General features: G+C 46.6%; 35 protein-coding genes (1 of these 35 running past the window's edge). 24 read left to right on the top strand and 11 right to left on the bottom strand.

The window, feature by feature from the left end; genetic code table 11:
- The first annotated feature begins 76 nt into the window (after positions 1 to 76).
- From IAQ59_RS14940 to IAQ59_RS15010, 15 genes are all read left to right on the top strand, one after another.
- Complete coding sequence (locus tag IAQ59_RS14940) at positions 77 to 994, top strand: hypothetical protein (protein ID WP_209331640.1); 918 nt, start codon at positions 77 to 79, stop codon at positions 992 to 994.
- A gap of 597 nt (positions 995 to 1,591) precedes the next feature.
- Positions 1,592 to 2,560 (top strand): virulence RhuM family protein/type II toxin-antitoxin system death-on-curing family toxin, encoded by a 969-nt coding sequence (locus tag IAQ59_RS14945; protein ID WP_209331641.1) that lies wholly within the window; start codon positions 1,592 to 1,594, stop codon positions 2,558 to 2,560.
- A gap of 296 nt (positions 2,561 to 2,856) precedes the next feature.
- Complete coding sequence (locus IAQ59_RS14950; protein WP_209331642.1) at positions 2,857 to 3,780, top strand: dihydrodipicolinate synthase family protein; 924 nt, start codon at positions 2,857 to 2,859, stop codon at positions 3,778 to 3,780.
- Between the two features lie 155 nt (positions 3,781 to 3,935).
- Positions 3,936 to 6,863 (top strand): glycosyl hydrolase, encoded by a 2,928-nt coding sequence (locus IAQ59_RS14955; protein WP_209331643.1) that lies wholly within the window; start codon positions 3,936 to 3,938, stop codon positions 6,861 to 6,863.
- A 5-nt stretch (positions 6,864 to 6,868) separates the two neighbouring features.
- Entirely contained in the window at positions 6,869 to 8,338 is a 1,470-nt protein-coding gene (locus IAQ59_RS14960; protein ID WP_209331644.1) for a sulfatase family protein, read from the top strand.
- A gap of 82 nt (positions 8,339 to 8,420) precedes the next feature.
- Positions 8,421 to 9,983, top strand: coding sequence for a sulfatase family protein (locus tag IAQ59_RS14965; protein ID WP_209331645.1), 1,563 nt, complete (start codon positions 8,421 to 8,423; stop codon positions 9,981 to 9,983).
- A 32-nt stretch (positions 9,984 to 10,015) separates the two neighbouring features.
- Positions 10,016 to 11,446 carry a sulfatase family protein gene (locus IAQ59_RS14970; RefSeq protein ID WP_209331646.1) on the top strand — a complete coding sequence of 477 codons (1,431 nt, stop codon included), beginning with the start codon at positions 10,016 to 10,018 and terminating at the stop codon, positions 11,444 to 11,446.
- Positions 11,443 to 12,999 carry a sulfatase family protein gene (locus tag IAQ59_RS14975; protein ID WP_245189623.1) on the top strand — a complete coding sequence of 519 codons (1,557 nt, stop codon included), beginning with the start codon at positions 11,443 to 11,445 and terminating at the stop codon, positions 12,997 to 12,999. Before IAQ59_RS14970 ends, IAQ59_RS14975 begins: the two co-directional genes overlap by 4 nt.
- Before the next feature lie 167 nt (positions 13,000 to 13,166).
- The gene (locus IAQ59_RS14980; protein WP_209331647.1) at positions 13,167 to 15,011 is read left to right on the top strand and encodes a 3-keto-alpha-glucoside-1,2-lyase-like domain-containing protein; all 1,845 of its coding nucleotides are present in this window, start codon (positions 13,167 to 13,169) and stop codon (positions 15,009 to 15,011) included.
- Between the two features lie 24 nt (positions 15,012 to 15,035).
- A complete protein-coding gene (locus tag IAQ59_RS14985; RefSeq protein ID WP_209331648.1) occupies positions 15,036 to 17,126 on the top strand; it encodes a plastocyanin/azurin family copper-binding protein in 2,091 nt (696 codons plus the stop codon).
- Positions 17,127 to 17,929: 803 nt separating this feature from the next.
- The gene (locus IAQ59_RS14990; RefSeq protein ID WP_209331649.1) at positions 17,930 to 21,094 is read left to right on the top strand and encodes a SusC/RagA family TonB-linked outer membrane protein; all 3,165 of its coding nucleotides are present in this window, start codon (positions 17,930 to 17,932) and stop codon (positions 21,092 to 21,094) included.
- A gap of 62 nt (positions 21,095 to 21,156) precedes the next feature.
- A complete protein-coding gene (locus IAQ59_RS14995) occupies positions 21,157 to 22,641 on the top strand; it encodes a SusD/RagB family nutrient-binding outer membrane lipoprotein (RefSeq protein ID WP_209331650.1) in 1,485 nt (494 codons plus the stop codon).
- An 82-nt stretch (positions 22,642 to 22,723) separates the two neighbouring features.
- Complete coding sequence (locus IAQ59_RS15000; protein ID WP_209331651.1) at positions 22,724 to 24,466, top strand: hypothetical protein; 1,743 nt, start codon at positions 22,724 to 22,726, stop codon at positions 24,464 to 24,466.
- Positions 24,456 to 24,917 (top strand): sulfatase-like hydrolase/transferase, encoded by a 462-nt coding sequence (locus IAQ59_RS15005; RefSeq protein ID WP_342450712.1) that lies wholly within the window; start codon positions 24,456 to 24,458, stop codon positions 24,915 to 24,917. The genes IAQ59_RS15000 and IAQ59_RS15005 overlap by 11 nt, the downstream gene beginning before the upstream one ends.
- Positions 24,918 to 24,948: 31 nt before the next feature.
- Positions 24,949 to 27,699, top strand: coding sequence for a DUF6797 domain-containing protein (locus IAQ59_RS15010; protein ID WP_245189624.1), 2,751 nt, complete (start codon positions 24,949 to 24,951; stop codon positions 27,697 to 27,699).
- A gap of 112 nt (positions 27,700 to 27,811) precedes the next feature.
- On the opposite strand, the gene IAQ59_RS15015 is transcribed toward IAQ59_RS15010, so the two are convergent.
- Positions 27,812 to 29,380: an L-serine ammonia-lyase, iron-sulfur-dependent, subunit alpha gene (locus IAQ59_RS15015; protein WP_209331653.1), complete on the bottom strand. Its 1,569-nt coding sequence runs from the start codon at positions 29,378 to 29,380 to the stop codon at positions 27,812 to 27,814.
- Positions 29,381 to 29,571: 191 nt separating this feature from the next.
- Here IAQ59_RS15015 and IAQ59_RS15020 point away from each other — a divergent pair, with 191 nt between their 5' ends.
- The 7 genes from IAQ59_RS15020 to IAQ59_RS15050 all read left to right on the top strand — a co-directional run bounded on the left by IAQ59_RS15020 (position 29,572) and on the right by IAQ59_RS15050 (position 39,785).
- The gene (locus tag IAQ59_RS15020) at positions 29,572 to 30,447 is read left to right on the top strand and encodes an AraC family transcriptional regulator (protein WP_209331654.1); all 876 of its coding nucleotides are present in this window, start codon (positions 29,572 to 29,574) and stop codon (positions 30,445 to 30,447) included.
- 507 nt (positions 30,448 to 30,954) lie between these two features.
- Positions 30,955 to 33,192 carry a S9 family peptidase gene (locus IAQ59_RS15025; protein WP_209331655.1) on the top strand — a complete coding sequence of 746 codons (2,238 nt, stop codon included), beginning with the start codon at positions 30,955 to 30,957 and terminating at the stop codon, positions 33,190 to 33,192.
- A gap of 71 nt (positions 33,193 to 33,263) precedes the next feature.
- Positions 33,264 to 34,202 carry a dihydrodipicolinate synthase family protein gene (locus IAQ59_RS15030; protein WP_209331656.1) on the top strand — a complete coding sequence of 313 codons (939 nt, stop codon included), beginning with the start codon at positions 33,264 to 33,266 and terminating at the stop codon, positions 34,200 to 34,202.
- 24 nt (positions 34,203 to 34,226) lie between these two features.
- Positions 34,227 to 35,612, top strand: coding sequence for an aminopeptidase P family protein (locus IAQ59_RS15035; RefSeq protein WP_209331657.1), 1,386 nt, complete (start codon positions 34,227 to 34,229; stop codon positions 35,610 to 35,612).
- A gap of 119 nt (positions 35,613 to 35,731) precedes the next feature.
- The gene (locus IAQ59_RS15040) at positions 35,732 to 36,619 is read left to right on the top strand and encodes a hypothetical protein (RefSeq protein WP_245189625.1); all 888 of its coding nucleotides are present in this window, start codon (positions 35,732 to 35,734) and stop codon (positions 36,617 to 36,619) included.
- Between the two features lie 159 nt (positions 36,620 to 36,778).
- The gene (locus IAQ59_RS15045; protein ID WP_209331658.1) at positions 36,779 to 39,430 is read left to right on the top strand and encodes a PQQ-dependent sugar dehydrogenase; all 2,652 of its coding nucleotides are present in this window, start codon (positions 36,779 to 36,781) and stop codon (positions 39,428 to 39,430) included.
- Between the two features lie 160 nt (positions 39,431 to 39,590).
- Entirely contained in the window at positions 39,591 to 39,785 is a 195-nt protein-coding gene (locus IAQ59_RS15050; protein WP_209331659.1) for a hypothetical protein, read from the top strand.
- Positions 39,786 to 39,791: 6 nt separating this feature from the next.
- Here the strand turns inward: IAQ59_RS15050 and IAQ59_RS15055 are convergent, their stop codons facing one another.
- Positions 39,792 to 41,228 (bottom strand): sodium:solute symporter, encoded by a 1,437-nt coding sequence (locus IAQ59_RS15055; RefSeq protein WP_209331660.1) that lies wholly within the window; start codon positions 41,226 to 41,228, stop codon positions 39,792 to 39,794.
- A 168-nt stretch (positions 41,229 to 41,396) separates the two neighbouring features.
- Between IAQ59_RS15055 and IAQ59_RS15060 the strand changes: the two genes are divergently transcribed.
- Entirely contained in the window at positions 41,397 to 44,426 is a 3,030-nt protein-coding gene (locus IAQ59_RS15060; RefSeq protein ID WP_245189626.1) for a serine hydrolase domain-containing protein, read from the top strand.
- Here the strand turns inward: IAQ59_RS15060 and IAQ59_RS15065 are convergent.
- Positions 44,423 to 44,821, bottom strand: a complete 399-nt coding sequence (locus IAQ59_RS15065; protein ID WP_209331661.1) for a response regulator — start codon at positions 44,819 to 44,821, stop codon at positions 44,423 to 44,425. The genes IAQ59_RS15060 and IAQ59_RS15065 overlap by 4 nt on opposite strands.
- A 411-nt stretch (positions 44,822 to 45,232) precedes the next feature.
- Here IAQ59_RS15065 and IAQ59_RS15070 point away from each other — a divergent pair, with 411 nt between their 5' ends.
- The gene (locus IAQ59_RS15070) at positions 45,233 to 45,544 is read left to right on the top strand and encodes a Dabb family protein (protein ID WP_245189636.1); all 312 of its coding nucleotides are present in this window, start codon (positions 45,233 to 45,235) and stop codon (positions 45,542 to 45,544) included.
- An 89-nt stretch (positions 45,545 to 45,633) separates the two neighbouring features.
- On the opposite strand, the gene IAQ59_RS15075 is transcribed toward IAQ59_RS15070, so the two are convergent.
- The 8 genes from IAQ59_RS15075 to IAQ59_RS15110 form a co-directional block, all read right to left on the bottom strand.
- Positions 45,634 to 46,995, bottom strand: a complete 1,362-nt coding sequence (locus tag IAQ59_RS15075) for an efflux transporter outer membrane subunit (RefSeq protein WP_245189627.1) — start codon at positions 46,993 to 46,995, stop codon at positions 45,634 to 45,636.
- A 133-nt stretch (positions 46,996 to 47,128) separates the two neighbouring features.
- Positions 47,129 to 50,290 (bottom strand): efflux RND transporter permease subunit, encoded by a 3,162-nt coding sequence (locus IAQ59_RS15080; RefSeq protein ID WP_209331663.1) that lies wholly within the window; start codon positions 50,288 to 50,290, stop codon positions 47,129 to 47,131.
- Between the two features lie 24 nt (positions 50,291 to 50,314).
- Entirely contained in the window at positions 50,315 to 51,562 is a 1,248-nt protein-coding gene (locus IAQ59_RS15085; RefSeq protein WP_209331664.1) for an efflux RND transporter periplasmic adaptor subunit, read from the bottom strand.
- A 152-nt stretch (positions 51,563 to 51,714) separates the two neighbouring features.
- A complete protein-coding gene (locus IAQ59_RS15090) occupies positions 51,715 to 52,074 on the bottom strand; it encodes a hypothetical protein (RefSeq protein WP_209331665.1) in 360 nt (119 codons plus the stop codon).
- A 104-nt stretch (positions 52,075 to 52,178) separates the two neighbouring features.
- Entirely contained in the window at positions 52,179 to 53,753 is a 1,575-nt protein-coding gene (locus IAQ59_RS15095) for a solute:sodium symporter family transporter (protein ID WP_209331666.1), read from the bottom strand.
- A 122-nt stretch (positions 53,754 to 53,875) separates the two neighbouring features.
- On the bottom strand, positions 53,876 to 54,757 hold the full coding sequence (locus tag IAQ59_RS15100) for an inositol oxygenase family protein (protein ID WP_209331667.1): 882 nt from the start codon (positions 54,755 to 54,757) through the stop codon (positions 53,876 to 53,878).
- 257 nt (positions 54,758 to 55,014) lie between these two features.
- Positions 55,015 to 56,691 carry a 2-succinyl-5-enolpyruvyl-6-hydroxy-3-cyclohexene-1-carboxylic-acid synthase gene (menD, locus tag IAQ59_RS15105; protein WP_209331668.1) on the bottom strand — a complete coding sequence of 559 codons (1,677 nt, stop codon included), beginning with the start codon at positions 56,689 to 56,691 and terminating at the stop codon, positions 55,015 to 55,017.
- Positions 56,688 to 57,671: the 3' portion of a chorismate-binding protein gene (locus tag IAQ59_RS15110; RefSeq protein WP_209331669.1), read on the bottom strand. Its footprint extends 234 nt past the window's final position; the window shows 984 of its 1,218 coding nt (coding positions 235–1,218); the start codon falls outside the window, past its right edge; its stop codon occupies positions 56,688 to 56,690. Before IAQ59_RS15110 ends, menD begins: the two co-directional genes overlap by 4 nt.

Consider the following 57,671-nt stretch of genomic DNA (forward strand, 5'->3'; position numbering starts at 1 on the left):
GTTCACGTACGGTTCTGTGAGAGGCTTGGGCTGAAATGCGCTTGCCTACTCGACCCCGAAAACGTTATGCAGCATTATGAAAGCAACTAGTACAGTAATTATCGTATTGTTTTTTGTTTTGATTCTTTCATGTAATCAAGAAAGTGGGTTCTATGGAAAAGCTATAGTCTCTCCATATCACTATGTTTATGAGGAAGACAATATTTATTTTCCTCATGATTATTTTATCGAAAAAAATTTGGAGGGATTGCTGAAGAATGCCCTTACCATAGATAAAATCAACAATTTCATAATAATCACGAATAAATATAATGATGGATTTTCAGGTCATAAGATTGTTTTTCACATAAATGAAAATCTTGATATTGAAAAAGTAGAATATGTCGATTGGAATGATATTGAAGACGGCTCAGAAATCAAATACTCCGTCGAAAAAATTATTCTTTCTATAAGTGAAAATCCTTTTACAAATAACAATTTAGTAGGGCACTATACCTTGCAAATTAAAGAAGAATATACCGTAGGAGAGCTTTTAGAAAATGAAGGATTTAAGGATACTACGACCTTCAGAATATTTAACGGCAAATTTAAGTTTTATTCAGAAAGAGAAAAACTAAATGGAAAGGAATGGGTCATTAGCCAAAATGAAATTAGTTTAGGAATTAAAGAAAGTCCAGACGTTTATCTTTCACCTGATGAGTTTGCCGAATATAAATGGGGAAATGATTCTATAGAGCAAATCCTTACACGTTATGAAATTGACCGTTCAAAAACCGAAGTTGAAAACCAAGATTTTATCACTTTAATAATGATAGTTGATGAAAATGGTGAAGTCAATTCAGAAAGGATGTTAATAAGAGAAAAAATGAAGTCAAACGAATTGTTGGAGGACCTCAAAAGGGACTCAAAAATTACCTCAAATTGGCAATCTGCAATTCATAATGGCAGAAATGTAAAATCAAAAGTCTACTTAACGATAAGGATTAAAGAATAACGCAGCATAACATCACCTTGGAAGACAGCGGGCGGTTCCGAGTAAATATAAAGTTTAGTATCTCTAAGAAGTTCGGAGTAGGCTGGAAGTGAACGTTTCCAAATGCCCGCCGTCTCCAAGCTGAATCCCGTTATGGGCAATTATGCAATTCGAGAACATAACTAATTTAGGATTAAGTCGTAAATTAAATTTTGGAACAACTAGGAAAATATGATAATTAAAACAGAACAGTTACCGGACATCAATCAATTGGTTTTGACTTTTGAAGGTCAATTCCCCAATTACAGAGTTTATACATTTGGCTCTAAGCCTCTTAAAAGTATAATTGTTCAAAAATCTGGCATAATTGGCGCCCAAATAACCCTCCGTAATAATGAATTAATGGTTGATGCATGTTGCCCGAACATATTTGTATCTGGCCTATTAGGTGCATTGAGTGCAATTTTTCCACCCTATATTAACTTCGAAATGAAGATTACAGATTTCTTGAAAAGTAAGTATAATTGACAATATTTTCCAGCTGCCGAGAAAACAAGAAGTTTATTTAATCAAACATCTCAAAAACCCAAAGCAATGTAATTAGGTCAGGTTTAGCTCATGAAGCAAACAGGTGAAATAGTAATTTATCAGTCTGGTCAGGACGCTCCTTCTATTCAAGTGCTTCTTGAAAATGACACCCTTTGGTTGGATCAATATCAGATTTCTGAATTGTTTGACACTGATAGGACATCAATAGTCAGACATATCCGAAATATTTACAAGACCTCTGAATTGGATGAAGAGGCAACTTGTGCAAAAATTACACAAGTTCAACAAGAGGGAGAAAGAGCGGTAAAGAGACAGATAAAGATCTATAGTTTGGATCTGATTATTTCTGTGGGGTATCGAGTTAATTCCAAAAAAGGTACAACTTTTAGAATTTGGGCCAACAAGATCATTAAAGATCATTTGGTAAAAGGCTATACATTTAACGAAAAGAGGTTACTGGAGCTCCAAAAAACAATTAAACTTGTAAATAGAACAATCCAAAGTCTTGTTTCAGACGATCAGACTAAGGGCATATTTGAAGTTTTATCTGAATTTTCCACTGCCCTAGATATTCTGGATGATTATGACCATCAAAGACTAAGTTTACCAGTTACCCCAATCCAAGTTACTTTTAGAATATCCTACGAAGAAGCAAAACATGCTGTGGATGAATTAAAGAAAAGATTCGGTGGGTCAAGTCTTTTTGGAAATGAAAAAGACCAATCCTTTAAAGGTTCAATTTCAGCCATAGACCAAACATTCGATGGCATAGATTTATACCGAAGTTTAGAAGAAAAAGCTGCACATCTTTTATATTTCGTGGTTAAAAATCATTCATTTTCAGATGGAAACAAAAGAATTGCAGCGTGGCTGTTCATTTGGTATTTGGAAAAGAACAAAAGTTTGTATTATCCAGATGGTACTAAAAGAATCAGTGAAAACGCATTGGTCGCTTTGACTTTGTTAATTGCTGAAAGCAAACCTGAAGAAAAGGAAATGATGATCAATGTAGGCGTAAATCTTATAAACAGATCATAGAAGGAAGAAAAGCCCATAGTCGAGTAGACGGCCTCGCCAACCGTTAGGTTAGCGAGGTGCGCCTCTCACACCACTCCCTATAGCTATCTGGACGTAGCGGGTTACTTAGCGGAGGTACCTATGGGGATTAAAAAGCCGGGGTGATTTCTGTGGTGTGCAAACAAAAAGGTGCTGCCGGGCAGTTCGGCGAGATAGTAAACAGGAGTCGAATCCTCGAACTGTTAGATCGTGGTACGGCCCGGATTGAAGCGTATTGAATGGAGAGCTCGATAAAAGTAGCCGGTATGAAACCAAAAATGAATAAATCCTTATACCCCCTGCACGGCATAGTGACGGTATTGAACACGCCGTTTTCTTCGGCAGGCACCATTGACTATAACTCGCTCAAGAAAAACGTGCGGGAAGCGTTGCGTGCCGGTGTAGCGGGATTTCTTGTGCCCGCCATGGCAGCGGAAGTACACACCCTTACCCATCAGGAGCGCCTTAACCTGGTGCAGACCGTATTGGAGGAGGTAAATCAGCAAGTTCCGGTGATTGCCGGTGCCGCCGAATCGGATATGGCCAAATGCAAATCGCTGCTAAAGGGCTACCTGGACATTGGATGTCGGGAGGTGCTTTTCCAGATTCCCTATCAAAATGAGCAACAATTTAAGACGGATTTTTATGCGTTGGCGGAGATCGACGTGGATATGATCATGTTGCAGGATTGGGATCCGGTAGGTGCTGGATTGCCCGAGGCCCTTATCTGTGACTTGTTTGATACAGTACCGGCATTTAGGTGCCTTAAGGTCGAGACAGTTATGGCAGGCTACAAGTACTCACGCCTGTTATTGCTCACGGAAGGGCTTCTGCATGTGAGTGGGGGATGGGCGGTAACCCAACTGATAGACGGCCTGGAGCGGGGAGTACATGCCTTTATGCCGACCGGCATGCACTGGATCTATACCGAAATCTACCAACGCTGGGTCGGCGGAAGAAAGGCTGATGCTGAAGCCCTCTTTCACGAAATTCTGCCGGTATTGGCCTTTTCCAATCAGCATTTGGATGCTTCCATTCATTTCTTTAAGCGACTGCTGTTTCTTCAAGGAACCTATCCATCAGACCATGTTCGAAAATCGTCTATCCCCATCGATGCCCAGCATGAAAAAATGGCGGACCGGTTGATACGACGTGTAATAGATTGTGAAAATTTACTAAAGACGGCCCGACAAAACAGGTAAACTTCTGCTTGGATTTAGGTTATAAGCCACATCCGTTGCCCGGCGCTCAAAAGCTAAAATACCACACTTTTTCGTTAACATGATGGAAGCATCCCAAGCGTTGCAGCGTTACCTTTACCCACCTAAATTAGGTTTTATCTGTTCAAATGGTTTCTATGGGGAAAAAACTACCGATACATCTGCCTAATCTTTCGATGGTTCAGCTACTTGCAGTTGCGATATCGATTACTTTTTTTGGTACGATAGCATGTAGCTCGCACGAAAGGGAGAAGGCACCCACTTCTGTGCTTTCGGAGGAGGATTTTTTGGATCCGCCCGTCGAGAATCGTCCCATGGCTCTTTGGACTTGGATGAACGGATACGTAGACACAGTAAAGCTGGTGCACGAGCTGAGGCAGATGAAAGAGAAGGGCATGCGTGGGGCCATTGTGTGGGACCTAGGTGCGTTGATCAATCCGGACGGCATGATCCCAGCCGGGCCGCCCTTTTTAGGCTCCGAATCGCTGCAATACCTGTCCTTGGCGTTGGATACCAGTCACGAGTTGGGATTGGATTTGGGAATTAGTGCGGCAAGCAGTTGGAATTCAGGAGGTGATTGGACGCCATTGGAAGACGGAAGCAAGGAATTGCTGCACAGTGAAGTTTTGACGGACGGTCCGGGGGCCATCCAACTGCCTTTGAAAAACCCTGCATCACCTAGGGGCATGGCCGAGCATTGTGAATTGATCAGCGTCTTGGCTATTCCCGACAGCCAAGACAAATCCTTTGCGCACAGCGAAGTCATCAACCTGAGTGATCTTGTTGCCGATGGAAATGTACTGGAGTGGTCGGTGCCGCCCGGACAATGGAAGATATTATCCTTTTTCAGCTGCAATACCATGCAGCCGTTGGTCGTTCCGAGCCCTAATTCGTCGGGTCTGATTATTGACCATTTGAGCCGACAGGCCACCGACCGGCATTTGAATGAGCTGATTTCCCGATTGGATCAAATCAGTACGGATGAAAAGCAACTTAAATTTATCTTTTTAGACAGCTACGAGGTGTGGCAAATGGTGGACTGGACACCTGCTTTTATCGAGGAGTTTGACAAGCGGTATGGTTACGATCCTCTTCCGTTTTTGCCGATATTACAGGGGTTTTCTGTGAGAGACTCCACCGTACAGAAGCGATTTGAGGGGGATTACAAGCGCCTGGTGAGTGATCTGCTAATCGAACATCACTATGCGCAAGCGGTGGAGATAGGCGATAAGCACGGTATCCAAATGATTACCGAAGCAGGGCATGGCGGTCACCCCCGTGTTGAGCCTCTAAAAGCCTTGGGAAGTTCCCACATGCCCATGGGGGAATTTTGGAACCGGCAGCGGCATTGGGTCACTAAGGAAGCTGCCAGTGCGGCACACATCTATGGGAAGCAGATCGTAGCATCCGAATCCCTCACCGGATGGAATCACTGGCAGCACGGCCCTACCGACTTTAAGCAGTTGGTGGACGTGGCGTTTTGTGAGGGGTTAAATCAAGTCGTCTTCCACACGTTTTCCCATAATCCGGAAATTGCCGGGAAGCCGGGGTTTGTGTACCATGCCGGTGAGCATATCAATGTAAACGCTACTTGGTGGGAGTATTCCCGTCCTTTTATGGATTATATTGCACGGGCGTCCTACCTGCTTAGGCAGGGTACTTTTGTGGCGGATGTGCTGCTCTACTACGGAGACGATGCGCCCAACCTGGTACCGCCCAAGCGGATGGATCCAAACTATACTCCGGATATGCCGGGACTTTTTCCTTCGTACTTTTATGACGAAACCAAATGCCCGCATTGCGGTATGCCAAGGCCCATTGTTACCGGTGCATTGCCGGGATTCGAGTACGATTATATCAACGAAGATGTCATCACAAACCGGTTGGAAACTCAAGATGGAAGGTTTATGCTCCCACACGGCGCCGCGTACAGGCTGTTGGTGCTTCCTGATCGGGAAGACATTTCGGTAGAAGTACTTAAAAAGCTTGAGAAATTGATTGCCAATGGGGCTGTGGTACTCGGACCCAAGCCGCTGCGTGCTACATCATTAAAAGGTTATCCCGCGGTTGATCAGGAGGTCAGGGAGCTGGCAGATAAAATTTGGGGTGCCGCCGATGGAAAGACAGTTTTCACTCATCCCTACGGAAAGGGGAGGGTTTATTGGGGAAGATCCATACAGGAAGTCCTGGATGAGCTCGGTGTGCGGCCTGATGTACACGTGGAAGGCGTAAACAATCAGGATAGACACATCGATTTTGTGCACCGGCGCACCGAGGAGGAAGAAATCTATTTTATTTCCAATAGCAGTGAACAACACGAACGGGTAAGCCTGACCTTTCGCGTTTCGCCTAATTTGATACCGGAAATTTGGGATGCGGAGTCGGGTATGATACAACGCGAGGTGGCTTTTACCAAGTTACCTAACGGCATTCAACTTGACTTCAATTTGGATCCCATCGCATCCCGTTTTGTGGTATTCCGGGCGGCCACCATGCCCGATAGCGATCGAGACTTGGTTAGGGACCTACAGTTTGGGATTTCCGGAGATCACTTGAATGATAAGGGGACGGCACTGCTCGATATTTCAGAGGACTGGTCGATCACGTTTGATGATTATGCGGTAGCCTCTGCGCCCCTAAAGCTTGGGAAGTTGGTCAGTTGGTCGGACATGTCGGAGGAAGAAGCGAAGTATTATTCCGGAACGGCTACCTACTCACGGGAATTTTCGCTGGGTAGTAAATCCTTGGAACCTGGTATGGAGGTTTTTCTGCAGTTTGAAGCCATCGAGGAAATGGCGCAGGTATTTATCAACGGGAAAGAGGCTGGCGTTGTGTGGCTTCCTCCGTACCAAGTCCGAATCACCCCTTTCCTACAGGAGGGTCAGAATCACCTAACCGTCAAAGTGGCGAATACCTGGAATAACCGCATTGTGGGTGATCTCCGAAATCCGAATCTGCCTGCGATTACAAATACCAATGCGAAGAGCCGGTTTTCTGCACGTACCCCCTTGTTGAAATCTGGCCTAATGGGCGGATGCCAGCTGCTATTTATCACCCAAAAATAAGAACCATGCGATTCATGCCCTTTTACGTTTGTTTTTTGACCCTTGTGGCTTTAATGGGTTGTGCCCCTAAACCAAAGGAGAAGCTGCCAAATATTATTTACATTCTGGCGGACCAATGGAGGGCATCGGCCTTGGGCTATTCCGGTGATCCAAACGTCAGAACCCCTCACTTGGATCAACTTGCCCGGGAGAGCTTTAACTTCAGAAACGCCGTATCGGTCATTCCTGTGTGCACACCTTACCGGGCATCCCTGATAACAGGGAGGTATCCAACCTCTACGGGCATGTTTTTGAACGATGCCCACCTTCCGCAGTCGGAATATGGGCTGGGTCAAGCCTTGTCAGACAGGGGGTACAGCACAGCGTATATCGGAAAGTGGCACTTGGACGGTCATGGCAGGCATGCCTTTATCCCGCAGGCCCGGCGTCAGGGGTTTTCAGAATATTGGAAAGTGGGTAATTGCGACCACAACTACAATCATTCCCATTATTATGCGGGAGATTCCAACGAAAAGCTTTATTGGGAAGGTTATGATGTGTTTGCACAGACCAAGGACGCCCAGCAATACATCAAGGACCGGGTCGGTAAAGAAGCACCATTTGCGTTGATTATGTCTTATGGCACACCTCATTTTCCCCATCATACGGCACCGGAGGAATTCAAACAACGGTATCCCTTAGACCAGCTTATCCTTCCGGCCAATGTGCCGGAATCCATGGTGGAAGAAGTCAAATTGGAAGCCCAAGGTTATTATGCGCATTGTGAAGCCTTGGATCAAAGCATCGGAGAGTTGCTGGCGACGCTGGAAGAGTTGGGTATCCATGAAAACACCCTCATCGTGTTTACTTCGGATCATGGAGAGATGCTCGGATCCCATGGTGTACGGCCCAAGGCCAAGCAGGTTCCTTTGGCAGAGTCTGCGAGGATACCCATGCTGATCCGTTATCCCGCACGTTTTGGTACCGTGGGGAGGGTCATTGAAACCCCGATTACCACACCGGATATTTTTCCCACGATCTTTGGCATGCTGGATATTCCTATACCGGCCACCTACGAAGGAGACGACCTCTCTCGAGTACTTACCGAAAACCGGGAAATAGACGATCATGCGGTACTTTATATGCATCCTGCTCCTTGGGGAGTTGGTAGTGAATATGGTAGGGAATACAGAGCCGTCAAAACCGCGCAATACACCTATGTCCGTTCATTGGAGGGGCCTTGGCTGCTGTTTGATGACATCAAGGACCCTTTGCAAATGAATAACCTGGTATCTGAACCAACGTATGCGGCTGTTCTGGAGAGGTTGGATAGCAGGTTGTGGCAATTGCTTGATAAAATAAACGATCCGTTTAATCCGGCGCAGTGGTACATCGATCGTTGGAATTTAAAAATCGGTAATCACGGGAGTATTCCCTATGATAACGAGGGCAATGTGCCCGTCCAAACACCCCGATTGACCGAGGGTGCCTCCTAGTTTTTCCTATTTTGACACCAAATCAGTAGGGGATAGATAAAACCTTTAGTAACTTGTTTGCTTAAAAAAGACCAAAAAATCCATGCGAAATATTGTTTTTAGTGCCTTGATGTTTTGTTGGGTGCTCGTTTCCTGTCAAACGTCTGAACCCGAGCAGCAGCGACCAAATATTCTGTTTATTATGACGGATGACCATACCCAGCAGGCTTTGCATGCGTATGGTCACGGACTATTGGACAGCACCTACTTTCCCAACATGGACCGATTGGCCAAGGAAGGGGCGTTATTTAGAAACAGTTTTGTCACCAATTCAATCTGTGCGCCCAGTCGGGCGGTACTACTAACCGGAAAATACAGTCATATCAACGGAAAGATTGACAACGTGGGAGGCTTTGACTGGGACCAGCAAAGTTATCCTAAGCTTTTGCAGGCAAATGGCTACGAAACTGCGCTAATCGGTAAGATCCACTTGGGCGGCAAGCCTCAGGGCTATAACTATTCGCTTACACTACCCGGACAGGGCAATTATTACAATCCGGAGTTTATCAAAAACGGCGTAGAGGAAGTGAAATTTGAGGGGCATTGTGAAGCATTGATTCCTCAGTTTGTTATTGATTGGTTGGATACAGATTGGGATCGCACCAAACCTTTTGCCATAAACTATCATACCAAAGCACCACACCGTAACTGGATGCCGGAAGAGAAGTACCTGTCACTGTATGAAGACGTAGAATTTGCCTTTCCCTCTAATTTCTTCGATGATTACGAGGGACGGGGCACTGCTGCGCGCGAGCAGGAAATGGAAATCGTCCATGATATGTATTGGGGTTGGGATATGAAGTTTGAGAAGAACCCATTTACCGGAGAAAAAAGCCGTTTGCCGGCACCTTTTGGCCGTATGAGCGAGGAGGAAATGGCCGCTTGGAATGCTGTTTATGGCCCTCCAAACGAGGCATTTCTTACAGAAAGGCCGGATGGTGAAGCATTGGCCAAGTTCATGTACCATCGTTACCTGAGAGATTACCTCAAGGTGGTCAAATCGGTGGACGATGGCATAGGGAAGGTACTGGCTTACTTGGAGGAACAGGGACTACTGGACAATACCGTGGTGGTTTACACCTCTGATCAGGGGTTTTACCTGGGAGAGCATGGATGGTATGATAAGCGGTTTATGTATGAACAGTCCTTGAGTACACCGCTTTTGGTTAGGTATCCAAAGGAGATTAAGGCAGGAACGGAGGTGAAGCAGATGGTTTTGAACCTAGACCATGCGCCGACTATTTTGGACTTCGCAGGGGTAGCCATTCCTCAAGACATGCAAGGCACCTCATGGAGAGCGGTAGCGGCCGGTAAGGATGTGCCCTGGAGAGATGCCATTTACTATCACTATTACGAGTATCCTGGCCCACACAATGTAAAGCGGCATTACGGGGTGCGCACCGATCGGTATAAGTTAATCCATTTCTACCACGATGTGGACGAATGGGAGATGTATGATTTGCAGACGGACCCAGATGAAATGAAGAGTATATACGGTGATCCGGCCTATTCGGAGGTGCAAGCCATGCTGCACCAGAAGCTGGTGGATTTGCGGCAACAATACGGAGATTCCGACGAATTGACCCAACAATACATTCCGCAGTAAATACTTTTGCTTTTAATCTAACGAAAGATTTAATGAAGACTCCTAACACGGTTTTTGGGTACCCACTTGCCCAGATAGCGGTTGTATTATCCATGATATTGGCGGTGTTTTACGGCGGCAAAGATGCGGCGGCGGGTGTTGCTGTACCGGACCCCAAGCGTCCTAACATCATCTTTATCCTTACGGACGATCAACGATGGGATGCCTTGGGGTATGCCGGGAATGAAATAATCCATACACCGCATATGGATCGCCTTGCAGGAGAGGGGCTTTATTTCGAAAATGCCTTTGTGACGACCGCTATTTGTGCCGCTAGTAGGGCTTCCCTCTTCACCGGGTTGTACGAACGAACGCATGATTTTACGTTTGGCAAGCCACCCCTACAAGATGGGTACCTGCAAGTAAGCTATCCCAAACTGTTGAAAGATGCGGGGTATCGCACCGGCTTTGTGGGCAAATTTGGGGTGAAGGTGAATGCCGGAATGGAAGAAGCCATGTTTCACGAGTCCAAAAAGACATTTTGGCCTTACCTACGTGAAATTGACGGAAAGCAAGTTCATTTGGCAGATATCAATGGCGATCTGGCGATTGATTTTATCGAATCCAACAAGGATGAGCCTTTTTGCCTATCCCTTTCTTTCTGGTCGCCCCATGCGGATGATGGTGCCAAGGAGCAATATTTTTGGCCCGATTACGTCGATCACCTATACCGGGACGTGGCTATTCCGGTTCATCGTACGGCAGATCCGGCTTTCTTCGACACGCTGCCGGAGTTTTTACAGACTTCGATGAATAGGGAGCGTTGGCATTGGCGCTTTGATACACCCGAAAAGCACCAAGATATGGTAAAAGGACACTATCGAATGATCAGCGCGGTGGATAGTGTTTTGGGAAGAATAAGAAACTCGCTGGATGAAGCCGGTATTGCAGAGAATACCGTGATCATTCTGATGGGAGATAATGGGTATTTTCTAGGCGAAAGAGGGTATGCCGGTAAATGGCTACTGCACGAAAAATCGATACGCGTTCCACTGATTGTGTTTGATCCCCGGATTCCGAAGGATGGAAGAGGTAAAACCCTCTCGGAAATGGTGTTGAATGTCGATGTTCCCCCTACTATCTTATCCCTTGCAGGAGTGGCCATTCCCAGCCAATACCAGGGAAAGAGTCTTACCGAATTTTATAAAAATACGCCATCTCATTGGCGACAGGGGTTTTATGCAGAGCATCGTCTCGAAAATAATCCCAAGCTGCTCAAGACATCGGGGTACCGTGATGAAGAGTACAAGTTTATACGCTACGACGACTATGACTACCTGGAATTGTACCACCATAAAACCGACCCGGATGAAATCCATAATTTAGCGGCTGACCCAATGTATGCCGATCTTATTTCACATTACAATAGCAAATGTGATTCGACCGTTCGTGAGCTTCTGGACCGAAGGATCCCCCAACCATGATGATGAAAGCAGCAAACAAGGGCTATCTGAAGCCCTATTTCACGTATTTCGCACTATTTGCAGGCTTATTCGCTTTTTCATGCGAACAGAATCCCCAACCTAGGAGGCCAAATGTCGTGGTAATTTATGCCGACGACATGGGCTATGGTGATCTCCATATTCAAAATCCGGAGTCGAAAATCCCTACCCCTTATCTGGACCAATTGGCAGCGGAGGGAGTGCGTTTTACCGATGCGCATAGTTCCTCGGGGATTTGTTCCCCAAGCAGGTATGCATTGCTTACTGGTACGTATCACTGGAGGAGGCAGCACGGAATAGTAAATTCATTTGGAAAACCGTTCTTTCACGATACCGATGTGACACTGGCCCATATTCTTTCGGAAAATGGGTATTCGACAGCCTGCATCGGAAAATGGCATTTGGGGTGGGACTGGGCGTTTAAAAACCCTCCTTCCGGTCAAACCGTGCAATTTGGAAGAGAAGTAGCCGTATATGGCCCCGATGATTTGGACTGGACTATACCGGTATCAGGGGGACCCCTAGACCGTGGCTTTGGCTATTATTTTGGGGATGGGACCATCAACTTTCCTCCCTATGCTTGGATGGAAAATGACCGATTTTTAGAAGCGCCTACGGAGGTTATGGATATCCATGATATAGGATTTGACACAAAGGAGGGACAATGGGAGTTCCGGCCTGGGCCCAAGGTCAAGGGTTGGAACCCCTACGAGGTATTGCCCACACTTACGGAGAGGACTGTCCAATGGATCAGGGATCAACATGACGAAAAACCCTTCTTCCTTTATTTTGCCCTGCCTTCCCCGCATGCGCCTATAATTCCGAATGACGAATTTGACGGTAAGTCTGGCGCCGGGGCCTACGGCGATTTTGTGTACCAAACCGATTGGGTGGTGGGTCAGGTGTTACAGGCGCTGAAAGATAAGGGGTTTGAGGAAAATACCATCGTGGTATTTACCTCAGACAACGGGCCGGAACGGTATGCCTTTGCAAGGGGGGAGAACTATGGCCATTACAGTATGGGGCCTTTTCGAGGGTTGAAGCGAGATGTTTGGGAGGGAGGGCACCGTGTACCGCTATTGGTAAAATGGCCGGGCCATGTCAAAGCGGGATTGGTATCGGACAGGTTGGTATCTCAGATAGACCTCATGTCTACACTGTGTCATTTACTGGGTGTTTCCCTGCCTGAAGGTGTCGCACCCGACAGCCAACCAATCTTCTCACCCTTGGGTAGCGAGGAAGGCGTCCCTGAAAGAGCCCATTTGATCCATAATACCATGGAAAGCAGGTGGGCGGTCCGGAAGGGCGATTGGCTGTATATCAATGATAGTACGGGTCAGCATTCGGCCATGCCGGAGAGCTTTGCCCAACTGAGAGGATATGAAAACTTTCAAACCCCAGGGCTGCTGTTCAACCTTGCGCAGGATCCCGGGCAACGCAAGAATTTATTCAGTGAGCATCCGCAATTGGTAGCTTCACTGGATTCGTTGATCTCGGCAGAGAAAGCAAAGGGGTATCTTGTCCAAAGGGAGTAACGTCAGCTGTTCTGTCACTTGTTGGGAGTGGTTGCTTCGATGGTCCTCGAAAATGAGGCGTGCGCTCCGTTACCCAGCGAATGTGGTTTGGGTATTTGGGATCGGATGCTCATCTAATGGTTACTAATTTAAAATGGTTGAACTGAATAAAATTAAAATGTTATCCTATGTATTCACGGAATTGCAGTAGTTTTCTTTTAGTGCTTATGCTGATTTTTTCGGGCAGCATGCATGCGCAGCAAGTCACAGTTGTCGAAGACTGGAAGGATTTTGGGCCTATTCCCAAAACCTGGAAGCAGGTAGGGAACGTACAGGGTCATTGGGATCAGGCGGACTTTATTTCCACAGAGAAGGGCTTGGGTATTTTGGTAAATCCTCCTAAGCCGAAAAATGGTCCCCATCTCGTCTCTGATTTTGAGCATGGCGATATTGAGTTGGAATTTGAGTTTATGGTGCCAAAGGGTTCGAATTCCGGTGTTTACCTTCAAGGTAGGTACGAGATACAGATTTTGGATAGTTGGGCCAAGGAGGTGGTCAATTCCGGCGATGCGGGAGGTATTTACCAGCGGTTTAATACCGAAACCCGACGTACCTACGAGGGAAAAGCCCCCCGGACGAATGTGAGCAAGGCTCCCGGTCTATGGCAGCATTTTAGGATTGTCTTTGAAGCACCACGCTTTAACGCCCATGGCGAAAAGGTGAAAAATGCGAAATTTGTTCAAGTGTTCCAAAATGGGGTGCTGATCCACGAAAATGTGGAAGTAACCGGACCAACTACTTCGGCCATGTTTGAGGACGAAAAGCCCCTGGGTCCCATCATGATTCAGGGAGATCATGGGCCGGTCGCGGTCAGAAATCTGAAGTATAAGTTATACGGTAATCCTGCCCCCGAAATTACCGGCCTGACCTACCGTTATTTCAAAGGGAAATTTCAGTCTCTGGGAGAGTTTCAGGATAGTGGCCCGACCGAAACCGGCGAGTTGGCTAAAATAAACTGGGATTTAGGCCACGGGATCTGGGACTTCGCCTATGAATATAACGGAAGCCTACAGATTTTGGAGGCCGGTAATTACACCTTCTCGCTCAGTGCATTCGGAAATACCAGTCTTTATTTGGATGGAAAGGTACTGATTGAAGATGCCGTTCAGTTTCCGACCGAAGCTCCCCGGAGTGCGACTGTGCACTTGGAAAAAGGGGCTGTTCCGATCAAGTTGATTTTTTACAAAAACAATTATCCCGGTAGAAGGCCACAGTTGGGCCTTTTTGTGGAAGGTCCAGGCATAAAGAGCAGTCCATTACACAGTCCAAATTCCTACGCTCAGCATGTAATTCAGAAGCCTTTTTATGTAGATGCCAAAGAAGAACCGGTGGTATTGCGAGGGTTTCTAAACCATCATGACCGCAAGCGTACCCATACCGTGGGTGTAGGGGATCCCAGTGGTGCCCACTTTGCCTATGACCTCCAGCTCGGTGCCCCATTGAGCGTCTGGCGCGGGGAGTTTTTAGACACCTCACCTATGTGGAGGCAGCGAGGGGAATCTCAGTTGATGGTGCCGACCGGTGCGTTGGTAGAGTTAGCGGGAGGCCCTACCATTGCCAAGCTTGAGAGCCCGCAGAGCGTCTGGCCTGACTCACTCAGCTCGGATCTCCTTCGTATACAGGGATATGTACTTAACCGTGACCGACGTCCTAATTTTAAATATGTGTTTGACGAGGTCGCCGTGGAGGATCGTTTTGAGCCAGAGATGGGGGGTAAACTCCTAACCCGTATCCTGACCTATAAAAACTTGGGGCAGAGCCCTGATTTTTGGGCAAGAATTCTTGCAGGAGGCAGCATCGAAGCGGTTGGAGAAGGACTTTATCGGGTAGATAACGGACGTTATTACTTAAAGCTTTCCAATCCTGAAATGCCGGGTATGACTATCCGGGAGACAGCGGCCGGACAGGAACTAATGGTCCCGTTGTCTACTTCCACGGAGAGCCAAACCATTCAGTATAGCTTAATTTATTGATTAAAATATTCAAATACCATGACGATGCGATTTACAGGTTTGCGATTGTGGCTTTTTAGAGCTGGTTTTGACCGAAATATATTTTTGCCGTTGGTACTGCTAGCGGTATATCTCCTGAATGTCAGTAACGCATTGGCACAGGGAGCAGCCGGAGACCCTGCGAGTTCAGCCAAAGAGCAGGATTATTACACGATTGTGGATGTACCCATTCCAGATGGGATTGAGCTGGAAGTCGGAGGGATGGCGTTTACTTCCGATGGCCGGTTGGGTGTTTCAACCCGCAGAGGGGAGATCTGGGTAATTGAAAACCCGTACATGGAGGGTACGCGCATTCCCAAATTTACACGCTTTGCCTATGGACTGCACGAGCCACTGGGACTTGCTTACCGCCAAGGTAGTTTTTATGCCACCCAGCGATCCGAGATTACCAAGCTGACCGATTTAAATGTAGATGGAAAGGCAGATGCCTATGAAACGATCGTTTCTTGGCCACTTGCAGGCAATTACCACGAGTATTCCTATGGGCCGCTTTTTACGCCGGAGGGAGATATGCTGGTCACCTTAAATCTTGGCTGGATTGGGCACGGGGCGAGCCAGTCTAAGTGGAGGGGATGGATGATGAAGGTCTCTCCAGATGGAAAGATGGTCCCCATAGCAACCGGCATGCGATCGCCGGCGGGATTTGGGTACAATGCAGAGGGCGATGTGTTTTATGGTGAAAACCAGGGAGATTGGGTAGGATCCGGACGGATCACCCACGTGGAAGTAGGCGATTTTGTGGGCAATCCCGAGGGGTTGCGATGGAGTCATTTGGAGGGGTCCCCCGTTAAATTGACCATGAATGATATTCCAGACACAGGTGATCCCATGCATAAGGTCGCAGCCGATATCCCCGGATTTAAAACCCCTTCAGTATGGCTGCCCCATGGGCTGATGGGCATTTCGACCTCAGATATCTTGGTGGATAAATCCGGTGGCAACTTTGGTCCCTTTACCGGCCAACTCTTTGTAGGTGATCAGGGGCACAGCAAAATATTTCGGGTAGCCTTGGAAAAGGTAAATGGCGTGTATCAGGGGGTTGCTTTTCCATTTAGGGAGGGTTTTTCTTCCGGTATTCTGCGTATGGTATGGGGGAACGATGGTTCCATGTTTGTCGGTATGACCAGTAGGGGCTGGGGTTCAACCGGTAAGGCGCCTTTTGGGTTGCAACGACTCATGTGGACCGGAAGGACACCTTTTGAGATCAAGACAGTAAAGGCACAGCCCGATGGCTTTGAATTGGAGTTTACCATGCCCATAGACAAATCGAAAGCAGAAGACTTGGCATCTTATAAAGCTTCTTCTTTTACTTACAAGTACCATCATAATTACGGTAGTCCGGTGATTGAGTTGGAAGAGTTGGCCATAAAAGGTGCGATTGTGTCCGAAGACCGCTTAAGGGTCCGACTGGTGGTAGATGGTCTGAAGCAGGGCTATATCCATGAAATCAGCGCCGAGGGGATCCAATCGGATAAGGGAACGGGGTTGCTCCATGCAGTGGGATACTATACGCTTAATCAGATTCCAGCGGGAGAAAAAATCAACCTCTCGAGCTTGGTGAAGGCTGCACCACCGCTGGATCATTCATCGCACCAGCAACATCAAGCCGCAGCGACGAGCAAGATGCCGCCAAATGCAGCGCCACCATCCGGTGGCAATTCTGCCAAACGTGTTACATCGATGCCCTCTACTTGGTCGGATGGCCCCGATCAAACGTTGATCATAGGTACGAAACCGGGATTAAAATACGACGTGGAGAATCTCGAGATTAAGGCTGGCAGCAAGGTCAAGCTCACCTTTAACAACGATGACGACATGTTACATAATCTGGTGATTGTAAAGCCGGGGATGGCAGTGCCGGTGGGAGAGGCTGCATTGAAAATGGGTTTGGAAGGTTCGCAGAAAAACTATATCCCCAACTCTGATGAGGTGTTGTTTCACACGAATATTTTGTCACCCGAAAGTACCGAGACCATTTACTTTGAGGCTCCGACGGTTCCCGGGGACTATATGTACGTATGTACCTTTCCAGGACATGCTTATGTGATGCAGGGAATTATGAAAGTCGTCCGATAGCGTTTTTTTTCAACTTTCCTAAAAATAAAGACCTCGATCAGGCTTGCCCGGTGATCCCCAATTTTTGGGCAGCCTGATCGAAGTCTTCATAGATAGATCAAGGCTTACTCAATTTAGATGAAAGGTCTCAAACTCAACGAGGCCAGGACCGAAAAATGCATTGCCATTGTAACTTGGACTGCTTGGGTAAAAGGGTATTGTCTATTGGAAGGGGATTATTCGGGTTCAAAGCAGTCAACTAGAATACCCGCGCTCAGATGGGAAAGGTTAAGCTTTCGGTGTCGAATCCAACTGAGTATCCCAAAGGTAGGGCAATGCAAAAATGCGGTCGGAAATCCTGTATAGATTAGGCTATAGTGGCTGGATGCAAAGGGAACTATCATCGGCTTTGCCCAAAAATAGTGTTGTTGGTTAAATTATTCAACCGACATTCTTGGACAGTTCGAATCGAATGATTCAATCCAGATCAAAAATAAGAAGGAGATTTTGCAGTATAAAAGACTGAAATTTATTCTTTTTGTACTCAATAATTTTGAGACCATCTTGTATTTTTTGAAAAATATGCAGAAAGTTAAGATAACATATTTTTTCGCTAAGATGATGGAGTGTTTCCCAATTTAGTCCATGTAATTTTAGTATCTAATACAAACCTAACCAAATTATTTACCGGACCGCCTAAGGGGAGCTTAGTAAATCAGACCTCTCAATCGGCAGCGTTACTGCGCTATGTTCCCCAAAACGGGTCGCCACCAAAACATCACAAACACATGAACGCAACATTTACCCATTTAAAACGATGCGGTATGATTACCAATTTGGTTTTTATGCTGCTACTGTCCGGACTCGCGCCGGAGGCATTCGCACAGCGGCGGGTTAGCGGATCCGTACAAGATCCTGCTGGCACCCAGCTTCCAGGAGTTACGGTATTGGCCGTAGGGTCTACCGTAGGAACCGTGACCAACATAGATGGTCAATTTGACCTGAACGTTCCGGCAGGTGCAGACCGGCTCTCTTTTTCCTTTATTGGGTTTGAGACGCAAACCGTTGAGATCGGATCCCAATCGGTTTTCACGATCACCCTCCAAGAGGATTCTAAGAGCCTGGATGAGGTAGTGGTCACCGCCCTGGGAGTGCAGCGGGAGCGAAAGGAACTTGGATACACCGTGCAGGCTTTGGACGCCGACGACCTTTTGGCCACGCAGGACAACAATTTCCTGAATGCGCTTAGCGGAAAGCTTGCCGGTGTGCAGGTCAGCCAAAGTGGTTCTCAAATTGGTGCTTCTACCCGGATAGTAATCAGGGGAAATGCCTCCTTTGCTGGTAATCAGCCTTTATTCGTCGTGGATGGCGTGCCAATGGATAACACCAGCAGTAACCTGGACGGTGCAGGCGGACGGGATTTTGGCAATGCAATCGCCGATATCGATCCGGAAAACATCGCTTCCCTTACCGTACTTAAGGGCGCCAATGCGGCGGCATTGTATGGAAACAGGGCAGCAAATGGGGTGATCTTGATTGAAACCAAAAAGGGAACCAAAGGCCGACAGGGGTTGGGTGTAGAGCTGAGTACTTCCACGGTGTTTGATCAGCCGGCGTTTTTCATGAACTTTCAAAATGAATACGGTATCGGACAACGCGGTGGAGAATACGATTACGAAAGATACCTACAGAATAACCCCGGATCCAATCTATCCTACAACGAATATGCCAAGCAATTCAGTTATAACTATGTCAATGGGATAGGTGGAGGAGTAAATGAAAACGCTACTTCATGGGGTCCAAGATATGATACAGGGCTTCTTTTGGATCAGTGGATCAAAGGTCCAAATACCCCTTGGGTCTCCAATCCCAATAATATCCAAAACAACTACTTCCAGACCGGAACCAATCAGGTTACGCAGGTGGCCGTTACCGCAAGTGGCAAGGAAGCCAATGGTCGAGTGGCGTATTCAAACAGAAGTATGCAGGGTATATTTTTGAATACCGATCAGACTGTCAATACCTTCAATGCAAATTTCAACTTGAATCCGCATGAAAGGCTGACAGTAGGATCTACCTTTAACTATGTCAATCGAAAGAGTGATAATATTCCGGAGGTTTCTTATGGTTCCATGACCCGTCTGGCTTGGGGAGCGTTTCGTCATATCCCTTTGGATGAGGTTAGGAAGGTTTATGAAGAGCACGTGAACGAAGAGGGTAGCGGCTATAATCGGAATGTGAACAACTTCTTCTATGATTTGGATCAAACCAATTCACTAAATAGGGAGCGATTTTTCGGAAATATTACAGCAGCCTATGAAATAAACGACTGGTTGATCGCCAATACCATCGTGGGTCTGGACTATTATAACGAAGAAAGAAAATTGATCACCCTTTCCCGAACCCGAGCAAACATCAATAACCGAAGGGGAGGACAGTTTTCCCAGTGGGATGAAAACAGGCAGGAGTTCAACACGGATATTCGTCTGGATGTTAACAAGGACTTAACCAGCAAACTCAATTTGATCGGTCTGGTCGGTGGTAACTTCAGGTTAAATAAGTTTAACAGCATGTTTCTGAGCGCACCGGATTTGATTGTTCCAGACTTATTTAACATTGCAAACGTGAGGGGTACTCCCGGAGTGGGAATGACCGATTACCGCAAAGAAAACTACAGTATCTATTCCTCGGCTACCTTGGGATACGATGGGTATCTGTTCGTAGGTGTGACGGCGCGAAATGATTGGAGTTCTACGTTACCCGCGGCAAATCGCTCGTATTTTTACCCCTCTGCCAACCTCTCTATCAGTTTGACAGATGCTTTTGACATTGGTTCCAAGAATTTCAATTACATGCAATTCCGAACCAGTTTGGCGCAGGTAGGTGCCGATACGGAACCTTACCAGCTAATGGGTACCTACAGCACCTCACTGTTCAACAATGTGGCGTTGTTCAACTCTCCGGCCGTGCGTCCTCCGGCAAACCTCCGACCAGAGATGACCACTTCCTTTGAAATCGGAACAGACTTTAGGTTTTTCAGCGATAGACTTTCGGTAGATGCGACATACTACCGGCAGGTGACAGAGGATATGATCTTAAATGTTCCCACAGCACGTTCTACTGGATTTGCATCCCAACTGATCAATGCCGCAAAGATCGAGAATACCGGAATAGAGTTGATCCTGAGAGGCCTTGTGATGCAAAAAGGTGATTTCAGTTGGAATGCTACGGTAAACTGGGCCCGAAATCGTAGTTTGGTGGCTGAGTTATACGAAGGGTTAGAGAACATAACCATCGGCCCAGGTTTTGGTGGGGCCCGATTGGTGGGAACACCCGGTCAGCCTTGGGGAGATATCAGCGGTCTACCCTATGTAAGGGACAATGCGGGTAACATCGTCATTGCGCCGAATGGAACTCCTGCCACTACCAATCAACAAAAGATCTTAGGGAACGTGACACCAAATTGGATCGGTGGATTGAATAATTCCTTCACCTACAAAAACTTCGTCTTTGGCGCATTGCTGGACGCTCGTGTGGGGGGAGACTTTTTTAGCGGTACCTACTGGCACTCGTATCCGACCGGCGCATTCGTAAACACGGTTCAAAATAACGTGCGTGCTGAAGGTATCGTGGTAGAAGGCGTTAAAGGAGACGGTACGCCAAACGACGTACGAATTTCGGCGCAAGACTATTACAATGGTGCTTGGGTATGGAATAACCACGAGTACTCCATCATTGATGGTTCCTTTTTGAAATTACGCGAGTTGACTTTTGGCTACACGCTAAAAGCTTGGAAATTCCAAAATATTAATTTCTCCGTGTTTGGTAGAAACCTAGCCATCCTACACCGCAGTGCAAAGGCAAAGGAATTGGGACTGGATCCAGAAGCTGCTGCCCAGATGGGTGGAGGTGAACGTGGTACCGGATTTGAGAACTTCATGGCGCCTACCACGAGATCATACGGGTTTAACATCAGGCTAAATTTCTGATCTTCGAATCCTTCGGGATATCAATAAATTAGAAAACGAGCCTTTTAAAAAATGCAAAAATTATGAAAAGTCATACAAACAATATCATTCGAGCGATCCTCTTTTGCTCCTTATGGATATCAACATCCTGTATGGATAGTTGGACAGAAATGAATATCAATCCTAATCAGCCCTCCGCCGTACCGGCTACCACCATTTTCGGTTCGGGGATGACCGTCATGGCGGGTCAATTGTTTGGGGAGCGGATCGGTATCTACTATACGGGCACTTGGTCAGGACAGTTGGCCGCTATTGGCGCAGGCGACTATGAGTTTCGGGTAGACATCAACAACGGGCAGTGGGATAACCTGTACAGGGCCATGGCATATTTTGCCGATGCCCGTCGCACGGCTTTTCGGGAAGGAAATACCAACTTAGCCGCCGTCGCCCTTATCATGCAGGCATTCACTGCCCATCAGGTATCGGATATGTGGGGAGATATCCCCTACACAGAGGCGTTTAGGTTACAGGACGAAGACATTCTCAACCCACGCTTCGATACCCATAAGGAATTGTACACGCAAATTCTTGCCGAACTGGAGGAAGCCCAGGCGCAATTGAGTGAATCCGGTCCTGCAATCGGTGTAGGCGACTTCCTGTATGCGGGCGACATTATGAAATGGAGAAAATTTGCCAATTCCATTCGGTTGCGCGTTGCCATGCGTATGTCTTTGGTAGAACCCGCAGAGGCGGCCCAAGTCTTAGGTCAAATATTTGGCAATCCCTCATCCTTTCCCATATTTGAAACAAATGCCGACAATGCCTATTTGAGATGGCCAGGCATTGCAACCAACAACTTGGAGCCTTGGAGGGCGCGATTGGGCGTGCCTACCAATAAGCAGGATCAATACCGAACCAATCACGACTTGATCCAGCCTATGTCTGATCTGAGCGACCCTCGGCTTCCTGTCTATGCTGATCCCAATCAAAACGGGTTTTTCAATGGTTACCGAATGGGAATAGGACAGACCGGTTTTCCATTAAATAACAACCAAAACGTTTCCCATATTGGCGATCGATTTGGCTACGATGACAGGGGCTTTTCGCCTTTCATGCATGCTGCACAGGTCTGGTTTATCCGTGCAGAAGCACTCGAAAGGGGGTTGATTACCGGTGGCTCCGCAAGAGAAGCCTATGAGCAAGGAATTCGGGTTTCCATGCAGGACAATGGTATTTCCACCGAAGCAACCAACGCCTATCTACAGGAACCTGAAGTGGCTTGGGGCAGCGGAGCCAGCTCAAACTTGGAAAAAATTCGATTGCAGAACTGGATTGGGCTGTTCAAGCAGAGTGTAGAAGCCTGGGCAGAAGTTAGGAGAACGGACGTGCCTCGATTGGAGAATGTCACCAATGACTATGCCATGAGCCACAACCGGCCTCCATTCAAAATGGCGTATCCTGCCAATGAGATTGCGTTTAACGAAAATTTCCCCATTGATAGGGTGGTTGAAGTTGATATATTCTACGGTAAACAGCTTTGGTGGGATACCCGGGAGGGTGTCTTTTAATCAGCTAGTGTGATTTATCTCTTTTACGGGTTTTGGGTTAGTCCCAAAGCCCGTATATTCCTTTATTAAATACCTGAAATTTATGACGTTTGAATTCCCAAGGTACCTGTTGATTTTATTCGCGCTTTTAGTCACGGGATTGTTTTCGGCTGGATGGAAACAGTTTTCGGTCAACTCCGCTTCGGCCGATTACGCCGACGTGATCAAGGGGGGAAATGGGTTACACGGTTATATTGGATACCAAACACCCCGACGGCCGGCAGGCTTTGGTGCGGGGATCGGTTTTTATACGGCGGTATGGCCCTTGGTAGAGAGGCCGTTGGCCGGGTTTCAAATCGGATTGCCGGGTAACTGGATTACACCGGACAATCCGGACAATAAAGATATTCCTTGCTGCCCGGAAGGCACCATTGCCCGTACATGGGCCCCGAGGGGGCCTACGTGGGCCAGCGTATTTCAAACGCAAGAGGGCGGATTGGGGTATTGGCGTGGCAACAGGTACCACTACGGTTCACCTAAATTCAGTATGAATGGAGTGCCGGATTGTTATAACTCGGAGATCGCCTCTCCCGGGTGGCCGTTTTTCTACCGAGCAGAGGCTTTGCCGGAAGAACAGCTGGGCATCGCACAGTTGAGTGCCCGGATACTTGTGCCGCCGGATGGTATCACCTTTGAAGGGGATCTTCAAGGGAAATTCCTAGGTTATACCCACATGGCGCTTCCGTTAACCGAGGCAAGATCGGGACCACCGGCCACGGGTGATCACAGTTGGACACTTTTTTTGAATGCAGAGAATTTCAAAGGGCCGGTAGCCTTTTATATACCCGAAATGTGGAGCCGCCTTTCCAAAGACTATCCAATTATTGAAGGCATGGGCCTCGATGCCCGTGAGGGCATCATGGGAGGTGGTGGAGCCATGGAAATCAATACCGTCCCTTCCTATGAGTGGACTGCGGAAAATGGGGACGTGTATGTTAAAATACCTAGGTTGCAATTTCCGTTAGATGAAAGTGGTCGCTCGGTGCTCGTTCAGGATGTAACCTATTACTCCAAAGATGCCTTGTTTAATTACCTCCTGGAGTGGAAGAAATCCGGAAAGGCCTATTCAGGTCAGTTCGATGAAGCGCATGCTTGGAAGCCTACACTAAGCCCTAGGCCTATCAAACTAGATCAGCGGGACGGAAAGGAAAATGCACAAAAGGAACTGACGAATTTGGAAGGAGTATTCGAGACCATCACCACGGATTCGAATGCTTTCGGACTTACTTGGAGAGAGAATCCCTATGCGGAAGCAGGGCATTTACCTCAGTATTCTAAGCAACAGGGAGATAAACGCGTTCCTGTTAGGCTGGATGAAGTGCCGGAAGTATTGGCTAAGATTGAGTTTCCTGGCGCTGAAACCGAAGCCGAATATGTGAACTGGCGCAACGGAAATGAAATCGTAGAAGGAAATTTTATCATAGATAAGCAAGCGCCTTATTCCACTCCAAGTACCGGAGGCTGGGTAAATCCGGGCCCCGCTTCGGAGGCTTTTACTGCCTTACTGAAGGATGGGTCCGTCGTTACTTATAAATGGTATCGATTTGTGGATCAGCCTTCCTTTCAGCATTTGGGTTGGTCTGATGCAGAAAAAAAGCGCCTTCAGGCATTCGTGGAGCAGTTGCATCGGTATTGGGGAATCGATCAGGATTACATGGCACCGCCGTCTACAGGAAGTCTCGTGGCAATAGACCCAGCACTGATCGTGGCTCCGCCCGCAGGCATGGAATTTGGCTATGTGCCGATTGTCGTACGTCAGGAAAAGAGATTTCTCAGTGAGCGCTGAAATTTCCAAACCAGCGACAGAAAGGTATGCTACTGGGTATAAAGCAGCTGCGACTGTTTGCGCTCTAGCTAGGGCAGTACTCTTTACGGGAGGGAACCCTTATCGCGGTGGATTTTACGATAATATCGGGTTTTTTGGTGCCACGTTACAGCGAGACGAAGTAACCTTACCAAAGCTTCTAAAGGAAGGCGGATACGAAATCGCGTTCTTTGGCAAGTGGCACCAATCCCGATTAGATTCAGAGCTGTCGGTAAATAAAGTTGGATTTGGTTACTCGTTGGCTACCAAGGTTGATGCCTTTGGGACGGAACCTAGGAAGCCGGAGAAATTTATCCGCAATGATCAGCCGACTGTAGCCCTCGAAGGCTGGAACATTGATGTCATTTATGGTTGGATATTCGAGAGGAGGGTCCTTGTTGGGGTAGATTGTCGGATTTATAGACTAATTTAACGGTACGAAAATAAAGTGTATTAAATTTATAATGGGAAAACTAACATTACGTGTGATTCGTGCAGCTGCTGGCTTGGCATTATTGGTTTCGGTGACAGTACTGCTCACCTCCTGCGGTAAAGAGACGGGGAAAGACAACGGAACAGCTGGGTCAGCCGGTAACTTTATCTTATCTCTGACAGACCTTCCGGATTATGAACGGGACATTGACCATAAAGCGTTACTGGAAGGCCTCACCAATCGGCAGGATGAAGCTCTTCGGGTGGGTGACTATATTTATAACAACAATTGCTTCAATTGTCATGGAGATGCAGACCAGGAAGGCTCCATCCCCACAGCATTTAAGTTTTGGAATGAAGCTTTCAAGGTTGGAAAAGATCCCTATTCGATTTACCAGACCCTGACACGAGGCTACGGATCCATGCCACCACAAACCCATCTGACACCCTTAGAAAAGTATGATATCATCTACTACATAAGGGAGCGGTTTTTAAAGGAAGATAATCCGGATCAATATACAGAAATAGACGATGCTTACCTGGCTACACTTCCTGAGGGAAATAGCACGGGGCCGTTGCCGGGAGATTTTCATCCATGGGCGGATATGGATTACGGGAACTTTCTGATAAATACGTATGAGCTTGCAGGGCAAGACGCTCCTGTACGCCCCCGGTCAGGAGGTACTCCTGCGCCGCTTCCGGATGAAGATTTCTCCTATGCCAATTTTGCGTATAAGGGCATTGCTATTCGCCTGGATGAGGGAACCGGTGGTGTTGCCGCAGGAAAAGCTTGGTTGGCCTTCGACCATGACCTGATGCGGGTGGCTGGCGCTTGGACAGGAGAAGGGTTCATTGATTGGGAAGGAATTCTGTTTAATGGGAAGCACAATATTTCACCCCGGACTATCGGAGACCTTCATGTCGAAACCAAGACGCTCCCAGGGTGGGCCCAGCCAGGATCGGGTTCCTTTGACGATCCTCGATTCACTGCAAGGGACGGGCGTAAATTTGGGCCTCTTCCCCGTGATTGGGCGCAGTATAAGGGGCTTTACCAATTTGGGGATAAGGTAGTACTATCCTATTCTGTAGGAACCACCGAGGTACTCGAATCCTACGGCCTGAAATACATCGGAGATGAGCCGGTCTTTGTCCGGGAATTGGAGCTTTCGGGAATAAATGCCCCATTGCTGATGATGGTGGCAAAGGCAGGTACAGCCGTGGCTGTAGTAGGTGGTGGTACCGGTATAAAAGCTTCTCAGGAAATGATCACATTGGAAGTACAGCCCGCTGCGACCCGAAGGATTACGGTGCTGATGGGTAAACCTGGTTTGGAAGGGCTTGAAGAGCTGGCCAAAAGCTGGGGCCAACAGGAATCTTTGCAGACCGATACCAAGGGTGCTTCAGGTAGGTATCCTCAAAAGTTGAAGACGAAGGCAATCGTGGGAGAACAGGAAGGAGCTTTTCAGGTGGACATCTTGAACCCCCCCTTTGATAGCCCCTGGAAGAACCAATTTCGGCTAAGTGGGATAGATTTTTTTACGGACACCAACAAAGGTGTAATATGTTCGACGGATGGCGATGTGTGGCTAGTGGAGGGTTTTACCAAGACTCCTGCTGACCTAACCTGGCAGCGCATTGCTTCCGGCTTATTTCAACCCCTAGGGGTGAAGGTAATCAAAGGACAGATTTTTGTCACTTGTAGGGATCAGATTGTCCGGTTGCACGATTTCAATGGGGATATGGAGACGGATTTTTATGAAAGCTTTAACAGCGATCATCAGGTGACAGACCATTTCCACGAGTTTGCGATGGGTCTTCAGACGGACGATGAGGGAAACCTGTATTATGCCAAAAGTGCCCGCCATGCCAGAGAAGCCTTGGTGCCGCAGCATGGTACCTTACTGAAGGTAAGCAGTGACGGGAAGAGGACTGAAACCATTGCTACTGGTTTTCGGGCTGCGAATGGCGTTTGCCTCAACCCGGATGGTACCTTTATCGTCACGGATCAGGAAGGACATTGGAATCCAATGAATCGGATCAACTGGGTAAAAAAGGGAGGTTTTTACGGGAATATGTTTGGCTTTAATCCACCTCCAGATAGCTCAAATACGGGAATGGTGCAGCCCTTGGTTTGGGTGGAGCGGGATATCGATCGATCTCCCGCAGAGTTACTTTGGGTGGACAGCGAAAAATGGGGTCCACTTAACGGCAAGTTGCTGAACCTTTCTTATGGATACGGGAAGATATTTGTCGTTCCACACGAGAAAATAGAAGGGCAGTATCAGGGCGGTGTATTCGAATTGCCGATCAAGCGGTTTGCCACCGGAATCATGCGGGGGCGCTTTAATCCAGGAGACGGACAATTGTATGCCTGTGGACTTTCTGCCTGGGGATCCTCTCAGCCACAGCTAGGCGGCCTTTATCGGATACGGGTTACCGAAAAGCCGATGTACATTCCGATTGACATCAAGGCAGACAAATCGGGGATCGTGCTGAGCTTTACCGACAAGCTGGATCCTAGCAGTGTGCAGGAGTTGTCCAATTACACTGTAAAAACCTGGGATCTATTGCGATCAAGAAAGTATGGATCAGCGCATCATAATGAAAAGGAACTACAGGTGTCTAAGGTGGAGTTGATGAAAGATGGTCGGACAATCAAGCTTACTTTGCCCGAGATCCAACCTACATGGGTGATGGAAATCGATTTCAACTTATTGGATAAAACAGGTAAAGAGGTAAAAGGGTTGATCCAAAATACGATCCATACCTTGGGAGAAGCTTGACCATTGCATTGGATTCTAAGTGATTTTTCCAATAAAAAAAGGCGATTGGGGTTTGAACTACCCAATCGCCTTTTTATCTATCACTAGGCTTTTACTGACTACGTAGCACTCGTCAACAGCTCTTGTAAAAATGCTGCTGTCCCAGTCTCTTTTCGATTTCCTTGGCAGTTTTGGTAATGGAAAGGCCTCCTAAATTTGTGCACCTTAGGGTGTTGGGGATGCTTTTACCTACTTGATACATGGTTTCTATCACTTCATCCAACGGTATGAGATGGTCGTAGTGGGCGAGCGCCATGTTGGCGCAAGAGAGGGCGTTTGATGCCGCCATGACATTTTTATTCAGGCAGGGAGCCTCTACACGGTTTCCAATGGGGTCACAGATCATACCCAACGAACTCTGAAGGGCCATCGAAGCAGCCGATAGGCTTTGCGTTAGATTCCCACCGGCCAGGCCGACGATCGCTGCGGCCGCCATAGAGGATCCAGAGCCACATTCTGCCTGACAACCGCCTACTTCGGCCGCAAAGGTAGAATGCGCTGCTATAAATATTCCGATCAATCCAGCCACCAATAGCGCCTTTACCGTATCTTCATCGGAGAGGCCTAGGGTATCTGCCACGGCCAAAACAGCCCCTGGCATGGCGCCACATGATCCTGCTGTGGGCGCTGCTACGATGACTCCCATGGAACTCTTAACCTCCATAATGGCCGAAACGTAGAGAATAATCTTGTTCAGTACCTGACCGTCTATCAACTTCTTATCATCCATCATGGATTTAAAGGTCACCGATTGCGGTCCCAGAATGCGGTCTTCAAAGGTAGTACCTGCCATCCCGGTTTTTACCGCATTTTTCAAGATAACCCGTATCTCCTCCATTTTGGCCAATACTTCTTTTTCGGAAATTCCTCCCCGGATGCTTTCATAGCGAACGGCTAGCTCCCAAAGAGGCAGATTCTCCGTTTCATTATAGGCCAGCATCTCCTCGCAGGTGATAAAGGGAACCTCCAGATCCTTTCTCGCACGAATTGGAAGGACAGGTTTTATTTCCTTTACCTCGTTTCCATTTGCCAAGCTCGCCACCTTGTCCAGGATAGATGGGTTCAGGAACTGTTGGGACTTGATTTCGATAAATGATTTTTTTCCCTTTCGAAGGGTCAGTTCATCAAAAGTACAGGTGTCTTCGATAAACCGAATCAACGGTTCAGGGTGATCGGTATATATCAGCGTGACAAAGTAATCTCCTGCTAGGGAAACCGACGCCCCGTCTATTTCCGTAATCTCGATCATGCCTCCTCCTGTAGAGATGCCAATCACTTCGTGGGATTCCCAGGGGTTTTTGAGGTTGATCTTGTAGGTATTGGGATGCTCTGCACCGATATTCCGTATATGTATATCACATTGAATACCCGCTGCACCCAGGTGCATCTCTGAGTGAAGTAAACGTTCGTCATATGCTTCCCATCCCAGAAATCCTCCAAACAGGCCCATATCCGAACCTTGATCTTTGTGGGTGGTAGCCAATGATCCGTTCGGATCAAACTCTATGTCAATCTTCGAAATGCTGCCTGACATCAGGTCATGACAAAAGCGCCCTATGCGAAGAGAGGCGGCACAGTGGGAACTCGACGGGCCACGCATCACCGGGCCTACGACATCGTTAAATATACTTGGAAAAGTCATGTAGTTTGAGGTTAGTTACGGTAAGTTAAATGTAGCGGATCTCCACTTGGAAACACTTTCAAATCTTAGCCAATAAGTGTACTATCTTAGCATTTGGATCTTTTTTTTTATGCTTTTTTGCGTTAAATCAACTATTGCACTAACTTGGGTTATCGGTTTTGAAATTCTTAAATACCCAATTGATTAGAGCTATGCAGCCATTATATTTCAAAGTACCTAGATTAAAAGAAGAAACCGTTCGTGTGGAATGTTGGGACCTGGATAGTTTTTTCGAACCTATCCATTTCCACGAAGAATTCCAAATTACGTTGATTTTGCAGGGAGAAGGTGCCTTGTTCGTGTCCGAAAGCATGGTGCCTTTTAAAAAGGGAGAGATATACCTTTTGGGCAAAAATTTGCCCCACGTGTTTCGAAATAAGGAACTGGATTTTCTGACAGGGCAAGGCAAGAAAGTACAGGCTATTTCGGTATTTTTCAATCAAGATGTGCTCAAAAACATCCTGACAGATATACCAGAAGCTTATGCCATACAGAAGCTCGTAGATTCGTCGATTTACGGCATTAAGGTTTCCAAGGAAATGCAGGATATCGTCGGCCAACACCTAAGGACACTACCCAATAAAAAGCAATTTGGGAAAGTCTTGGGCCTGTTGGAAATTTTGGAGCATATATCCAAAGATAATAACTTGGATTTTGTGTCCTCTTTGGGTCTGCCCATTCACTCGGTGCAGGAAAACATCTCTAAGATCAACGTGGTATTTGACTACGTGCGAACCAACTACAATGAAAAAATCACTTTAAAGGAGGTCGCAGCCATGGTAAATATGTCGCCAACGGCATTTTGTAGGTACTTTAAGTACAAGAGTCAGAAGACATTCTCCCGGTTTTTGATAGAAGTGCGTATAGCCAATGCCTGCCGTTTGCTGTGCCAAGACGACCTTAATACCTCGGAGTGTTGTTACAGCTCGGGGTATAATAACTTATCCAACTTTCATAAGCATTTTAAGAGTGTGACTGGAATGACTCCTTTGGAATTTCGAAATAGTGTTAGCAAAAATCCAGATTAAAGCGCAGTTTAGTTTCCTTTTTCCAATATTGTTTTTCTTAAAGAGCACTTGGCGCAAATTTGCTAACGGTAGTTTAATGTCTGATTCGGCGGTGTAGAGGTTACTAAGAGGCAGGAATAACAAAAGCGCAAACATCGAAAGACCTATAATCGCTGGACCTACCTAATGCGGTAGTTGGCGCTCATTTCGATCGGCCATCACACGTAGTGGCCGCTGAAAAACAATGGACGGCACATGAAATCCGACAAAACGTTAAAATATCATATGATTTGGATAAGATTATGGAATAGTTACTCGTGCGGTATAACTTAACTTTATACCAAGTTTTCAGAACCTCCCCGTAGGTGCGTGGTTTCAGATGTATTAGTTTAAAATAAAACCATTTAAATAGCCTTACGAAATCGAGCATGACGCAAGTGACACACCGTTGGATGACTAGGGTATATGCGAGATTCCATCCCGGTAAACCGGGACAAGGTGTTCCCATTAAGAATCAATTATAGACACATGAAAGGATTTCTGATTCTGATAATTACTGCCTTTTTTCAGTTTACCGTTTTTTGTGTAGCCTATTCTCAGAACGAGTTGAGATTGGAAGACGTCTTTGGAAGTGCTACTTACAGTCAAAAAAGGTTTGGCCCCATTCGGTGGATGAAGGACTCCCGTGGATATTCAAGTATAGAGTCTAACGCGGAAGTAGGAGGTGACGATATGGTGATTTACGACGCCCGCACCGGGAAAAGGTCGATTCTGGTATCAGCTAGTGACCTCATTCCTGCTGGGGGGACTGCACCCTTGAAAATTGCCGAATACGAGTGGTCGGAGGATAATACGAAACTGTTAATCTTTACCAACACCCGAAAAGTCTGGCGTTTTCATACTAGAGGCGATTATTGGGTGATGGACGTGGCTACCCGAAAGCTGCAGCAGTTAGGAAAGGGGATGCCCTCCAGTTCGCTGATGTTTACCAAATTCTCGCCCGATGCCTCTAAGGTGGCCTATGTCAGCGAACACAATATTTTTGTGGAGACGTTGGCTGATGGCAAAATTGTGCAATTGACCCATGATGGAAGTGATGTGATTATCAACGGAACCTTTGATTGGGTATATGAGGAGGAATTGGGCTGTAGAGACGGCTTTCGCTGGAGTCCGGACGGTGAAACCATCGCGTATTGGAGATCAGATGCCAAGGATGTAGGTACTTTCTACCTGATCAATAACATTGATTCCCTCTATTCTAGGCCCATTCCATTGCCCTATCCCAAGGTGGGAGAAAAGCTGTCATCGGTAAAGATTGGAGTAGTATCTGCGGAGGGAGGAGATACCCGTTGGTTTGATTTTCCCGGAGACCCTCAAAACAATTACCTTGCGCGGATGGAGTTTATTCCAGCTTCCAGGGAGGTGATGGTGCAGCAACTCAACCGCAGGCAGAACACCAACACGGTATGGGTAGGGGATGTGGATACGATGGAGATCACGAAAATTTTAGAGGATACCGACGAGGCATTTTTGGATATTCACGATAACATTCAATGGCTGGAGAACAACCAATTCTTCACTTGGACCAGTGAACGGGATGGATGGTTGCATCTGTACAAAGTAGCGAGGGACGGAAGTTCCATGAAGTTGATCACAGAGGGGGACTTTGATGTGGTAGGGATAAGTCACATTGACCCGAGGGGTGGTTACGTTTATTACATTGCTTCTCCTGAAAACTATACCCAAAGGTATTTGTACCGCAGTTCGCTGAATAAGCCTGGTAAGGCCGAACGAATCACCCCAGAAGCCTATCCCGGACAGCATGCATACCAGATATCACCTGATTCCCGGTACGCTATTCATACCTTTCAAAATGCGAAAACACCTCCCTTATATTCCGTTGTCAATCTTCCGGATCATCGTTCAATCCGCATTTTGGAGGATAACCGAGAGCTTAAGGACAAATACTTGGCATTAAATCTCAATCCCAAAGAATTTTTCAAAGTGGATATAGGGGAGGTTGTTTTGGATGCTTTCATGATTAAGCCTGCTGACTTTGATCCTTCCAAAAGGTATCCCCTGCTATTCTATGTTTACGGCGAACCGGCCGGTTCAACGGTACAGGACAGCTGGCAGAACGGTGATCTCTGGCACCATTATATGGCGCAGCAAGGTTATGTTGTAATCAGTATCGACAACAGGGGCACGCGTACCCCTCGTGGGCGGGATTGGCGTAAGTCTATTTATGGACAAATAGGCATACTTGCTTCGGAAGATCAATACAAAGCAGCCAAGAAGATTTTTGAAACCTACGATTTTATTGACAATGAACGTGTGGGGATGTGGGGATGGAGCGGAGGAGGTCAGATGACACTCAACTGCATGTTCAGGTACCCGGATGTTTATAAAACAGGGATTGCGATCGCATTTGTTTCCGATCAGCGCTTGTACGACGCAACGTATCAAGAGCGTTACATGGGGCTTCTGGAAGATAATGCATGGGGCTACCGGGAGGGTTCTCCATTGCACCACGCAGAAAAACTACAAGGAGACCTGCTGATTATGCACGGCACCGCAGACGACAATGTTCATTACCAGAGTTTTGAAATGCTGGTAGATAAGCTGGTTAAACACAACAAGATGTTTTTCATGATGTCCTATCCAATGAGGGCACACGGAATTAACGAAAGAGAGAACACTTCTCTTCACTTACGCGAGACAATGAAGAAATTTTTGCTGGAGAAGCTACCGAGTGGTGGCAAGTAGATTGTTCCGCGAATAACAAACCCTAAATAATTATAACAAAAAACGATTCGATACAAACTAATTTTAAAGCTATGTTAAAGTGGAAGGGAGTTTTTCCGGCAATAACAACCAAGTTTACCGCAACCGATAAACTGGATATTGACATGTTCCTAAAAGGGGTTGAGGCGCAGTTGGAAGCAGGGGTAAATGGGATCATTTTGGGAGGAAGTCTGGGCGAGGCCAGTACGCTAAGTGACTACGAAAAGGAAGTATTGGTCAAGGAAACGGTGGATTGGGTGGCCGGTAGGGTGCCAGTTGTCCTTACTATCGCCGAGCAAGCAACCAAAAAGGCGATTCAACTGGTTGAAAAGGCGGCGGACTTTGGCCTGAGTGGGTATATGGCCCTTCCTCCTATGCGGTACAAGGCAGATGAACGGGAGACAGTGGTGTTTTTTACAGAAATTGCGCATGCCACAGAATTGCCCATTATGATTTACAATAATCCGATCGACTACAAGATCATGGTGACGTTGGATATGTTCGAGGAATTGGCACAGTGCCCCAATATACTGGCGGTGAAAGATTCCACAAGGGATCTGAATCAAGTAACGAAGATGAAAAATCGATTCGGAGATCGGTTTAAGGTTTTTGGAGGAGTAGATCCTCTCGCACTGGAGAGCTTGGTGCTTGGAGCAGATGGCTGGGTAGCCGGATTGGTATGTGCGTTTCCTAGGGAAACGGTAGCCATTTACCGGTTGGTAAAGGAGGGCCGTGTGGCCGAGGCATTGACGATTTACCGATGGTTCTTTCCACTATTGGAATTGGACATTCACCCCAAGTTGGTACAGTACATAAAGTTAGCCGAAGTGGCCACCGGTTTGGGAACTGAATATGTCCGGGCGCCCCGCTTGCCACTGATCGGTGAGGAGCGTCAGGAGGTGTTGAAAATCATCGAAGAATCCTTAATTTCAAGACCGGAATTGCCGGTTTGGGACGAGGCAGAGGTCACTGCCATAGCCAAATCCTTATAATAGCTATCCTTAAATTGAATACCAATGAAATGTTTTCCAAAGGAGGTATATATCGAACGTCGTCAAAAGCTGAAAAAGCTGATGGGTAAAGGGATATTGCTGTTCATGGGCAACGAAGAAAGCTCTATGAACTTTAAGGATAATTGGTATCCCTTTAGGCAAGATAGTACCTTTTTGTATTTCTTTGGATTGAATCAAAGTGGATTGACCGCTATCATAAACATAGCAGAGGATCGGGATATTATATTTGGCGATGATATCAGTACGGAGGATTCGGTTTGGTTTGGTGCCCATGCGACATTAAACGAATTATCGGCATCCGTGGGGGTAAGCAGTACCCTCCCTAAGGCAGCTGTAGCAGATGCCCTAAAAGGGGTTCCTTTGGATCAGCTGCATTTTTTACCACCTTATAGACCGGAAAATCTGCTTAAACTATCAGAATGGCTGGCGATTTCCCCAGCCGCAGTTTCCAAGCAAGTGTCTGACTCATTTATCCGATCGGTAGTCTCCTTGAGGTCGATCAAGACAAAACGGGAAATCGAGGAAATCACCCGGGCGGTGGATCTTTCTGTGAAGATGCACCAAGTGTTGATGCGAGAGGCACGTGCAGGGATGTACGAATATGAGCTATTGGGAATGGTACTAAAAGAGGCCACGGCTGGTGGGGGGTCTGTTTCGTTTCCCCCCATCATTACGACGCAAGGGCAAATACTTCACAACCACGTATATTCCCTAAAATTAGCGGATGGAGGCATGTTGCTGGGAGATTTTGGAGCGGAGTCTGATATGCACTATGCCGGGGATATCACCCGTACCATTCCCGTAGGAAAGGTTTTTTCTACGCAACAAAGGGAGATTTATCAGATGGTGTTGGATGCCTATCAGGTCGCCGTTCAAGCGTTGAAGCCAGGGGTGTTTTTTAAAGACGTACACCTATTGGCCTGTCGGACTTTGGCTGAGCGCCTTAAGTCTATCGGCCTTATGAAGGGAGATTTGGATGAAGCAGTCGCTCAGGGAGCCCATGCGCTGTTTTTTCAGTGCGGATTAGGTCATATGATGGGAATGGATGTTCACGATATGGAGGATCTAGGGGAACCCTATGTGGGCTATACCGATTCGCTGAAGAAGAGCACCCAGTTTGGCCTTCGCTCGTTGCGCTTGGGGAAGGAGTTGGAAGCGGGGTATGTGCTCACCATTGAACCGGGCCTTTATTTTATTCCGCAGCTTATGGACCAATGGGAAGCGGCAGGCCTTCACCAGGATTTTATCGACTACAAGAAAGTCGCTCAATTTCGTGATTTTGGGGGCATCCGGGTGGAAGATGCCTATCAGATTACTACAGCCGGGGCTGAAATTCTGGGCGTACCGTTGGAGATTACGATCCCGGAGGTAGAAGGCGTTCGTAGCTAGCTTGGGCGTTCCTTAGGCCTGTTCTGATGGCCCTAATTTCATGAATGCTTTGTTGGTTTCTTTTGGTTTTCGGGTTGCTTTTAGCCGTTGCCATGAGGAAGGTATAACCGAATGTGGGTATGTTTAGGAAAGTTCTTTTATGTATATTACTGGGTGTGCTGGGATGTCGAGGGCAACAACCTACCGGCATGCTGTCGCAATACCCTTCCCCGATGGAGGAATTTATCCGGCCACACGATCGGGTAGGTGGGGATGAATTCAACGGGAACAGAATGTTGCTTTCAGGCATTTTTCACCGAGATCCGGTTTTATTGCTGCCTACCCAAGAGGAAATTGAACCGTTGGATTCGGTCAACCTGCTAATACACTTTCATGGTGCCGAAGGGGTAGTGGGTCACGCATTGCAGCAAAATCATGGTTGGGTGGGAGTTGCCGTTAATTTGGGAAATGGTTCAAAGGCCTATGGAAGCCCATTGGAGAGAAAGGAATCATTTGATAGGTTGGTTGCCGCCGTTAGGCAGGAGCTTTCGAAACCCATTCGCCGTATTTATCTTTCTGGATTTAGTGCGGGTTATGGTGCAGTGCGGGCGATATTACGAACCGAAAACTATTTGTTGATAGATGGGGTATTGCTTTTGGATGGGTTGCATGCGGGTTACTTACCAGTGCGTACACCCATTTATCAGGGAGGTAAGATTGACGAAGGGGATTTGGAAGCCTTTGTACGCTTGGCTTCAGATGCCGTGATAGGAGAGAGGCAATTTGTACTGACCCATAGCAGTGTGTTTCCTGGAACTTTCGCAAGTACCACGGAGTGTGTCGATTTCCTTTTAAGGGAAGTTGGTGCATCCCGTAGTCCATGGCTTAATACAGGTCCGTTAGGTATGCAGCAAGTGGGACAATCAAGCAAGGGAAAGTTGCAGGTCTTGGCCTTTGCAGGAAACACCGCCCCAGATCATATCGATCATCTACATGGACTTTTTTATTTTATTGGGCTTTTGGATTAAAGGTAGGTTGCCAATTGGGATTAGTTTACCTACTTGCCTGGTTTGGCTCCTCCAAATTTTACCTGCTATGGTCTTTTAAAGCCTCACTTGACCACAATTTCCAAATTTTATTGGTTTGATTCAGTTAACGGCCTATTTTTGTTCAATACTCGTATGACTATGCTAAAAAAACTACTTGTTTTTGCACTCCTAATTGGGGCCATTTCTTGTTCCGACCAGGAACCTGAAGTGATTTGTGAACCTGCTCCCGAAACGGCGGCACTACCCTCATTGGATTCGTTGGCCACCGCCTTGGAATGGCCCACCGAGTTATCCATTACCCCATTTTCCGGCCCGGAGATTACCCCTAGTCCAGCTTGCTTGGCGGTTTCTCATGAAGGGGATGTATATGTAGGAGTGGATATGATGGGATCCCTTGGGAAGGAACCCGAAAAGGGGCATATCATTAAATTGGTGGATTGTAACCAAGACGGGATCGTAGACAGTTATACCACTTTTGCCAAGGTAGACAATCCCCGGGGAATTATAGCCTTGAAGGACAAATTGTATGTGTTACATACCGTCTTTGGGGAAGATGGAATAGCAGCGGGAATGAACCTGGTAGTTTTTGAAGACACCGATAGAGACGGAGTGGCGGATGGTCCGTCGCATCCACTGATCGAACATATCAGCTCTCCCAAGTTTCTTCAAGGAAGAGGAACCGACCATGCAACAAACGGTATCCGACTGGGGATAGATGGCTGGATTTATGTGGCGGTCGGAGACTTCGGTTTCCACGGAGCCGTAGACCGGGAGGGTACCAACTTGACTATGTTAGGTGGTGGGGTGTTGAGGGTACGTCCTGATGGTACCGAAATGGAAATTTACACCCATGGGCTGCGCAACATCTATGATGTGGCAATCGACCCATTTATGAATATGTTTACCAGAGATAACACCAATGACGGCGGTGGTTGGAATATCCGGTTCAGCCATCAGATTCAATCGGCGGAATACGGCTATCCTGTACTGTTCAAGCATTTTACAGAGGAGATCATTCCTGCCTTGGTCGATTTGGGAGGTGGCTCAGGAACGGGCGCCCTGTTCATCGATGACCATCGGTGGCCTGAAAAGTATAATCAGGTTCCAATGATGGCGGATTGGGGAAGAAATCAGCTCTACATTCATCGGGTTAAGGCAGATGGGCCTTCTTATACACAGGAGGAGGTGCCTTTCATTAAACTTCCTCAGATTACTGACCTAGATGTGGATGGCTCCGGGAGGATGTATATGGCGGCATGGGATGGTGCCGGTTATCGTGGTAATCCTGCTAAGGGCTTTGTAGTTAGGGCGGTACCAACAGATTGGAAATACGAAGCGGCCCCCAATCTTAAAAAGGCTTCCCTCAGAGAGCTGATAAGGTACCTGGGTAGTGGAAGCGCCGTTACGAGACTGTATGCGCAACAGGAGTTGCTTAACAGACCTGTAAAAAGGGCATCAGATGCTGTTTTTAAGGTTGTAAAGGACCAGGATAAGCCACTCGCTACCCGAGTAGCAGCCTTATATGCCTTTACGCAGATCAAGGGAGTGGATGGAGTGGACAAGTTTGAAGAGCTGTACCAATCTGCCGAGCTACGGGAGCATGTCATCCGGGCATTTACGGATCGCAAGGAGCTACTGACTGCGGCACCGGTTGATCTCATCATACAAGGCTTGGAAGATACTTCAGCGACCGTTCGAAGGGCGTCGATCGTAGCTTTGGGACGCATAAAGGATCCCAAAGCTATTCCCGCATTGTTACGTACGTCGGTTCCCTCCTCTTTTGCCGCACCTGCCTGGAAAGAAGAGGGGCCTCACGCAGACCCGAATGCTTCCATTGTAGAGGCCCATCTTGCGGTGAGATCCCTGATAGCCTTAAAGGCTGGTGATGCCTGTGTAGACGCCATCGGTACTCCAAGTCAGACTTTGGCATTTTGGGCGTTGCGCTATATGCACGATACAGGCGTCGTGAACCGCTTAATTGAAAAATACAAAGGCAGTCCCGATGAGACCCTTCGAAGGGAGATTTTGGGTGTTTTGGCCAGATTGTATACCCGTGAAGCGCCGTACGATGGATCGTGGTGGTGGGGTACTCGCCCCGATACACATGGGCCCTATTATAAATCTGTTCTGTGGCGTTCGTCGGCGCCCATCAAAGAGCTTTTTATAGAAGAATGGAGCAAAGGGGGTACCGAGCGAATGGCCTTTATAGGGATGCTTAATGAAAAAAATAGAATGGGAATCACTGAATTTGGCGGTGATTTTACGGTAGCTGAGATGCTGGAAGAGCCGGATATTGACCTGGAAAAAATAAAGAATCAAAAAGGCCAGGTAGGTTCCTCCTCCATCGAGGATATTTTATTGGCTGTGCAGGAACTGCCCGGTGACGCAGTACTTGGAAAGGCTATATTCGAGCAGCAGGGATGCAGGGCCTGCCATAGCCTAGAGGTGGGCGAGGCGATGAAGGGTCCCTTCATGGGCCAAATTGGTAGTATCATGACAAGGGATCAAATTGCCGAGTCAATTTTAAAGCCGGATGCATCCATCTCGCAAGGTTTTGCCACGGTGTTGATCAAGACCAAAGACGATAAATCCTACATGGGGTTTGTAACCGAAGAGAGCGCAGAAAAAATTGTCATTCGAAATATTACCGGTCAGGCGTATACTTTGCCTGTAGGTGATATAGTAGAGCGTAAAGAGATGGAAAACTCCATGATGCCGGCGGGACTGGCAAATGCACTGTCTTACGAAGAATTTGCATCTCTGATCACGTTCCTTTCGAAGCAGAAATAACGATGCTTGCCAAGTCTAAACATGCCCACAAACGAACATACATTCGTCCGTTTGTGGGCATAATTTTTTAAAAAAACCTAAAACAATCCCCTCAGGCCAATTGGCACGTCATTGGTAAGAAATGGAAGGATAGGATTAATCCCTCCTATCGCAAAACGCTATGAGACTATTTATGAGTTTGGTACTTTGGGCTATCCTTTTCGTTCTTTGCTGGCCCATTGCTGTTTTGTTGCTGGTTCTATATCCGCTGATTTGGCTGATTCTGTTGCCTTTTCGCCTGCTTGGATTTGGTGTAACCCTCACACTCTCCATCATTCTGGCTATTTTTCTTTTTCCCTTTAGCTTTCTCAAATAAATAAGCCTACTTTTTGGCCAGTACCCAAAGGCCTAGGTAGGTGAGAGCCCCGTTTACCAACAGAATTTCAAATCCAAATTGGTATCCAGCAAACCAAGCCTCTGAGTTACTGTCAAGAATAAATGACAATACAGGGCTGAGCAAACAGACCACGGGAACAAAGCGGTCTTTAATACTCACTTGGTTTGTGAGCCCAAAAACAAAAAGGCCGAGAAGTGGACCGTACGTAAAGCCCGCTGCTTTGAATACGGCACTGACCACACTGCGGTCATTTAGTTCGTTGAATACCACGATCGTGAGGAACACCAAAAACGTAAAGCCAATATGAATCAGTAACCGGGTTCGATCTTGGTTTAGGTGTTTTTTTTCGGGGAGGTTGATAATATCTATGCAGAAGGAAGTAGTCAAAGCAGTAAGTGCAGAGTCTGCACTGGAAAATGCAGCTGCGGTGATGCCCAGTAAGAAAACAATACCAGCCAGCGTTCCAAACTCATTCAACGCAAGTGATGGAAACAGTTCATCGGTTGCAGCAGGCACGACGATGTTATTTACCTGCGCGTAATAATAAAGCAAAACGCCCAGTGCTAAAAACAGGATATTGGAGAAAAAGAAGGATACAGAAAACCAAAAAACGTTTTTCTGAGCCTCTCCTTTATTTTTACAGGTTAGGTTTTTTTGCATCACGTTCTGATCCAACCCGTTCATAGCAATGGTGATGAAGATGCCGGCGGCAAACATCTTAAAGAAATTTTGACCTGAGTTTCCGTCCCAGACCCATATCCTTGATTTTTCGTTTTCACCGATAAGTTCCAGTAACTCAAATCCCCCCATATTCAAATGATTTGCGATTACCAAAATGCTGATAACCACGGCAGCTAGTAGAAAGGTAGTCTGAAGGGTATCAGTCCAGACGATGGTTTTGATGCCGCTTTTGAATGTATAAAGCCAGATCAAGACCATGGTGGCAAACACAGACCCATAAAATGGGACTCCAAACCCTTCAAAGAATGCCAGTTGGAGTACCGTGGCGGCCAAGAATAGTCGGAAGGATGCGCCGATCGTCTGGGAAATGAGGAAAATCGTTGCACCGGATACATAAGCGTTGATTCCAAATCGGGTTTTAAGGTACTCGTAGATGGAAATAAGGTTTAACTTATAAAAGAGGGGGATTAGCACCCACGCGATAACGGCATAGCCCACCATATTTCCCATTACCAACTGCAGGTAGTTCCAATTGGTGTTACCCACCTCCCCCGGCACAGAGATGAAAGTAACGCCTGACAAAGAGGCACCTACCATACCAAACGCCACCAAAAACCAAGGGGATTCCCTGTTGCCTGTATAAAAAGTCATACTGTCCGACTTTCTCGATGTGAGGTAGCTGATTAGGAGAAGTAGAAGAAAGTATCCGGAAATTACTCCAAAGACTAAACCAGGACTCATAGGTCTTCCGAAGGGTTAAACAGTGAGAAATGCCATTTACAATTTCGGTCAATATAGAGATTTTCCGCTAAGTGAGTTTACCTATCGAAGGAAAATACCGTATCTTTCAAAAAAAATCCTTCTTTCCAGTCGTATTGCCGGATGGAAAGGGCTGTAATTTATTCGCTAATGTCTATGTTTTTTCCCTATTTTCCCTTCCTTAAGAGATTGCCAAAAGGGTGTTTGACCGTGGTGTGGCTGAGTTGGATACTGGCAATTGAACCAATACCCGTGCTATCCCAAACCCATCCGGTGCCTTATTTGAACTTGGATCCGGGGTTGGAAGGCTGGGTGGAGGAAACTTTGCAATCAATGGACTTGGAAGAGCGAATTTCCCAACTGATTATGATTCCGGTTTATTCCAACAAGGGGCCTGTGCACGTTGACTCAGTCAGCAATTTGGTAAAGCGGTATAAGGTAGGTGGGATGATTTTCTTTCAAGGGGGGCCGGTACGCCAGGCACATATGATTAACCGGTTTCAGCGGGAATCCAAAGTTCCCCTGATGATCAGCATTGATGGAGAATGGGGCCTTGCCATGCGCTTGGACAGCACCCTGCGTTTTCCCTACCAAATGGCCCTAGGAGCTATTCGAGATGATTCATTGATCTATGAGATGGGGAGACAAGTGGCTAAGCATACCAGAAGGGCTGGATTGCATGTGAACTTTGCTCCTGTGGTGGATATCAATAATAACCCGGCAAATCCGGTAATCGGATTCCGTTCATTTGGAGAGGACAAAGAGCGGGTAGCCCGAAAGGCCTTGGCCTATATGCGAGGGATGCAGGACGAACAGGTTTTGGCATCTGCCAAGCACTTCCCGGGACATGGAGATACCAATGTAGATTCCCATTATGGATTGCCGGTAATTCATTTTTCCAAGCAGCGGCTGCAAGAGTTGGAGTTGTACCCGTTTAGCCAGTTGATGCAAGCGGGCTTAGGCAGTGTGATGGTGGCTCATATGCACATACCGGTATTGGACAGTACGCCCAATCTAGCCTCCACACTTAGTCCGACGGTAGTAACCGACCTGCTTAAAAAGGAGATGAACTACGAAGGTCTCGTGTTTACCGATGCATTGAATATGCAGGGAGTGGCCAAATATTATGAACCAGGCGTAGTAGATGTGAAGGCGCTGCTTGCAGGAAACGACATGTTGCTCAATACAATGAATGTACCTGCAACTATTCGAGAAGTAAAAAAGGCCCTTGAAGCAGGTCAAATAGCACCCGAGGAGATTGACGCACGCGTAAGAAAGGTACTTCGGGCAAAAGCTTGGTTAGGATTGTCAAGCTGGCAACCGGTGGAAGTAACCTCATTGATCGATGACCTCAAAACCCCCAGCGCACGCCATTTGAGCAGGGAATTGGCAGCAAGTTCGCTAACCTTACTGAAAAATGACGAAAATATCCTCCCTTTGGCCGGGTTAGGTACATACCGTACGGCTAGCCTTTCGATGGGAGTTTCCCATGAAACGGCTTTTCAGCGTGGGTTGGCGCGATATCAAGCAATGGATCATTTTTATCTGCCCTTCGAAGCGGGATTGGCGGATATAAATCGATTGATTCGGGACTTATCTCTTTACGATCGGATTATCGTAGGCGTACACGGTATTTCCTTACGGGCGGGGAATGATCGTTTTGGGATAACGCCGGAAATGAATCTGATCTTAAAGCAGCTTAATCAAGATAAAGAGGTGGTTGTTTCTGTTTTTGGGAATGTATATGCATTGAACGAACTGGTGGATTTACCCAATGCGTCCGCAGTAGTAGCCGCCTACCAGGAAACGGAAGACACCCAGGATTTGGTTTCCCAGATGATCTTTGGCGGGATTGGTGCAAATGGTACGCTGCCGGTACGGGTCTCTGCTGTCTTTCCTTTAGGAGCCGGATTGGAGCTATCGGGTGGTAGCAGAGTAGCTTATGGGTTACCTGAAAGTATTGGTGTTCCTTCGGATCAGCTTGCAGGGATAGATTCCTTGGTTCATTTGGCTATCAGGGAAGGAGCAACCCCTGGAGCGCAGGTACTGGTGGCCAAAGAGGGGAAGGTCTTCTTTCACAGAGCCTATGGACATCACGGATTTGATTCGCTTCAGAAGGTATCCCTGGACGATTTGTATGACTTGGCATCCATTACCAAGATCAGTACGGCGTTGGCCGCCTTCATGCACTTGAAGGGAGAGGGCAAATTTGATGAGAATAGACAACTGGGCGAATACTTACCAATGGCGAAAGGGAGCAATAAGGAAACGTTGGTTTACAAAGATATTCTTACCCACCAATCAGGGCTTACGGCATGGATTTCATTTTGGCAGGAAACACAGCGAAAAAATGGGAAATTCAAGTGGTATACCTTTAAGCAGGATTCTTCAGGTAGATTTCCCATGAAAGTGGCTAATCACTTATATATTCACCGAAAATATACTGACAAGATTTATCGAAAAATTATGGATTCAGGCATAAAGCCGGATCAAGGGTATGTCTACAGTGACCTATCGTTTATATTGGCTCCAAAGGTGGTAGAGCATATTTCAAAAACGGATTTTGTTAGCTATATCAGGCAAAACATTTATAATCCCTTGGGAGCTCAAGGGCTAACTTTTAACCCCTACGAACGGTTCCCCTTATCCCAGGTGGTACCTACGGAATATGATTCGCTGTTTCGCCGGCAACAGCTCCATGGTACCGTGCATGATGAGGGCGCAGCCATGTTGGGTGGAATCAGTGGGCATGCCGGTTTGTTTGGTTCCGCAAATGAGCTCTCCAAGCTGATGCATCTTTATCTCTATGACGGAGTATATGGGGGTGAAACGCTAATCCAAAACGGTGTGGTGCACAGATTTTCGGCTTGTGTATATTGCGAACAAGGCATTAATTACAGAGCGCTAGGGTTTGATCGGCCTAACAGACCGGGAGACCCAAATGGAAATGCGGCTCCCAGTGCCCCTGCCACTAGTTTTGGACATTCTGGATTTACCGGCACCTACACCTGGATAGATCTCGAAAACGACTTGGTATACATCTTTCTTTCCAATCGGGTAAACCCCACCAGAGAAAACAGGAAACTATATCAATTGAATATCCGTACCGGCATTCTAGAAGTGGTTTATGAAGCACTGAAGGCCAATGGACTCTATGAAAGTGGCCATAAAAAGCCTTAAGAGTTTTCTATTTGTTCTTTTAATTCCTTGACCTTTTCGAGTGTCAGTGGCTTGAAAATGTAGCCATTTACAAATTCATACCCATTTGCTCGGTCTATTTCTTCTTGGTTAATAGAGGAGGATACTACGTAGATCCTTACGTCCCTTTTTAGGTTGCGTTTTTCGTATTCTTCTAAAAATTTCCAGCCATTCATGATAGGCATGTTGATGTCCACTAATAACACATCGGGGAAATTTTCGGACAGAGATATATCTGTGAGTGCGTCAATGGCTTCCTGTCCGTTCTTATAAAAAAGGCAGTTTTCGGAAAATTGGGTGAATTCAAATAGTTTTTTGATTCCGAAGTTATACAGGGGATCATCATCAATCACACAGGCTACTTTGATTCTTGACATAAAAATTACGACGTTGGTTGCTACAAATATGTAACTGGAAGGTTGTTTTAAGAAATGTCGATAAAATGGATGTGTTTTTTCGAAATTTTCATGAAAAGTATAAAAAAAAACGATAGCAATCAATGAAAAACGTCAAATGCGGTGTGGCATAAATCGTGATTTTTTTTAAGTCCAAAAACCTAACCTGCCAATGTTACTGCCATGCAAGCAATTAAATGCGGAAGATAACTGTAGGATTGGTAAAATTTGGTTAATTTCCCACTTGAATCAATCTATAAATCAAAAACAATGAAAAAGATTTGCGTCCCAATTTTCAGTAGCTTTTGTTTGGTTGCATTGTTTTGGGCATGTAGCCCTGCCAGTGACGGCAAAATCGAGGTGGAAGATGAAACTAAAACACAAGAACTAACTATGGAAAAGCCCTTACTAAGGCACGTGGTGTTATTTAAATTCAAAGATGAATCCTCTGCGGAAGATATCAAAAAAGTTGAAGATGCTTTCATTGCCCTAAAGGATGAAATCAGCCTTATCAAGGATTTTGAATGGGGCACGAACAATAGCCCCGAAGGATTGAACAAAGGATTAACCCACTGTTTCTTTGTATCGTTTGAAACAGAAAAGGATCGTGACGATTACTTACCTCATCCGGCGCACAAGGCTTTTGTCGAGGTTCTTATGCCGCATTTGGACGATGTGACCGTAGTTGATTATTGGGCAAAATAAAAAGAGTGCGGTGTTTTATCACCGCACTCTTTTTATTTTTCTACAATTACGTGTTAAATCACGCCAATTTTTTAGTTGTTCATCTAAGCTTATTGCCATCCACCTCCCAATGCACGATACAGCTGGCTATAGTTTTGAAGCTTGTCTACCTGAAGCTGCACATAGGCAAGTTCAGATTCGAGTGAACGGGTTTGGGAGTTGATCACATCAAGGTAATCCGCGTAGCCTATTCGAAACATGGTGGTAGCGTTATCAATCGACCTTTTTTGGATAGCAACCTCCTCAGACTTTAAAGTTACCTGTTCGGTAAGGAATTGGTAGTCGTTGACTAAGCGGAGGATCTCCAAGTAGCTGACCAACGCAGTTTGTTCATAATCTAGGAGTGCAATCCGTTGATCGGCCTTTGCGGTCTGATAAAAAGCCTGTATCCTACTTCGATTAAAGATGGGAGCGACAAGTCCGCCTCCTAGCTGATATACTCCGGACGCTGGCGTTTGAAACAGCCGGCCAAATTCGAATGCGTTGAATCCCACAAGTCCAGCCAGATTGAACGAGGGAAAAAAGGCTGTACGAGCTATGCTAACTTGTAAGTTTTGTGCCTCCAAGTTCCGTTCCGCGGCCCTAACATCTGGTCGCAACCGCAGTAAATCGGATGGAATACCTATATTTAGCACTTCGGGCACGTGATCCGTTTGGGAAAAATATTGGACGTTTATGTTGTCATCGGTTGTAGCGGTGAGTTGCATCAGGGTCAATTTTGCCTGCTGCAGAAGCTTTCTTTTGTCTAGCAATACGCCTCTTGAATTCAGCAAAAGTGCCTCAAACTGATCGAGTGATAGCTGACTGTCCTGGCCAGTTTCTTTTAGGCTCTTGCCCAATTCAAATTGGTTGATCTGAATGGAAATATTTTCCTCCAGAATCCTGATCTCCTCCGAAAGGCCAACAGCGAGGTAATAGGCTTCGGCGATCGACGCGATCAGGTTAGTCTTGGCCAAGGCATACATTTCCTCCGATTCCAGAAAGCGAGCTGCAGCCTGCCTTTTTTGCATGGCCAGCTTGCCCCAGATGTCAATTTCCCAATTAAAATCCAGCCCTAAGGTAAAATCTCTATAAGGATCCGGTATTTGCTTATCCTCCGGTACGGTAGGGGATAGGTTGGAGTCGGCATTTCCCACCCCATCCATGGTATATTCTCCAAACCGCGTCACCCCGGCACCGGCAAATGCGTTCAATTCAGGCAACTGCCCCAGTTTTGCCTGCCGAAGGCTTGCTTGGGCCCTTTGAATGGCATAAAAGGTTTTTAGGACATCTTGGTTATTTGAAAGTCCCTCTTGAATCAATCTTTGCAGTTGTTGATCTTTAAAGAATTCCCGCCAATGTACCAGCCCCCAGTTTGAGGTATCTGAACCCACATTGGCACCAAATCCATCAGGAAGTGAGGACTGAGTCAAGGGTTCTCTGCTTGGGGCACACCCGATCAACAGGGGAATTATCACAACGAAGCTATATATAGAATATTTGAAGAGTTTCATTTTTTCAGAGTTCAAAGCGGAGAAGGCAAGGCCTTCTCCGCTATGGCTGGTATCAGATGTTTTTTAATTCAGCAACAAGTTTTTCAGAAGGCTTTTCTTCCTTCGATTTTTTCAGTGCGGTAGCCCAAGACTCGAAAACATAATACAGTCCAGGAATGAGCACAATACCCACGAGGGTTCCGATAAGCATGCCTCCTGCAGCAGCTGTTCCGATGGTTCGGTTACCGATTGCCCCTGCACCGGAAGCGATGGTTAACGGAATAAGCCCGCTGATAAACGCGAACGAAGTCATCAGAATGGGTCTAAGTCTTTCTACTGCACCATTGACTGCGGACGCCAAAATCCCCATCCCTTTTTGGCGGGATTGAACCGCAATTTCAATGATAAGGATGGCATTTTTGCCGAGTAGACCAATCAACATGATGAGCGATACCTGCGCATAAATATTATTTTCCAGTCCGGTTAATTTCAATAGGAGGAAAGATCCAAATACCCCGGCAGGCAGGGAAAGAATTACAGGAAAAGGCAACAGGTAACTTTCATATTGCGCAGCCAACAGCAGGTACACGAATACCAAACAAATTAGGAAAATATAGATGGCCTGATTGCCAGAGTCAATCTGCTCCCTCGTAATTCCAGACCAGTCGATGTCAAATCCTCGGGGTAAGACTGACAAGGCAGTTTCTTCTACCGCTTTGATGGCATCTCCACTAGAATATCCCTCTGCGGCATCTCCGTTGATCATGGCAGAAAGGAACATGTTATACCTTCCGATCTGCTCTGGTCCGTATACTCGTTCCATGGTTACAAAGTTGGAATACGGCACCATCTCGCCCTGATTGTTTTTGGTATACATCCGCAACAATGACTCGGGATTGGTTCGGTATTCGGGTAATGCTTGAATCATTACCTTGTACATTTGCCCGTATCGGATAAAATTGGAGGAATAAAAACTACCAATATAGCTTTGGAGTACATCCATGGCCTCATCCACCGATACGCCCAGTTTAGCAGCTTTATCGTGGTCTACCCGCAAGAGATACTGGGGGAAACTAGGATCAAAGTTGGTGAAGACTTCTTTAAGCTCGGGCCTTTCATTCAGTTGTTCCAAAAAGCCGGAAATGGTTTCTGCCGTGCGGTCTAAAGATCCACCGGTTTTATCCTGTAGTCTCAGCTCAAACCCTGAGGCATTTCCAAATCCGGGCACCGGAGGGGGGGAGAAAAACTGAATTTCGGCTCCGGTAATATGAGAGGTACGATCTTGGTATTTAGTGATCAATTCATTGACATTTTGATCTCTTTCTCCCCAACCTACCAAATTTATCATCCCCATGCCAAAGGAAGCACCGGCGGTTTCCGTTAAGAGACTGAATCCAGCTAGGGTAGATATGGTTTCTACTTCGTCAAAGGGTAAGAGCGCCGCCTGAATATCGTCCATGATTTGCTGGGTACGTTCCACCGTGGATCCCGGAGGAGTGGTCACCGCAACGTAGACCATGCCCTGATCTTCATTTGGGATAAAACCAGTAGGAAGAATGCTGGCTGCTCCAAATGTTAATAGGAAGAATAGAACCAATATGCCGAAGGTGACCGACTTCCTGCCTGCAGTACCTCCTATTAGCTTGCCGTACTGGCTCGAAAAGCGATCGTACCGCACATTGAAACCGGTAAAAAAGCGGCTTAGCAATCCTTTCTTGTCCTCATGGTGAACCGGCTTCAACAGAAGGCTACAGAGGGCTGGAGACAACGTAAGTGCATTGATACCTGAGATGACAATGGCTATCGCAAGGGTAAGCGAAAACTGTCTATAGAATATGCCTACCGGCCCTGTCATAAATCCCGCCGGAACGAACACCGCCGACATGACTAGCGTAATCGCGATAATAGCCCCACCAATTTCCTTCATGGCGGCAAAGGTGGCGTCTTTTGCATTGAGACCATCCTTATGCATCTTCACGTGCACAGCTTCTACCACCACAATGGCATTATCTACCACAATTCCGATCGCCAATACCATGGCAAACAGTGTCAGCAGGTTGAGCGAAAAGCCGAATAGGTTCATAAAAAAGAAGGTACCTACCAACGATACCGGAACCGCTATTGCGGGAATCAACGTAGATCTAAAGTCCTGAAGGAAGATAAACACCACAATCGACACCAACAAGAACGCCTCTATCAAGGTTTTTACCACTTCGTAGATAGAAGCATCCAAGAATCGGGAAACATCGTAGGAAACGTTGTATTCCATTCCAGGAGGGAAGGAGGATTCCTCCAGTTCAGCCATTTTATCCTTGATATTTTGGATGACATCCCGCGCATTGGACCCCGGGCGCTGTTTAATCATGATCGAGGCAGAAGGGCGCCCATCTGTAGTGGAAACCATGCTGTACTCTTGGGATCCGAATTCCACTTCCGCCACATCTCTCAATTTGAGAAGAGATCCGTCCGGAAGCGCCTTTAGCGTGATGTTTTCGTATTCTTCTTCGGTATTGAATTTACCAGTATACTTCAATACATATTGCAGGGCCTGTGGTTCGCGATCGGAACTGATTCCGGATTTACCCGGAGCCGCTTCGACGTTTTGGGCTCTAATCGCCTCGTTTACATCCAAAGGAGTCAATCCGTAGGATACCAGTCGATCAGGCTTGAGCCAAATGCGCATGGAATAATCCCTGAATCCCATGATTTGGGCAAATCCCACCCCGTCGATTCGCTTAAGCTCCGGCAGAATGTTGATGTCCGCAAAATTGTACACGAACCGTTCATCCTGTGTAGTGTCCGTGGTCATCAGATTCAAATAGAGAAGCATGGAGTTTACTTCCTTTTCTGTCTGTACACCGGCACGGATTACCTCTTCCGGAAGTTCATCCAACACCGTGGAAACGCGGTTCTGAACGTTTACCGCCGCCTGATCGGGATCCGTACCTACTTGAAAATATACCGTGATTAGCGATACACCGTCGTTGGTGTTGACCGAGGTCATGTACGTCATGTTAGGTACCCCATTGATAGCCCGCTCAATGGGGGTAGCGACAGCCTTTGTCAATACATCCGCATTTGCTCCGGTATACCTAGCCGTAACGGTCACCGATGGAGGTACAATCTCGGGAAATTGGGTGACGGGAAGTGAAATCAAGGCTAGCAACCCCAATAGAGTAATCAAAACAGAGATTACCGTAGACAGGATAGGCCTCTTGATAAATATGTCGAACATGTTACTTTTTTCTTTTTGACGAAATTACAATGACGCTTGGGCAATGGTCTCCAATGATTCATACACATCGGTAGGATCAGTCGCTTGGGGGCTTACGGCAACACCGTCTTTAAGAAGTTGTATACCCTCCAGAATGATCTTGTCTCCCTCGTTGAAATCGTCTGCGATGTAAAAAAGGCCGTACCTGCCCTTAGGCCTAAAGCTTCTAATTTGGGCATTATTGTTTTCGTCTACCAGGTATATGTAGGTGTAGTCCTGTATTTCAAAGGTTGCTTTTTGAGGAATCAAAAAGATATTTTCCAATGGCCTCGTCATCTGCACTTTCCCGCTAGCCCCGTGTTTGAGCAAGCCATCGGGATTAGGGAAGCGCACCCTTAATGCAATTGAACCGGTACCCTTTTCAAAATCGGCTTCCATGGTCTCCAATTCACCAGTATGCTGATAGATTTGGCCATCTGAAAGGATCAGGGAAATCTCTTCCTTTTCCATTTCCAACGCTTCTTCAAGGGCATTTTTTAGGCCTTCGGTAGATTCTTTTTTAAAGTTTTCTCTATCGATATGCCCTCTCATGTACTCCAGGTACTCATTCTCAGTGATCTTGTAATAGGCGAATATTTCGTCGATATCGGTAATATTTGTGAGAAGATCACCACTGTTGACCAAGCTACCGGTCTTGTAGGGTATCCTATCTACCATGCCGTCAAAGGGAGCCCGAATGGTGGTGTAAGAAAGCCCTAAGCGGGCATTTTTAAGCATGGCTTCGGATTCCATGATGGCAGACCGAGCCATGTCCAACCGCGATTGAGCCAGTTCCAATTCAGATGAGGAAAAGATATTCTTATCTACTAATATTTTCAGGCGTTCTACCTCCAGTGAGGCTCCTTTTTCCTCCGCTTTTGCTTGCATCAGTTTGGCTGTAGCCGAGTTGACCAGTTCGTTGTATTCCGTGGAAGTCAGCTGGAACAAAGGCTGATCTTTTTTTACAATTTGCCCCTCATCCACGTGTATTTTTTCTATAAAGCCTTCGATTTTTGACCGAACCTCCACAAACTGTCTTGCTTGAATATCCGCCACATAGGTTTGAGGTATTTCAATAGTCATCTGATCCAGCGAAAGCACCGGAATTTCCAATAACTTGTCCGCTTTATTGTCTTTGCCGTTGCCAGGACTGCAAGACGCGGTGAACAAAACAAGTACAATACCTAGGCCTGAAAGGACAGGTAAAAACCGTGTAGAAGCAAATGCTTCGGAGAAGGAAAAGGATCTTTCCATGGATAGTGTAAATAAGAAGTTATTAGTTTATAAAAACAAGTAATGACGCATTGCCAAAAGCAAAATTTCACTTTTAAGAGAATGTTACCTTGGGTTGCTTGATTCAGGAGGGTACCTGATTCGGAATAAAAGGAGAATTTAGAGAAAAAAAATCAGGGGGCGTTTTTGCAGATAACCACCTCGACTAGGTGGGAAAGAAACGGGTGTAATAGTGTATAACTTAGTTGGTTTAGTTGCGCTTCTGATAACGGAAACGTGATTTTCTTGCTAAAATCGATGGTAAATGGCGAAACGTCTGCTATCCGTTGTAAGCTGGAATAACTGACGGTATTGTTTCGGATGAGTGAAGTTGGGAAATCGACGTAGTCGTAATCTACCGCCGCTATTTGAGTATCTTGATATACGATTTCGTGATCCCACTCCTCTCCATCAGCAATAGACAGGCACACCAAAAATATGGCCAAAAAATTGGTTAGAACATTTTTTAATAAAAACTGCAAGAAACGCTTCATAATATTAATCAAAACGCAAAATTAATGAGTTTAAATTGAATGCGTATGTTTTTATGATAAATAGTTTTTTGTTGGATAAAGTTTCCAAAAAAAGAAAAAAAAAATTATTGTGCTAACCACACATAGATCAGCACAACGCATAAGACGAGGGCAATTGCAAGTGGTTTTGCAAATTTCCATTCCTGCAAATCCAAATGTACTTTATTTACATGAGCGGTTCGTGACTTCGGCGGAAACCTAAGGCTTACCAAGTACATGGCTGCCATGTTGATGATAAATTCAATTCCCCAAATATGGATAAAGTGAATGTCCAATTCGAGTATAAAAGTGGTCAAGAGGTAAAAGCTAAGTCCTAATATCAAGCCTACCTTGGCGCCGGCCGCGGAAATTTTTGGAATGAAAAAGCCTGCGATCAAGATGGAAGCGATGGGGATAAAGAAAATTCCGTTCAGTTGTTGCATTAGCTGGTACAGACCCTCCGGAGCATTGCCAACGAGGGGTGCTACCAAGATGGCTGCAATCGCCAGCACAATGGAGCTGATCCGACCGACGCGAACCAAGGTTCTGTCTGTAGAAGCAGGAGAGATGAATTTTTTAAAAATATCCAAACTGAATATCGTAGCGGCGGAATTCAACACACTGTTGAACGTACTTAGAATAGCTCCAAGAACGACGGCTGCGAAAAAGCCCGTCAAACTCAAAGGCAGTACTTTCATTAACAGCACAGGGTAGATGAAGTCTTGGTCTTCGTAGTACTGTTCACCGTAGTAATAAAAGGCAACAATGCCGGGTAAAACGATGATCAATGGGATTAGGATTTTAAAAATGCCGGTAAATAACAAGCCCTTTTGGGCCTCTGCCATGTTTTTTGCACCCAATGCCCGCTGTATGATCGTTTGATTCATGCCCCAAAAATAGATTTGATTGATCATCAGCCCGGTGAATAGGGTGCTAAATGGGAGAACAGAATCTGCTGCACCAATCACGTTGAATTTTTCGGGCGCGGCATCATATACTTTTTGGAAGCCTTCCAAGATATTTCCGTTGCCGATGTCCCATAATGCAAATACCGGCACCATAAGGCCGCCGATCACGAGACCAATGGCATTAATAGAGTCAGAAAGCGCTACCGCTTTTAGTCCCCCGAAGATTGCGTAGATAGATCCGATAACACCAATGACGATTACGGTAAGCCAAATTCCCTCCTCCTTGCTAATTTGAAATACATCTGAGACGTTAAAAATACTCTCAAGATTTATTGCGCCTGTATATAATACAATTGGCAGCAGCGTAACCACAAAGGAGAGCATCAGTAGAAAGGCTACAATGGCTTTGGTTGTTCCATCGTATCGGTTTTCGAGGTATTGGGGGATGGTCGTCAGCCCCATACGCAGGTAAATGGGCAAAAAATACAAGGCTGCAATTACCAAAGCGATTGCGGAAGTCACCTCCCATGCGATGATAATCATCCCATTTTTATAAGCTGATCCATTCATCCCGATGAGGTGTTCGGTAGAAATATTGGTCAGGATCATAGATCCTGCTATAACGCCTCCGGTGAGCGTTCTCCCACCTAAAAAGTAGCCATCCCGGGAGTTAATGTCGTCCTTTCTTAATTTATACCAGGAAAAAATAGCTACAAATAGGGTAAATCCAAGAAAGGAAACAACAGTAAGCATGTACTGATCGGTGGTTAGGTTATAAAGTTCCCCAAAGCGGCAGGGGATGTCGCTTTGGGGAGGGTTTTATGATTTGAACTGGCTAAAGCTTAATGGAAGCACCCATCGAAGGCGCATTCCAGTTAGAATTTAAGCGTCGCGGGAAGGTACTTAGCTACTAAATCCTCATAATAGGGCCTAAGGGTTTTTGCATCGGGTGGTACCGGCACCTTGGAGTATAGATCGTACGGATTAAATTTCTCCACCCATTTGAACATTTCCCGGTCGTGATCGTTGAGCAAGTGGTCGTACGAATTTTCCCGGTGTTGCGCATAAAAGGAATGGTATCGGATCATGTAAAGTGCCGGTTCAGGCAGGTAGTCTTTCATCATCTGATACATGTATTCGTCGTGTCCCCAAGACATCTTCACCTGATCTAGTCCGCAGTTTGGCGAATAGATTCCGTAGGTAGAGTTGAACCGTTCATCGGAGAAATCCGGGTTATCGGCAAAAAACTCTGGATAAACGATTGCATCGGTGTGCTTGCACCCTACCGGAAAAGTATCTCCTACTACCGCCCATTGGGGTTCGCCAAAAAGGCAAAGCACCTTTCCCAGGTCATGGATAAATCCGGTGAGTACAAACCAATCGGGGTGTCCGTCCGCCCGAATGGCCTCAGAGGTCTGTAGCAGGTGTTGGAGTTGATCCAGGTTGATATCTGGGTCAGAGTCATCTACCAATGTGTTGAGGTAAGCAACAGCGTCCCAAAAGGGCATTTCTTTTTTTTCAAATTTCAGGAATTCCTTCTCCTTTTCCACCACAAAATCGTAAGTCTGATATTTGTGGTTTAACCGATAGAATTCACGTACCGTGTCTACCCGCTCCGAATCATGGTAATTTCGGTAATCTTCTTTGGCTTTTGGCTGCTTATCTTTGGGTTCAGGGTACCTGACCAACAGATCATCCTCCCAATCTTCTATGCTGTTAAGAGGAGCTTTTTCGTTTTCATTATAATTCGCCTGCATGGAAATAAGGTGTTTTGAGGGTATTCAATACGATTTTTCTGATCGATTTCGAAAATTACCAAAAATTCATTCATGTTATTGGAAAGTTGTCCAAATTTTTTTCATATGGCGTAGGTTCTTCACACTGTATTTTGTGTTTTATGGTTCCCATGATTGTGCCTGCGGAAATGTAGCGAGTTTGCCTATTTACGACGGGCCATAATGGGTGTGATAGGGCCTAAGCAGCGGTGTTTTTTGCCATATAAACCAACATCTACTTACTTTAGGGAAGCTTTGATTTCTTGGAGTATTCTGGCGTTGGTCGCAGACTCGGAGAAAACCTCTAGGATTTTTGGTTTGGGAGACTGTTCAAAAAAAACAGGAAGTGCCGAAAGCAACTCCTTTTCTTGCATCACGGACAGGTATTCAAAATCGTATTCCTTGGCCAGTGATTTGGCACTTAGGGACTGTTGGGTTTCGAAATATTCCTTTAGTTCGGGCAGGGAACTTGGTCCTTCAATTAGTCGAAAAATTCCACCTGCATGGTTGTTTAAGACGATAACGCGAAGATTGGGAAGGTTGTAGTTGTGCCAAAAGGCATTTCTATCGTAAAAAAACGCCATATCACCGGTAATCAAGGTTACGATTTCATGGGTTGTAAACGCACAGCCCACGGCGGTCGAACTAGATCCGTCAATTCCACTTGTTCCCCGATTGGCGATGATCTCAATATTTCTTGCTGCCATACCCAGGAAGCTTGCGTAGCGTACCGCCATGCTGTTGGCTAAATGGACCTTAGAAGGGCGGGGAAGGTGCCTAAAGCAGTGGTAGATTGCCTTGAATTCACCAAAGGAAGCATTTTGCATCGTACGATCCAACCGCTGTCCGATGCTTTTTTCCTCTTCTGTCCACTGGGAGGAAAAAGAACTGTCACTTTGGTATTCTTGGGCTATGAACCAGCGCAAAAAGGCCAATGGATCTGCGTATATGGCTTTGGTGAGTTTCTGATAGGGGTCAGGGATATAGCCTTGTGGCTGTATATGCCAATGATTTGCAACGGCGCTTCGTAGAAACTGCTTAAGGCTTTTGGATAAAAGGCTCTTTCCAAAAGTAATGATCAAATCCGGTTGTAAGCGGTCTTTGTCCAGTACGTTTGGCAAAAGGAAGTCTGGGTGCGAAATTGCCCCTTCAAATTGCTGGTTGGAAATCAGTTCGGAAATCACCACAGCCGAACGGGAGGAATGAATGTCCGCTAAGACTGCCGATAGCTGGATATCCGGTTTTTGATGGCCTGGAACGATTAGGATCCGTTTATGCATTTGCAGGTCATTGGCCAATTGGGAGAGTTGAGTTTCTGACAGGGCAGGGGTACCTCTCAGTACTTTTGAAACGGGGACATCCCGCGAGAAGTCAAACGTTTCGCCTTGCGAGGGGTAGAATGGTTCGCGTAACGGCACATTGATATGTACCGGGCCATTGGGGAAATCAGTTGCCTCCAAAATCGCCTCGTTTACCAACCGATGGAGGTGCCACAATTGGTCTTTGGATGCAAACGAATCGGGTAGCTCTAGGCTCCGCTTTACATGGCTTCCAAAAATTCCTCGCTGCCGGATCGTTTGGCCGTCCCACTGATCTATCCATTCAGGAGGTCTATCAGCCGTGATCACCAGCAGAGGGATATGTTGAAAAAATGCCTCCGCCACCGCTGGAGCGTAATTATAGGCGGCGGATCCGCTCGTACATACCAGTACCACCGGTATGCCCAGCTGTTGGGCCATTCCAAGTGCCATGAAGGCGGCGGACCGCTCATCGGATACCGTGCGGCAATGTATGTCAGGATGCCGGACAAATGCCAAAGAAATGGGGGCACAGCGGGAGCCTGGCGAGAGTACAGCCTCCGTTACGCCATGCCGCGCACAAATGCTGACCAAGTCACTAATGGCGTCTACTATCACGCTTCTGCGGGGTTAATGAGGTACTTTCGGATGATCTCACACTTCATCTCGGTCTCCTCCCATTCCTTCTCTGGGTCAGAGTCCTCGGTGATTCCAGCACCGGCGTATAAGATGGCGCTGTCGGCCATTATCTGCCCGCAACGAAGGTTTACATAAATCTCCGTTTCCTCTCCTATATTGACTGGCCCCAAGTAGCCCGCAAAAAAGCGTCGGTCAAACCCCTCATTTTCCGCTATAAAGGCCTTTGCGGCATCTTTGGGCATGCCACAAACAGCTGATGTCGGATGTAATAAATTCAACATGACAGACCCTAATTGAGGAAATCCGGTGGTTTCCATATCAACGAAGAAGTCGGATCTTAGGTGAAGGAGGTTACCTGCCATACTTGTTTTGGGGCCGATTTCATCGTATTCACGCAAGCGGATCTTTTTGAAACAGCTGACGATATACCGGCTTACCAAGGCTTGTTCCTCTATTTCCTTTTGAGTCCAAGCGGCTGTTTTTAGCGGGTTTTCGCCTACTGCTCGCTGGGTACCCGCCAGGGCCATGGTGTGAAAGGCAGCACCTTTGGTCTGAATAAGTATCTCGGGGGTTGCGCCTATCCAAGTGCCAACGCCCGGTATGTGAAAGAAGTTGACAAAGGAATTTGGGTAGGCATTGCAAAGCGCCAGAAAGGTCCCTATGAGATCAAAGCGGTCGTTTAATGGTAAATGCTTCGTCTTTGCAGCAACCACTTTAAACATCGACCCACCCGCAATAGCTTGCTTCGCTTTTTCTACCATGGTTAAAAATGCGGGCTTTTCAGTCTGCAACTCATTTGCTGCTAATTCAGTGTTAGTTTCTCGCTTTAATACATTCCAAATTTTGTCTTTTAATGGGGCTTCCTGATTGGAGGTCGGATGCATCAGGTGTTCCGGAAGAACGTGTGAAGTGTTTTGTGCCAAGTCTATGCTTAGATAGGTTTCCGCAGGTATAAAAAA

Origin of the sequence: Lunatimonas salinarum (assembly GCF_017811155.1) — a bacterium.
Classification (GTDB): domain Bacteria; phylum Bacteroidota; class Bacteroidia; order Cytophagales; family Cyclobacteriaceae; genus Lunatimonas; species Lunatimonas salinarum.

Excerpts from the sequence above, each read along its gene's own strand:
- IAQ59_RS15035 (WP_209331657.1), top strand. The coding sequence starts at position 34,227 with ATGAAATGTTTTCCAAAGGAGGTATATATCGAACGTCGTCAAAAGCTG.
- IAQ59_RS14995 (WP_209331650.1), top strand. The coding sequence starts at position 21,157 with ATGAAAAGTCATACAAACAATATCATTCGAGCGATCCTCTTTTGCTCC.
- IAQ59_RS14965 (WP_209331645.1), top strand. The coding sequence starts at position 8,421 with ATGCGAAATATTGTTTTTAGTGCCTTGATGTTTTGTTGGGTGCTCGTT.
- IAQ59_RS15070 (WP_245189636.1), top strand. The coding sequence starts at position 45,233 with ATGGAAAAGCCCTTACTAAGGCACGTGGTGTTATTTAAATTCAAAGAT.
- IAQ59_RS15100 (WP_209331667.1), bottom strand. The coding sequence starts at position 54,757 with ATGCAGGCGAATTATAATGAAAACGAAAAAGCTCCTCTTAACAGCATA.
- IAQ59_RS15050 (WP_209331659.1), top strand. The coding sequence starts at position 39,591 with ATGAGACTATTTATGAGTTTGGTACTTTGGGCTATCCTTTTCGTTCTT.
- IAQ59_RS14985 (WP_209331648.1), top strand. The coding sequence starts at position 15,036 with ATGCGATTTACAGGTTTGCGATTGTGGCTTTTTAGAGCTGGTTTTGAC.
- IAQ59_RS15065 (WP_209331661.1), bottom strand. The coding sequence starts at position 44,821 with ATGTCAAGAATCAAAGTAGCCTGTGTGATTGATGATGATCCCCTGTAT.
- IAQ59_RS15045 (WP_209331658.1), top strand. The coding sequence starts at position 36,779 with ATGCTAAAAAAACTACTTGTTTTTGCACTCCTAATTGGGGCCATTTCT.
- IAQ59_RS15015 (WP_209331653.1), bottom strand. The coding sequence starts at position 29,380 with ATGACTTTTCCAAGTATATTTAACGATGTCGTAGGCCCGGTGATGCGT.
- IAQ59_RS15010 (WP_245189624.1), top strand. The coding sequence starts at position 24,949 with ATGGGAAAACTAACATTACGTGTGATTCGTGCAGCTGCTGGCTTGGCA.
- IAQ59_RS14990 (WP_209331649.1), top strand. The coding sequence starts at position 17,930 with ATGATTACCAATTTGGTTTTTATGCTGCTACTGTCCGGACTCGCGCCG.
- IAQ59_RS15000 (WP_209331651.1), top strand. The coding sequence starts at position 22,724 with ATGACGTTTGAATTCCCAAGGTACCTGTTGATTTTATTCGCGCTTTTA.
- IAQ59_RS15025 (WP_209331655.1), top strand. The coding sequence starts at position 30,955 with ATGAAAGGATTTCTGATTCTGATAATTACTGCCTTTTTTCAGTTTACC.
- IAQ59_RS15090 (WP_209331665.1), bottom strand. The coding sequence starts at position 52,074 with ATGAAGCGTTTCTTGCAGTTTTTATTAAAAAATGTTCTAACCAATTTT.
- IAQ59_RS15020 (WP_209331654.1), top strand. The coding sequence starts at position 29,572 with ATGCAGCCATTATATTTCAAAGTACCTAGATTAAAAGAAGAAACCGTT.
- IAQ59_RS14975 (WP_245189623.1), top strand. The coding sequence starts at position 11,443 with ATGATGATGAAAGCAGCAAACAAGGGCTATCTGAAGCCCTATTTCACG.
- IAQ59_RS14955 (WP_209331643.1), top strand. The coding sequence starts at position 3,936 with ATGGGGAAAAAACTACCGATACATCTGCCTAATCTTTCGATGGTTCAG.
- IAQ59_RS14950 (WP_209331642.1), top strand. The coding sequence starts at position 2,857 with ATGAATAAATCCTTATACCCCCTGCACGGCATAGTGACGGTATTGAAC.
- IAQ59_RS15095 (WP_209331666.1), bottom strand. The coding sequence starts at position 53,753 with ATGCTTACTGTTGTTTCCTTTCTTGGATTTACCCTATTTGTAGCTATT.
- IAQ59_RS15030 (WP_209331656.1), top strand. The coding sequence starts at position 33,264 with ATGTTAAAGTGGAAGGGAGTTTTTCCGGCAATAACAACCAAGTTTACC.
- IAQ59_RS15055 (WP_209331660.1), bottom strand. The coding sequence starts at position 41,228 with ATGAGTCCTGGTTTAGTCTTTGGAGTAATTTCCGGATACTTTCTTCTA.
- IAQ59_RS14945 (WP_209331641.1), top strand. The coding sequence starts at position 1,592 with ATGAAGCAAACAGGTGAAATAGTAATTTATCAGTCTGGTCAGGACGCT.
- IAQ59_RS15060 (WP_245189626.1), top strand. The coding sequence starts at position 41,397 with ATGTCTATGTTTTTTCCCTATTTTCCCTTCCTTAAGAGATTGCCAAAA.
- IAQ59_RS15040 (WP_245189625.1), top strand. The coding sequence starts at position 35,732 with ATGTTTAGGAAAGTTCTTTTATGTATATTACTGGGTGTGCTGGGATGT.
- IAQ59_RS14970 (WP_209331646.1), top strand. The coding sequence starts at position 10,016 with ATGAAGACTCCTAACACGGTTTTTGGGTACCCACTTGCCCAGATAGCG.
- IAQ59_RS14980 (WP_209331647.1), top strand. The coding sequence starts at position 13,167 with ATGTATTCACGGAATTGCAGTAGTTTTCTTTTAGTGCTTATGCTGATT.
- IAQ59_RS14960 (WP_209331644.1), top strand. The coding sequence starts at position 6,869 with ATGCGATTCATGCCCTTTTACGTTTGTTTTTTGACCCTTGTGGCTTTA.
- IAQ59_RS14940 (WP_209331640.1), top strand. The coding sequence starts at position 77 with ATGAAAGCAACTAGTACAGTAATTATCGTATTGTTTTTTGTTTTGATT.
- IAQ59_RS15080 (WP_209331663.1), bottom strand. The coding sequence starts at position 50,290 with ATGTTCGACATATTTATCAAGAGGCCTATCCTGTCTACGGTAATCTCT.
- IAQ59_RS15085 (WP_209331664.1), bottom strand. The coding sequence starts at position 51,562 with ATGGAAAGATCCTTTTCCTTCTCCGAAGCATTTGCTTCTACACGGTTT.